General features: G+C 67.0%; 23 protein-coding genes and 1 pseudogene (2 of these 24 only partly in view). 16 read left to right on the forward strand and 8 right to left on the reverse strand.

Translation table 11 applies throughout. The features are described 5' to 3' along the window. The 8 genes from metH to NJ69_RS08930 form a co-directional block, all read left to right on the forward strand. Positions 1 to 2,948, forward strand: the 3' portion of a protein-coding gene (gene metH, locus NJ69_RS08895) for a methionine synthase (protein WP_039578204.1). 760 nt of this gene lie to the left of the window's left edge; only the last 2,948 of its 3,708 coding nucleotides appear in the window; its start codon lies beyond the left edge, outside the window; it ends in the stop codon at positions 2,946 to 2,948. 225 nt (positions 2,949 to 3,173) lie between these two features. After that, positions 3,174 to 4,466, forward strand: coding sequence for an aminotransferase class V-fold PLP-dependent enzyme (locus NJ69_RS08900; RefSeq protein WP_039578207.1), 1,293 nt, complete (start codon positions 3,174 to 3,176; stop codon positions 4,464 to 4,466). Between the two features lie 49 nt (positions 4,467 to 4,515). After that, positions 4,516 to 5,403, forward strand: coding sequence for a formylglycine-generating enzyme family protein (locus NJ69_RS08905; RefSeq protein ID WP_039578209.1), 888 nt, complete (start codon positions 4,516 to 4,518; stop codon positions 5,401 to 5,403). Between the two features lie 89 nt (positions 5,404 to 5,492). Then, complete coding sequence (locus NJ69_RS08910) at positions 5,493 to 5,807, forward strand: DUF2388 domain-containing protein (RefSeq protein WP_039578212.1); 315 nt, start codon at positions 5,493 to 5,495, stop codon at positions 5,805 to 5,807. A gap of 213 nt (positions 5,808 to 6,020) precedes the next feature. Continuing rightward, the gene (mexE, locus tag NJ69_RS08915) at positions 6,021 to 7,262 is read left to right on the forward strand and encodes a multidrug efflux RND transporter periplasmic adaptor subunit MexE (RefSeq protein ID WP_039578214.1); all 1,242 of its coding nucleotides are present in this window, start codon (positions 6,021 to 6,023) and stop codon (positions 7,260 to 7,262) included. Between the two features lie 12 nt (positions 7,263 to 7,274). Next, positions 7,275 to 10,454, forward strand: a complete 3,180-nt coding sequence (locus NJ69_RS08920) for an efflux RND transporter permease subunit (protein ID WP_039578217.1) — start codon at positions 7,275 to 7,277, stop codon at positions 10,452 to 10,454. Continuing rightward, positions 10,451 to 11,866 (forward strand): efflux transporter outer membrane subunit, encoded by a 1,416-nt coding sequence (locus NJ69_RS08925; RefSeq protein ID WP_039578218.1) that lies wholly within the window; start codon positions 10,451 to 10,453, stop codon positions 11,864 to 11,866. The genes NJ69_RS08920 and NJ69_RS08925 overlap by 4 nt, the downstream gene beginning before the upstream one ends. Positions 11,867 to 12,095: 229 nt before the next feature. Next, positions 12,096 to 12,761 (forward strand): helix-turn-helix transcriptional regulator, encoded by a 666-nt coding sequence (locus NJ69_RS08930; protein ID WP_039578220.1) that lies wholly within the window; start codon positions 12,096 to 12,098, stop codon positions 12,759 to 12,761. Between the two features lie 14 nt (positions 12,762 to 12,775). On the opposite strand, the gene NJ69_RS08935 is transcribed toward NJ69_RS08930, so the two are convergent. The 5 genes from NJ69_RS08935 to NJ69_RS08955 form a co-directional block, all read right to left on the reverse strand. Further along, on the reverse strand, positions 12,776 to 14,776 hold the full coding sequence (locus NJ69_RS08935; RefSeq protein ID WP_167335980.1) for a MacB family efflux pump subunit: 2,001 nt from the start codon (positions 14,774 to 14,776) through the stop codon (positions 12,776 to 12,778). A gap of 8 nt (positions 14,777 to 14,784) precedes the next feature. Then, the gene (macA, locus tag NJ69_RS08940) at positions 14,785 to 15,942 is read right to left on the reverse strand and encodes a macrolide transporter subunit MacA (protein WP_039578222.1); all 1,158 of its coding nucleotides are present in this window, start codon (positions 15,940 to 15,942) and stop codon (positions 14,785 to 14,787) included. Between the two features lie 71 nt (positions 15,943 to 16,013). Further along, the gene (locus NJ69_RS08945; RefSeq protein WP_039578223.1) at positions 16,014 to 27,425 is read right to left on the reverse strand and encodes a non-ribosomal peptide synthetase; all 11,412 of its coding nucleotides are present in this window, start codon (positions 27,423 to 27,425) and stop codon (positions 16,014 to 16,016) included. Then, entirely contained in the window at positions 27,422 to 40,324 is a 12,903-nt protein-coding gene (locus NJ69_RS08950; protein ID WP_039578226.1) for a non-ribosomal peptide synthetase, read from the reverse strand. The genes NJ69_RS08945 and NJ69_RS08950 overlap by 4 nt, the downstream gene beginning before the upstream one ends. A gap of 187 nt (positions 40,325 to 40,511) precedes the next feature. Then, positions 40,512 to 40,814, reverse strand: coding sequence for a hypothetical protein (locus NJ69_RS08955; RefSeq protein WP_155290529.1), 303 nt, complete (start codon positions 40,812 to 40,814; stop codon positions 40,512 to 40,514). A gap of 122 nt (positions 40,815 to 40,936) precedes the next feature. Here NJ69_RS08955 and NJ69_RS08960 point away from each other — a divergent pair, with 122 nt between their 5' ends. The 3 genes from NJ69_RS08960 (at position 40,937) to NJ69_RS08970 (ending at position 44,739) form a co-directional block, all read left to right on the forward strand. Next, positions 40,937 to 43,252: a putative bifunctional diguanylate cyclase/phosphodiesterase gene (locus NJ69_RS08960; RefSeq protein WP_039578228.1), complete on the forward strand. Its 2,316-nt coding sequence runs from the start codon at positions 40,937 to 40,939 to the stop codon at positions 43,250 to 43,252. After that, positions 43,252 to 44,124 carry a phosphate/phosphite/phosphonate ABC transporter substrate-binding protein gene (locus NJ69_RS08965; RefSeq protein WP_039578230.1) on the forward strand — a complete coding sequence of 291 codons (873 nt, stop codon included), beginning with the start codon at positions 43,252 to 43,254 and terminating at the stop codon, positions 44,122 to 44,124. The genes NJ69_RS08960 and NJ69_RS08965 overlap by 1 nt, the downstream gene beginning before the upstream one ends. Before the next feature lie 66 nt (positions 44,125 to 44,190). Further along, complete coding sequence (locus tag NJ69_RS08970; protein WP_039578232.1) at positions 44,191 to 44,739, forward strand: lipocalin family protein; 549 nt, start codon at positions 44,191 to 44,193, stop codon at positions 44,737 to 44,739. Between the two features lie 10 nt (positions 44,740 to 44,749). On the opposite strand, the gene NJ69_RS23160 is transcribed toward NJ69_RS08970, so the two are convergent. Further along, on the reverse strand, positions 44,750 to 45,256 hold the full coding sequence (locus tag NJ69_RS23160) for a methyl-accepting chemotaxis protein (RefSeq protein ID WP_369811592.1): 507 nt from the start codon (positions 45,254 to 45,256) through the stop codon (positions 44,750 to 44,752). 30 nt (positions 45,257 to 45,286) lie between these two features. Further along, positions 45,287 to 46,063, reverse strand: a pseudogene (locus NJ69_RS23165) (PAS domain-containing protein); the annotation flags it as partial. A 270-nt stretch (positions 46,064 to 46,333) separates the two neighbouring features. On the opposite strand from NJ69_RS23165, the gene NJ69_RS08980 reads away from it, so the two are divergent. The 5 genes from NJ69_RS08980 to NJ69_RS09000 all read left to right on the forward strand — a co-directional run bounded on the left by NJ69_RS08980 (position 46,334) and on the right by NJ69_RS09000 (position 53,702). Next, positions 46,334 to 47,296, forward strand: coding sequence for a site-specific integrase (locus tag NJ69_RS08980; RefSeq protein WP_052192073.1), 963 nt, complete (start codon positions 46,334 to 46,336; stop codon positions 47,294 to 47,296). A gap of 69 nt (positions 47,297 to 47,365) precedes the next feature. Next, entirely contained in the window at positions 47,366 to 48,013 is a 648-nt protein-coding gene (locus NJ69_RS08985) for a DUF1345 domain-containing protein (RefSeq protein WP_039578237.1), read from the forward strand. A 255-nt stretch (positions 48,014 to 48,268) separates the two neighbouring features. Next, entirely contained in the window at positions 48,269 to 48,529 is a 261-nt protein-coding gene (locus NJ69_RS08990; protein ID WP_039583216.1) for a DUF1652 domain-containing protein, read from the forward strand. A gap of 839 nt (positions 48,530 to 49,368) precedes the next feature. After that, positions 49,369 to 51,033, forward strand: coding sequence for a cyclic peptide export ABC transporter (locus tag NJ69_RS08995; RefSeq protein ID WP_039578240.1), 1,665 nt, complete (start codon positions 49,369 to 49,371; stop codon positions 51,031 to 51,033). 224 nt (positions 51,034 to 51,257) lie between these two features. Next, on the forward strand, positions 51,258 to 53,702 hold the full coding sequence (locus tag NJ69_RS09000; RefSeq protein ID WP_039578242.1) for a TonB-dependent siderophore receptor: 2,445 nt from the start codon (positions 51,258 to 51,260) through the stop codon (positions 53,700 to 53,702). 254 nt (positions 53,703 to 53,956) lie between these two features. On the opposite strand, the gene NJ69_RS09005 is transcribed toward NJ69_RS09000, so the two are convergent. After that, positions 53,957 to 57,671, reverse strand: partial view of an amino acid adenylation domain-containing protein gene (locus tag NJ69_RS09005; RefSeq protein WP_039578245.1) — the final stretch only. 4,934 nt of this gene lie beyond the right edge of the window; only the last 3,715 of its 8,649 coding nucleotides appear in the window; the start codon falls outside the window, past its right edge; it ends in the stop codon at positions 53,957 to 53,959.

Below are 57,671 nucleotides of genomic sequence, written 5' to 3' on the forward strand. Positions count from 1 at the left end.
CCAAGGACCTGCGCCCCTATCTGGAAGAGCTCTCGGCCAAGGCCGACACCCAGGTGTCTGCCCACCCCAACGCCGGCCTGCCCAACGCCTTCGGCGAGTACGACGAAACCCCGGCGGAAATGGCGGCGGTGGTCGAGGAGTTCGCCGCCAGTGGCTTCCTCAACATCATCGGCGGCTGCTGCGGCACCACCCCAGGCCATATCCAGGCCATCGCCGAGGCCGTGGCCAAGTACCCGCCACGGGCCATCCCGGACATTCCCAAGGCCTGCCGGCTGTCGGGCCTGGAACCGTTCACCATCGATCGCCAGTCGCTGTTCGTCAACGTCGGCGAACGTACGAACATCACCGGTTCCGCCAAGTTCGCCCGGCTGATCCGCGAAGAGAACTACACCGAAGCCCTGGAAGTGGCGCTGCAGCAGGTCGAGGCCGGCGCCCAGGTGATCGACATCAACATGGACGAAGGGATGCTCGACTCCCAGGCGGCCATGGTGCGCTTCCTCAACCTGATCGCCGGCGAGCCGGACATCTCCCGCGTGCCGATCATGATCGACTCCTCGAAGTGGGAGGTGATCGAAGCGGGCCTGAAGTGCATCCAGGGCAAGGGTATCGTCAACTCGATCTCGATGAAGGAAGGCGTCGAGCAATTCAAGCACCACGCCAACCTGTGCAAACGCTACGGCGCCGCCGTGGTGGTGATGGCCTTCGACGAGGTCGGCCAGGCCGACACCGCCGCGCGCAAGCGGGAAATCTGCCAGCGCAGCTACGACATCCTGGTCAACGAGGTGGGCTTCCCGCCCGAAGACATCATCTTCGACCCGAACATCTTCGCCGTCGCCACCGGCATCGAGGAACACAACAACTACGCCGTGGACTTCATCGAAGCCTGCGCCTACATCCGCGACCACCTGCCCCACGCGCTGAGTTCGGGCGGCGTGTCCAACGTGTCGTTCTCCTTCCGTGGCAACAACCCGGTACGCGAAGCGATCCACTCGGTGTTCCTCTACCACGCCATTCAGAATGGCCTGACCATGGGCATCGTCAATGCCGGCCAACTGGAGATCTACGACGAGATCCCCGCCGCGCTGCGCGAGAAGGTCGAGGACGTGGTGCTCAACCGCACCCCCGAGGGCACCGACGCCCTGCTGGCCATCGCCGACGACTACAAAGGCGGCGGCGCCACCAAGGAAGTGGAAAACGAAGAGTGGCGCTCGATGCCGGTGGACAAGCGCCTGGAACACGCGCTGGTCAAGGGCATCACCGCCTACATCGTCGAAGACACCGAGGAATGCCGGCAGTTGGCCACGCGGCCGATCGAGGTCATCGAAGGACCGCTGATGAGCGGCATGAACGTGGTCGGCGACCTGTTCGGCGCCGGCAAGATGTTCCTGCCGCAAGTGGTCAAGTCGGCGCGGGTAATGAAGCAGGCGGTGGCGCACCTGATTCCGTTCATCGAAGCCGAAAAAGGCGACAAGCCCGAGGCCAAGGGCAAGATCCTCATGGCCACGGTCAAGGGTGACGTGCACGACATCGGCAAGAACATCGTCGGTGTGGTGCTCGGCTGCAACGGCTATGACATCGTCGACCTCGGCGTGATGGTGCCAGCCGAGAAGATCCTGCAGACCGCCCGCGAGCAGAAGTGCGACATCATCGGTTTGTCCGGCCTGATCACCCCGTCGCTGGACGAAATGGTCCACGTAGCCCGCGAAATGCAGCGCCAGGACTTCCACCTGCCGCTGATGATCGGCGGCGCCACCACCTCCAAAGCCCACACGGCGGTGAAGATCGAGCCCAAGTACGCCAACGACGCGGTGATCTACGTCACCGACGCCTCGCGCGCGGTGGGCGTAGCCACCCAGTTGCTGTCCAAGGAGCTCAAGGGCGCCTTCGTCGACAAGACCCGCCAGGAATACGTGGAAGTGCGCGAGCGCACCGCCAACCGCAGCGCCCGCACCGAACGCCTGAGCTACGACCAGGCCATCGCCGCCAAGCCCCACTACGACTGGGCCGCCTACCAGCCGGCAGTCCCCTCCTTCACCGGCGTCAAGGTGCTGGAAGACATCGACCTGCGCGAACTGGCCGAGTACATCGACTGGACGCCGTTCTTCATTTCCTGGGACCTGGCCGGCAAGTTCCCGCGCATCCTCACCGACGAGGTGGTCGGCGAAGCCGCCACGGCGCTGTACCAGGACGCCCGCGACATGCTCGAGAAGCTGATCAGCGAGCAACTGATCAGCGCCCGTGCGGTGTTCGGCTTCTGGCCGGCCAACCAGGTCGAGCACGATGACATCGAGGTGTACGGCGACCAAGGCCAGACCCTGGCCACCCTGCACCACCTGCGCCAACAGACCATCAAGCCCGACGGCAAGCCGAACTGGTCGCTGGCCGACTTCGTCGCGCCGAAGGACAGCGGCGTCACCGACTATGTCGGTGGCTTCATCACCACCGCCGGCATCGGCGCCGAGGAAGTGGCCAAGGCCTATCAAGACAAGGGCGACGACTACAGCTCGATCATGGTCAAGGCCCTGGCCGACCGTCTGGCCGAGGCCTGCGCCGAATGGCTGCACGCCCGGGTGCGCAAGCAGTACTGGGGCTACGCCCAGGACGAGCAACTGGACAACGAGGCGCTGATCAAGGAGCAGTACAGCGGTATCCGCCCGGCCCCGGGCTACCCCGCCTGCCCGGACCACACCGAGAAGGCCACGCTGTTCCGCCTGCTCGACGGCACCGCCATCGGCGAAACCGGCCCCAGCGGCGTGTTCCTCACCGAGCACTTCGCCATGTTCCCGGCGGCCGCCGTCAGCGGCTGGTATTTCGCCCACCCGCAGGCGCAGTACTTCGCGGTCGGCAAGGTGGAAAAGGACCAGATCGAGCGCTACAGCGCTCGCAAAGGCCAGGCCATCAGCGTCAGCGAACGCTGGCTGGCACCGAACCTGGGCTACGAGGCCTGATCCTGTAGGCGCAGCGGTTAGCGGTTCGCCGTTCACCGCTTGCCACTTGCCGCTTGCCGCTTGCCACTTGCCGCTTCCAATCCCCTAAATTCCTTCCGCGCAGGCTCGTCCATCCCTCACAACAGGTACCTCACCTGCCCTGACGATGGCGAGCCGCGAGAAGGCCATGACACGACCCCTTTGCATCCCCCACCCGCGCACGGCGCCTTCGGGCCACGCCCTGCCATGAACGACCGCCGAACCTTTCTCAAGCAAGCCGGCCTGTTGGCCGCAGCCCTACCCCTCGGCAGCGCCCTGCAGCACAGCGCCCAGGCCGCCACCGCGCCGCCGCACATCCAACCCCAGACCCAGGACAAGTGGCAGCGCCTGCGCCAGTTGTTCGACCAAGACCCTGACTACCTGCACTTCTCCAACTTCCTGATCACCTCCCACCCGCGTCCGGTGACCGAGGCCATCGCCCGCTATCGCGCCCACCTGGACCGCAACCCAGGGCTGGCCATGGACTGGGATCGCGAAGAGGTGTGGCAGCACGAAGCGCGGGTACGCCAAGCCGCCGGTCGCTACCTCAATGCCCGTCCCGGCCAGATCGCCCTGACCGGCAGCACCACCGAAGGCCTGACCCTGATCTTCGGCGGCCTGCAGGTGCGCCCGGACCAGGAAATCCTCATCACCCCGCATGAGCACTACGCTACCAAACATGTGCTGGCCTACCGCAGCCAGCGCGAAGGCACCCAGGTGCGGCGTATTCCGCTGTTCGACCAGCCCGCCAACGTGTCCGCCGATGAAATCCTCGGCAACATCGCTGCCGGCATTCGCGACAACACCCGCGTGCTGGGCATGACCTGGGTGCAGTCCGGCAGTGGCGTCAAGCTCCCAATCGGCGAGATCGGCCAACTGGTCGCCGAGCGCAACCGTAACCGCGACGACAAGGACCGCATTCTGTACGTGGTCGACGGTGTGCATGGCTTCGGCGTGGAAGACCTCGACTTTCCTTCCATGCACTGCGACTACTTCATCGCCGGCACCCACAAATGGCTGTTCGGCCCACGCGGCACCGGCATCATCTGCGCCGCCTCGGAAACGCTCGACCACCTGACGCCGATCATCCCCACCTTCTCCCAGGACAGCGACTTCGCCACCAGCATGACCCCGGGTGGCTACCACGCCTTCGAGCATCGCTGGGCCGTGGACGAAGCGTTCAACCTGCACCTGCAACTGGGCAAGGCGGACGTGCAAACGCGCATTCACCAGCTCAACAGCGACCTCAAGCAGCGCCTGCTGGCCTTGCCCGGCATCGAACTGGTCACGCCGCAGCGCCCGGCCCTGTCGTCGGGTTTCAGCTTCTTCCGGGTCAAGGGCCAGGACAGCGACCAGGTGGCGGCCTACCTGATGGCCAATCGGGTGGTCGCCGACGCCGTGGACCGTGACGTCGGCCCGGTGGTGCGGACCGCGCCGGGACTGCTCAACGACGAGCGCGAGCTGGACCGCTTTATGGCCATCCTCGAAAAACGCCTGTAGGCCCGCCTGTGGCGTGCCCCGTTTCACCCTTCAGACAGCGAGACCCACGATGACTCCACAGCCTCCCCATCCCCTGTCCGCCCTGCCATTGGCCCTGGGCCTGGTACTGATGACCGGCCTGTCCGCCAGCGCCCTGGCCGCCAGCCCCGCCCAGCCGGGCAAGGTGTTCAAGGACTGCAAGGACTGCCCGGAAATGGTGGTGTTGCCGGCAGGCACCTTCACCATGGGCACCCCCGATGACGAACTCGGGCGCCAGCCCGACGAAGGCCCGCTGCACGAGGTGACGTTCAAGAAAGCCTTCGCCGTCAGCCGCTTCCAGGTCCAGAACGGCGAGTGGAAAGCCTACCTGCGCAGCAGCGGTTACCAAGTGCCCAACGGCGACACCCGCCCCGGTCGCGAATGCATTGCCGGTAAGCCGCGCTACCCCCAGGGCGACAAGCAGCCAGCGGTGTGCCTGAACTTCCACGAGGCCGAAGCCTACGCCGCGTGGTTGTCGAAGAAGACCGGCCACGTCTACAAGGTGCAGAGCGAAGCCCAGCGCGAGTACGCCGTTCGCGGCGGCAGCAGCGGCCCGTTCCCCTTCCCCTTCGATGAAGGCGAGGAGTACAGCATCGCCAAGCACGCCAACACCTACGGTCCCAAGGACGGTTTCTCCTACACATCGCCCGCCGGTAGCTACCCACCCAATCCCTACGGCGTGTACGACGGTCACGGCAACGTCTACGAGTGGACCCGCGACTGCTACGTCGACAGCTACGCCACGGCGCCCACCGACGGCAGCCCGCAGACCAAAAGCAGCGAATGCGCCGACCGTAGGGTGATTCGCGGCAACGACTACACCGAGGCGCCGATCTTCTCGCGCTCCGGCAACCGCAACGAACGCAGTTCGACCCTGCGCGGCGATTGGCTGGGTTTCCGAGTGGTGCGCGAGCTCTGAGCTCACCTGCAAAAAAATCGAACTGTGCCGGGAACGCGCCGCTCATACGTGTATGCAGTACATCCCGTGAAGCTTCTGGAGGATTGATCATGCGTTACGCGCTGCTTGTCCCGGCACTGGTGCTGTGCATTCCCGCAGGTTCGGCGCTGGCCCGCGTCGATGGTCGCGACGTCGCGACCTCGGCGGGTGTTTCGGCGTCGCTGTATTCCACCTTCAAGGACGACAAACGGATCATCCCTGCCCGCGACGAACTGTCATCGTTCGTGGCCAGCGGTGGTGCGATCCGTGGGGTCTATGTCGACGCCGCGCTGCAGCGGGCGCGGCAAACTCATCCCGGCCTGCAGGTCAGCGACGAAGAGCTGGCCCAGGCGCTGCTGTCGCAGGATGACCTGCTAGAACAGTAACCCGCCTGTCCAGGAGCGGGCTCACCCGCTCCTGCACGGCAGTGTCAGACCGCAGACGCACCCGCGACCTGCCGCCCCATTCGCGACCCTGCTATCGATCCATTCAGCCAATCTATCAATCAGCTTGATAGTGACCTTCGAGTCATTCGATTCGTTACCGCCGCTTGACGCTCGCAGAATCCGCCCACTATTCCTACATTGGCGGAGTTCTCCATGGAACCTTCATTCAAGGCCCTGCGCCTTCCCCTCGCTGCCCTGGCAGTGGCGGTGATCAGCGCCTGCGGCAAGACCCCTGACGCCACGCAAGCACCCGCCGCGCCCACCGTCAGCGTGGCCAAGGTGATCGAGCAGCCGATCAACGAATGGGACGAATTCACCGGCCGCCTGGAAGCGCCGGAAACCGTCGAGGTGCGCCCGCGCGTCTCCGGACAGATCGACCGCGTGGCCTTCACCGAAGGCGCCCAGGTCAATAAGGGCGACCTGCTGTTCCAGATCGACCCGCGCCCCTTCCAGGCCGAAGTCCGCCGCCTCGAAGCGCAACTGCAACAAGCCAAGGCCAGTGCCACCCGCAGCGCCAACGAAGCCCGTCGCGGCGAGCGCCTGCGCGACAGCAACGCCATCTCCGCCGAACTGGCCGAGTCGCGCAGCAGCGCCGCCGCCGAAGCGCGTGCCGGGGTCGAAGCCATTCAGGCGCAGTTGGACCTGGCCCGCCTGAACCTGAGTTTCACCCGCGTCACCTCGCCGATCAGTGGTCGCGTCAGCCGCGCCGAGTTCACCGCCGGCAACATCGTCACTGCCGACGTCACGCCGCTGACCAGCGTGGTCTCCACCGACAAGGTCTACGCCTATTTCGACGCCGACGAACGCGTCTACCTCAAGTACACCCAGCTCGCACGCCAGGGCCAGCGCGGCCAGAGCACCCCGGTGTACCTGGGCCTGACCAACGAAGCCGGCAACCCACACCTGGGCCAGATGAACTTCGTCGACAACCAGGTCAACCCACGCACCGGCACCATCCGTGGCCGCGCCGTGTTCGACAACCGCGACGGCCAGTTCACCCCCGGCCTGTACGCCCGCTTGAAGCTGGTCGGCAGCGCCCAGTACGACGCCATGCTGATCAACGACGAAGCCGTCGGCACCGACCTGGGCAAGAAATTCGTGCTGGTCATGGACCAAGACAACAAGGCCACCTACCGCGCGGTGGAACTGGGGCCCAAGCTCGAAGGCCTGCGCATCGTGCGCAGCGGCCTGAACAAGGACGAGCGCATCGTCGTCAAGGGCCTGCAGCGCGTGCGTCCCGGCTCGCCGGTCACGCCCCAGGAAACGCCGATGGCCAGCGACGACACCCTGGCCACCCTCGCCCGTCAGCGTGAGGCGCTGCAAGCCAGTAACCCCGCACCGGCCGTGGCCGGCTCGACCGTGAAAGTCGCCAGTGCCCCAGCACCGCGCGGTTAAGGGACGACACCCATGAACTTCTCGAAATTCTTCATCACCCGGCCGATCTTCGCCGCCGTGCTGTCGCTGGTCCTGCTGATCGCCGGTGCGATCTCGCTGTTCCAACTGCCGATCAGCGAATACCCCGAAGTGGTGCCACCCACGGTGGTGGTGCGCGCCAACTTCCCCGGCGCCAACCCCAAGGTCATCGGCGAAACCGTCGCCGCGCCGCTTGAACAGGCGATCACCGGGGTCGAGAACATGCTGTACATGTCCTCGCAATCCACCGCCGACGGCAAGCTCACGCTGACCATCACCTTCGCCCTGGGCACCGACCTGGACAACGCCCAGGTGCAGGTACAGAACCGCGTGACCCGCACCCAGCCCAAGCTGCCGGAGGAAGTCACACGCATCGGCATCACCGTCGACAAGGCCTCGCCCGACCTGACCATGGTCGTGCACCTGACCTCGCCGGACCAGCGCTACGACATGCTCTACCTGTCCAACTACGCCATCCTCAACATCAAGGACGAGTTGGCGCGCCTGGGCGGCGTGGGCGACGTGCAACTGTTCGGCATGGGCGATTACTCGCTGCGCGTGTGGCTCGACCCGAACAAGACCGCCTCGCGCAACCTCACCGCCAGCGACGTGGTCGCGGCGATCCGCGAGCAGAACCGCCAGGTCGCCGCCGGCCAGCTCGGCGCGCCGCCCGCGCCCGGCTCCACCAGCTTCCAACTGTCGATCAACACCCAGGGCCGCCTGGTCAGCGAGGAGGAATTCGAGAACATCATCATCCGCGCCGGTGCCGACGGCGAGATCACCCGCCTGAAAGACATCGCTCGGGTCGAGCTGGGCTCCAGCCAATACGCCCTGCGCTCGCTGCTGAACAACCAGCCGGCGGTGGCCATCCCGATCTTCCAACGCCCTGGCTCCAACGCCATCGAGATCTCCGACGAAGTGCGGGCCAAGATGGCCGAGCTGAAGAAGGACTTCCCCGAGGGCATGGACTACAGCATCGTCTACGACCCCACTGTGTTCGTCCGTGGCTCCATCGAAGCGGTGGTGCACACCCTGTTCGAAGCCCTGGTGCTGGTGGTGCTGGTGGTGATCCTGTTCCTGCAGACCTGGCGCGCCTCGATCATCCCGCTGATGGCGGTGCCGGTATCGCTGATCGGCACCTTTGCAGTGATGCACCTGTTCGGCTTTTCGCTCAACGCCCTGTCGCTGTTCGGCTTGGTGCTGGCCATCGGCATCGTGGTGGACGACGCCATCGTCGTGGTGGAAAACGTCGAGCGCAACATCGCCCTGGGCCTCAAGCCCCTGGAGGCCACGCAGAAAGCCATGAGCGAGGTCACCGGGCCGATCATCGCCACCGCCCTGGTGCTGTGCGCGGTATTCGTACCGGCCGCATTCATCTCCGGCCTTACCGGTCAGTTCTACAAGCAGTTCGCCCTGACCATCGCCATCTCCACGGTGATCTCGGCGTTCAACTCGCTGACCCTGTCGCCGGCCCTGGCGGCCGTGCTGCTCAAAGAGCACCACGCACCGAAGGACCGTTTCTCGCGGGTGCTCGACCGGCTGCTGGGCAGTTGGCTGTTCGCCCCGTTCAACCGGTTCTTCGACCGCGCCAGCCATCGCTACGTGGGCGGCGTGCGCCGGGTCATCCGCTCCAGCGGCATTGCCCTGTTCGTCTACGCCGGCCTGATCGGCCTGACCTACCTGGGCTTCTCCTCGACGCCGACCGGCTTCGTCCCGGCGCAGGACAAGCAGTACCTGGTGGCCTTCGCGCAACTGCCCGACGCCGCCAGCCTCGACCGCACCGAGGCGGTGATCAAGCGCATGAGCGAGATCGCCCTCAAGCAACCCGGCGTGGCCGACTCGGTGGCCTTCCCGGGCCTGTCGATCAACGGTTTCACCAACAGCCCCAACAGCGGCATCGTGTTCACCCCGCTCAAGCCGTTCGACGAGCGTCGCGACCCCAGCCAGTCGGCCGGTGCCATCGCTGCGGCGCTGAACGCGCAGTTCGCCGACATACAGGACGCCTACATCGCAATCTTCCCACCGCCGCCGGTTCAGGGCCTGGGCACCATCGGCGGCTTCCGCCTGCAGATCGAGGACCGCGGCAACCTGGGCTACGAGGCGCTGTACAAGGAAACCCAGAACATCATCGCCAAAAGCCGCGAGGTGCCTGAACTGGCCGGGCTGTTCACCAGCTACCAGGTCAACGTGCCGCAGGTCGATGCCGCCATCGACCGGGAAAAGGCCAAGACCCACGGGGTGGCGATCAACGACATCTTCGACACCCTGCAGGTCTACCTGGGCTCGTTGTATACCAACGACTTCAACCGCTTCGGTCGCACCTACCAGGTCAACGTCCAGGCCGAACAGCAGTTCCGCCTCGACGCCGAGCAGATCGGCCAGTTGAAGGTGCGCAACAACCTGGGCGAGATTATTCCACTGGCCACCTTCCTCAAGGTCAGCGACACCTCCGGGCCTGATCGGGTCATGCACTACAACGGCTTCATCACCGCCGAGATCAACGGCGCGGCAGCCCCCGGCTACAGCTCGGGCCAGGCCGAAGCGGCGATCGAGAAGCTGCTCAAGCAGGAATTGCCCAATGGCATGACCTACGAATGGACCGACCTGACCTACCAGCAGATCCTGGCCGGCAACACCGCGTTGTTCGTCTTCCCGCTGTGCGTGCTGCTGGCGTTCCTGGTACTGGCGGCGCAGTACGAAAGCTGGAGCCTGCCGCTGGCGGTGATCCTGATCGTGCCGATGACCCTGCTGTCGGCCATCACCGGGGTGATCATCTCCGGCGGTGACAACAACATCTTCACCCAGATCGGCTTGATCGTGCTGGTGGGCCTGGCGTGCAAGAACGCCATCCTCATCGTCGAGTTCGCCAAGGACAAACAAGCCGAGGGCCTCGACCCACTGGCCGCGGTCCTGGAAGCCTGCCGCCTGCGTCTGCGGCCGATCCTGATGACCTCCATCGCCTTCATCATGGGCGTGGTGCCGCTGGTGTTCTCCTCCGGTGCCGGCGCCGAGATGCGCCATGCCATGGGCGTGGCAGTGTTCTCCGGGATGATCGGGGTGACCGTGTTCGGCCTGTTCCTGACGCCGGTGTTCTTCAACCTGATCCGCCGCCGGGTCGCCCGCCGTCAGGCTGGCACCGCCGAGCCTGCGCACACCCTGGAGAATCCTGCATGAGCCTGCTCAAACCCCTGACCCCGAGCCTGCTGGCGCTGGCCCTGGCGGCCTGTGCGGTGGGCCCGGACTACCACGCGCCGGACACCGCCCCGGCGCGGCTGGACAGCGCCGCAGCGGCGCAGACCCTGGACCGCAGCCGCTTCGAAAGCCGTTGGTGGAAACAGTTCGACGACCCGACCCTGGACCAGTTGGTGCAGGCGTCGCTGCAGGGTAACCGCGACCTGCGCGTGGCCTTCGCCCGACTCAAGGCCGCGCGGGCGATCCGCGAGGACGCCGACAACGACGACCTGCCGGTGGTCACCAGCCGCGCCAGCAGCGAGATCGCCAAGGGCCAGGTGCCGGGTCAGACCGATCGCCGGGTCAACCAAGAGCGCTACGACCTGGGCCTGGACATGACCTGGGAGCTCGACCTGTTCGGCCGCATCCAGCGCCGCATCGAGGCCAGCGCGGCCCGCGAAGACGCAGCCCTTGCCGATCTGCAGCAGTTGCAGGTCAGCCTGATCGCCGAGCTGGTCGACGCCTATGGTCAACTGCGTGGCGCCCAGTTGCGCGAAACCATCGCCCTGGCCAACCTGCAGACCCAGCAGGATTCGCGGCGCATCACCGTGACCCTGCGCGACACCGGCGTGGGTAACGAACTGGATGTGGTGCGCGCCGACGCGCGGCTGGCGGCGGTGGAGGCCAGCGTGCCGCAACTGCAAGCCGAACAGGTGCGCGCCCGCAACCGCATCGCCACCCTGCTCGGCCAGCGCCCGGACGCCCTGAGCGTGGACCTCTCGCCCAGGCAACTGCCGGCCATCGCCAAGGCCCTGCCGGTGGGTGATCCGGGCGAGCTGCTGCGCCGCCGTCCGGACATTCGCCGCGCCGAGCGCCAGCTCGCCGCCGCCACCGCCGATGTGGGCGTGGCCACCGCCGACCTGTTCCCCCGGGTCAGCCTTAGCGGCTTCCTGGGTTTCACCGCCGGACGCGGTTCGCAGATCGGCGCTTCGGCAGCCAACGCCTGGGCACTGGGCCCGAGCATCACTTGGGCGGCCTTCGACCTGGGCAGCGTGCGTGCGCGACTGCGCGGCGCCAAGGCCGACGCCGAGGGTGCCCTGGCCAGCTATGAGCAGCAGGTGTTGCTGGCCCTGGAAGAATCGTCGAACGCCTTCAGCGACTACGGCAAGCGCCAGCAGCGCCTGCTGTCGCTGATGCGCCAGAGCGACGCCAGCCGCAAGGCGGCGGAGCTGGCCTCGATCCGCTATCGCGAAGGCACCGCCGATTACCTGGTGCTGCTCGATGCCGAACGGGAAAAACTGGCGGCCGAAGACGCCCAGGCCCAGGGCGAAGTGGAGCTGTACCGCGGCATCGTCTCGATCTACAAGGCCCTGGGGGGCGGCTGGCAGCCGGAGACCGTCGCCAGCGTGAAGTAACGTCCCCGGCAGCGCCTGCAACGACTCCTTTGGTGGATCTCCACCAGCCCTAGCCCCGCTGGCCTCGGTCAGCGGGGCTTTTTTTATCCAGCCGCTCCAGCACGGCCATTTGTTAAGGCACCTACTGAATCGTTGTACTAGGATAGCGACCTAAGCCAATCGGAATGATAGCTATGTGCTATTATCCGACAGCAACACCAGGACGATTCACCCACCCATGGATGCCACGATGAATTCGCACCTGTTCTTCCCGCAAGTCGGCAAAGTCATTGCCAGCACCGGCAGCCGCCAGTTTCCGCGCCTGCTGCATGACCTGATCCAGACCCACCTGAGCGTCGACGCCACGCACATCCGCCAGGTACGCCCGGCCTCCAGCGCCAACGGCCACAGCACCACATTGCTCAGCGAAACCGTGTTCAGCGACGCCGAACAGGACGGGCTGGAACTGGTCGCTCCCGCGCGTCTGCACCTGGTGCGGCGTACCCCCGACTACCACTACGAACTGCACGTGCTGCGCGCCGACGACGCGGCGTTCTCGGCCTGCGAGCGCGACCGCCTGCTGGACATCTCGCCGTTGCTGCTGCCCATGCTGCACAAGCACCTGGAAGCGTTGCAGCCCAGCCTTGCCGAGCGCAACGGCGCCGACAACCTGCAACGGCGCTTCCAGGAACGCCTCGACCAGGCCGGCCTGAGCCTGTCCAACCGCGAACTGCAGGTGTGCCTGGGCCTGCTGGCAGGACGCACCGCGCCGCAGCAGGCCGAGCACCTGCAGCTCAAGGTCAACACCGTGGAAAGCTACCTGCGCCGCGCCGCGATCAAGCTGGGCATCGGCGGGCGTCACTCGCTGATGAAGTGGATGTACGCAGCCGACCCCCAAGGCCCGGCCGCGAACTGACGCCGACGCTCGACTCAATCCCGCGCCAGCGCCTCGATGGGGTCCAGGCGCGCCGCGTTGCGTGCCGGCACGAAGCCGAACAGCACGCCGATCAAGGTGGAGCAGGCGAACGCCGTGGCGATCGATGCCGGTGAGAAGACCATCTGCCATTGCTGGACGAACAGCGTGAACAGGTAGCCGATCCCATACGACAGGCCGATGCCCACCAGCCCGCCAAAAAGACACACCATCACCGCCTCCACCAAAAATTGCTGGCGGATATCCGACTGCCGCGCCCCCACCGCCATGCGGATGCCGATCTCACGGGTGCGCTCGGTGACCGACACCAGCATGATGTTCATCACCCCGATGCCACCGACCACCAGCGAAATCACTGCGATCAGCGACAACAGCAAGGTCAGCGAGCGGCTGGTCTTCTGCACCGTTTGCATGATGCTGTCCAGGTTGTTGGTGAAGAAATCCTTGCTGCCATGGCGCTGCAGCATCAGCGCGTTGACCTCCTTATCCACCCGCTGGCTGGGAATGCCGTCCTTGATCCGCACGCTGATGCTGTCCAGGTGACGCTGGCCGAGCACCCGCCCGGCGGCGGTCTCGTAGGGCACCCAGACGTTCAGCGCATTGCCGGCGGCGAACAGGTTCTTGGTGTCCTTGGTCACCCCGATCACCGTGCACGGCAGGTTGCCGATCAGAATCACTTGACCGAGCGGATCGACGCCTGCGCCGAACAGCCGCTGGCGCGTGTTGTGGTCGATCACCACGACCTGGGCCTGGCGCCGGGCATCGCTCTCGCTGAAGGCGATGCCGGCGGCCAGCTCGATGTTACGCACTTGGAAATAGCGCTCGCTGACGCCGTTGAGCTGCACGTCCAGGTCGATGTTGCGGTAGCGCACCAGCAGGCTGCGGCCGATCACCGGGGTGGCGCTGTCGACGTAGTACAGCTGGTTCAGCGCCTGCACGTCGCCGAGCACCAAGGTCTCGATGCTTTTGGCTCGACTGTCCCCGAAGTTGCTCCCCGAATAGATGTCGATAGTGTTGCTGCCAATCGCCTGGATGTCCTTGAGCACGTAGCCCTTGGCGCCTTCGCCGATGGCCGAGATCGACACCACCGACGTGATGCCGATGACGATGCCAAGCATGGTCAGCAAGGTGCGCATGCGGTGCGAGACCAAGGCGATCCAGGCCATGTTGAAGGCCTCGCGGAACAGGCCCAGGTTGGCCACCAGACGCCGCGTCGGACGGCCCTGGCGCTGGGTCTCGGCCGCCACCGCAGCGGGCGCCGCCTGCGCCGGGTTGCGCCGGTCGCTGACGATCTGCCCATCGCTCACTTCGATGATCCGCTGGGCATGGGCCGCGACCTTCGGATCATGGGTCACCAGGATCACCGTGTGCCCGGCACCGTGCAGTTCCAGCAGGATCGCCATCACCTCCTTGCCGCTGACGGTGTCCAGCGCCCCGGTTGGCTCGTCGGCGAGGATCACCTCGCCACCGTTCATCAAGGCGCGACAGATACTCACCCGCTGCTGCTGGCCGCCCGACAGTTGGCTGGGGCGATGACTCAAGTGCCCGCCCAGGCCCAAGCGCCGCAGCAGCTCTTCGGCGCGCTGGTGACGCTGCGCCGAAGGCGTGCCGGCGTATACCGCGGGAATCTCGACGTTGCGCAGCGCGTCCAGGTGCGGCAGCAGGTGGTAACGCTGGAAAATGAAGCCGAAATGGTCCCGGCGCAACGCGGCCAGTTCCTCGTCATCCATGTCACGGGTTTCCTGACCATCGACCTGATAGGAACCGGCGCTGGCGTGGTCGAGGCACCCCAGGATGTTCATCAGCGTCGACTTGCCCGAACCGGAGGCGCCGATGATCGCCACCAGCTCGCCGGCGTGAATGTCCAGGTCGATGTGGCGCAGGGCGAGAAACTCGCGGTCTCCGGCCATGAAACGGCGGCTCACGCCCTCCAGGCGCAGCAACGGCTGCGCGGCGATCTGCACGGGTGTGCGCTGCGCACCGGGCGCGACGTTCATGTTCATGCTCACGCCCCCGCCGCATCGCCGATCGGCTCGCCGATCACCACCCGGTCGCCTTCGGCCAGGCCCTGCTTGATCTCGACCCTGACGTTGTTGTTGATCCCGGCCTGGACCTGGCGCACCTGGGCGAAACCTTTGTCATCGAGCACGCGTACGGCGAAGCGACCCTCGCCCTCGCCCGGCCCGAGCGCCGCCACCGGCACGGTGAGCACCGCTTCGGCGGTGGCCAGCACGATGCGCACCTGGGCGGTCATGGCGATGCGCAAGCGATGGTCGGGGTTGGGCACCTCGAACAGCGCGTTGTAGAACACCGCGGTGTTCTGCTTGGGCGCGGCGGCGCCGCTGCGGTCGCTGCTTTCCAGGTAGTTCTGCGGCGCCGGTTCCGTGCCGCGCAAGGTGGCGTAGTAGCGGCGTTCCTCGCCGAGGATGGTGAAGTACACCGGCTGCCCCGGCGTGATGTGGATCACGTCGGCTTCCGAGACCTGCGCCTTGACCGTCATGGTGTCCAGGTCGGCGAGCTTGAGGATCACCGGCGCCAGTTGCTGGGCGATCACGGTCTGGCCTTGCTGGGTGACGATGCCCACCACATCGCCGTCGATCGGCGCGCTGATGCGGGTGTAGTCCAGGTTGACCTTGGCCGTGTCGATCTGCACCTGGGCGCTCTTGATCTGCGCGTCCAGCGAGTTGAGGGTGGCCTGCTGCACCTGATACTCGGACTCGGCGTTCTCGAAGTCCTGGCGCGAGATCGACTCGTCGTCCTGCAGCGCCTGGTAGCGCTCGTACACCCGCCGCGTCTGGTTGACCCGGGCCAAGGTCGAGCGCCGCTCGGCCTGCAGCTTTTCCTCGTCGACCTGAGCCTGGCGCAGGGTGTTGCGCAGCACCAGCGGGTCGATCTCGGCCAGCCACTGGCCCTTGCTCACCTTGTCGCCCAGCTTGACCTTCAGCGAGCGCAACTGCCCGGATACCTGGGCGCCGACATCCACCTGGCGGATGCCTTCGAGCACCCCCGTGGCCAATACCGCATTCTCGATGTCGCCGCGTTCGACCGTGGCGGTGATGTAGCGCGGCGCCTTGGCCGGCGCCTGCACCGCGTACAGGGCGATGCCAGCCACCAGGGCCAGGGCGCAGGCCAGGCCGACCTTGCGAAATCCATTCTTGTCCATAAGCACTCGTTTTCCATTGCCAATGCAGGCGTGGGGCTGGGCAGCGCGGGGGCTGCCCGGCCCCGACGCGATCAAGGAGTCACCCGTACCAGGCGCTGACCGTCATGCCACCAGGCCGCCAGGCTGAATACCTCGGGCGTCTTGAGGATGCTGTAGTGGTTGCCCGGGCCGTGCCATAGCGTCAATTGCGGCAGTACACGCTGCCAGCCGGCCTGCATGGCGGCCTGCTCGCGCTGGTTGCCGGCGGCATCCAGGGTCGCGTCGGCCACCAGCACCAGGCTCACCGGGCCGCTGTAGACACCCGGCGCCAGGTACGGGGTGCGCAGCGCGCTGGCGAACGTGCGGGCGATGCCCTGCAGGGCCTGCAGCGAAGACCGCGCGGGCATCAAGCCGACCCGCACCATGGCCTGGTGCAAGGTCGACAGTTGCTGCGCGTCGTCCAATGCGGCGAAGGCATCACGGTCGAGCTGCAAGTCGCGCCCGCTGGACAGTTGCAGCGACTCGATCAGCCGTTGCAGCGCCGCCGTGGCGGTGTAAGGCCGACCACAGACGCTGTCGCTGCCAGGCGCTTCGCTATCGATCAGGGTCAGCGAGCGCACCTCGCGCCCCTGGGCCTGCAAACGCACCGCCACGGCATGCGCCACCCAGCCGCCGAACGAATGCCCGACCAGGTTCAGCGGCCCATGCGGATGCAGCGCCTCGATGGCCCGCACATGACAGGCTGCCGCCGCCTCGATGCTGCTGTGCGGCGGGGCGGCAGCGTCCAGCCCGCGCGATTGCAGACCGTACACCGGCCACTCGCTGCCCAGCGCTTCGGCCAGGCCGATGAAGCGGGTGACGCTGTCGCCGGCACCCGGCAGGCAGAACACCGGGGCGTATCCGCCCTGCCCGCTCTGGATCGCCACCAGCGGCTGGAAATCGGCCCATGGCGCACACTCGCCGCCACGGGCGGCCTGCAAGGCTTCGCCCAGCGCGCAGCCGAGCGCCTGCACGTGCGGCGCCTGCATCATGCTCAGGTGATCGCCCGGCACTTCGATACAGCGCAACTGGCCCGCCGGCACCGTACGGTCCCAGCCCAGGTGCGCCACGTCGCCATGGTGACGGCGGCTGTCGCAGGCCTGGAACAGATGGATGGCGATACCCAAGGCTTCGGGACGGTAATGCGCCATGGCGTGGGCGTGGGCCAGTTCGCGTTCGAAGAACCACTGCAATTGCTCATCGTCGGCCGTGGCCAGCTCGGGATAGAGCAAGCCTTGCTCGCGGCAGGCCGTCAGCAACACGGCGAACGACGCCTGCCCGTCATCCAGCGCCTGTACCTGGGCCAACTGCGCGGCGCCCTCGGTGCCCTGACCCTGCCAGTAGCCGGCGCAGTGCAGCAGCAATTGCCGTTGCAGCACCCGTGCCCCCTGCCAGCGCGCCTTGCCCTGGTCCACCCAACGCGGCTGCCAGGTGTCGATCAGGCCCAGAAACTCGACGGGCTGGTCGGCCCCGAGCAGTTGCGCGGCGATCTCATAGGCCAGCAGGCCGCCGAAGGACCAGCCAGCCAGGCGGTACGGCCCCTGCGGCTGCACCTGGCGGATGCGCTCGATCTGCGCGCGGGCCAGGGCTTCCAGCGTGTCGGGCTGGGCCTGGCCCAAGGCAAGGCCCGGCACGCCGTAGATCGGGAAGTCGCCGTCCAGGGCGCGGCCCAGCACCGGGAAGTAGAAGTCCATGCCGCTGAATTCGTGAATCAGGAACAGCGCAGGCTCGCGGCCCTCGGCACGCACGCAGACCAAGGCCTCGACGTTTGCGTCTTCGCCGCTGTCCAGGTGCTGCGCCAGGGCGGCCACGCTGGGGTGCTGGAACAGCTCGGCCAGCGACACCGTCAGCCCCTGCTCGCGCAGCAGGCCGATCAAGCGGATCGCCAACAGCGAGTGGCCGCCCAGGTCGAAGAAGCTGTCATGCCGCCCCACCCGCTCGACCTCCAGCACCGGCGCCCACAGCGCGGCCAACTGCCGCTCCAGCGCCGTGGCCGGTGCTTGGTACAGGCTCTCCAGCAGGTCCTGGGGCGAAGGCTGCGGCAAGGCCTTGCGGTCGATCTTGCCGTTGTTGGTCAAAGGCAGCGCATCGAGCCGCAGCCAGGCCGAGGGCAGCATGTAGGCGGGCAAACGCGTCTGCAGCCAACGGCGCACGGTGCCGACCTCCAGGCTCGGGTCCTGGACCGTGAACCAGGCGACCAGACGCGCCGACTGGCCCGGGGCAAGTCCCTGCGCCATGACCACCACCTCGTTGATGCCGGGGCACTGGGCCAGGTGGTGTTCGATCTCGCCCAGTTCGATGCGCAAGCCACGGATCTTCACCTGATCGTCGTTGCGCCCCAGGCATTCGAGTTGGCCGTCGTCGCGCCAACGGCCCAGATCGCCGGTGCGGTACAGCCGCGCGCCAGGGCGCGCGCTGAAGGGATCGTCGAGGAAGCGTTCGGCGGTGAGCTCGGGGCGGTTCAGGTAGCCCAGCGCCACGCCGTCGCCGCCGATGTACAACTCGCCCACCGCGCCCAGTGGTACAGGGCGCAGATAGGCATCCAGCACGTACACCTGGGTGCCGCCGATGGGCGTGCCGATGGGCACCTGCTCGGCCTCTGCCGGCAGCTCGCGGACCTGCCCGGCGGTGGCGTAGGTGGTGGTCTCGGTGGGGCCGTAGCAGTGCACCAGGCGCAACGCCGGGGCCTGGGCCAAGAGGCTGCGGAAGGCCTCGGGGTCGGCGCGCTCGCCACCACACATCAGCACCCGCAGCCCAGCCAGCACCTGCGGGATCATCTGCACGTACTGGTTGAACAGCGCGGTGGTGACGAACATCACCGTCGCTCCACCCTCGTCCAGCGCACGCCCCAGGCGCACGGGGTCGAGCAGCGTGTCCGGGTCGATCACCAGCACCTGGCCGCCGTTGAGCAAGGCGCCCCAGACCTCCACGGTGCTGGCATCGAAGGCCGGGTTGGCGGCGAAGGCCATACGGTCCTGGGCGCTGAAATCGGCGTAGCCGTCGTCGAGCACCAGGCGGACGATGCCGCGATGGGCCACGCGCACGCCCTTCGGCGCCCCGGTGGAACCGGAGGTGTACATCACATAGGCCACGCTGTCGCCGCCCTGGGCCAGACCGGGGTTGTGCTCCGGCTGGCCGGAAAGGTCCAGCCGGTCGAGGTCGATGCGCCGGGCCCGGTAGCCCAGGCGCGCGTCGCTGGCACAGATCAGCGCCACGGCCTGGCAGTCCTGCACCATGTAGCCCTGGCGCTCGGCGGGCGCCTGGATGTCCAGCGGCACATAGGCGGCGCCGCATTTGGCCACGGCCAACTGCGCTTGCAGCAGTTCCAGCGAACGCGGCAACAGCAGCGCGACGTGGTCACCCGGCGCCACGCCCTGTTCGATCAGGTAATGGGCCAGGCGATTGGCGTGGGCGTTGAGTTCGGCATAGGTCAGGCTGCGGTCCTGCTCGCGCGCCGCCACGGCCAGCGGATGGCGCGCCACCTGCTGCTCGAACAGGCGGTGCACTGCCAGGTCACGGGGGTAGCGGCGTTCGCTGGCATTGAAGCGTTCGCGCAGGCGTTGCGCTTCGTCGGCAGGCACCACCGAAAGCTGTTCCAGCCCCGCCTGGCGCTCGCCTTCCAGCGCCTGCAACAGCGCCTCGAGCCCCTGCTGCAGATAGCCGCAGAGGCGCCGCGCATCGATACCGGGCTCGGTCTGCGCCGTCAGGCTGAAGCCTTCGCCAAGGTCGTCGATGCTCAGCGCCAGCGGATAGTTGCTGCGCTCCTGCGCCTGCACCACCTCGATGCCGTCCCAGGCCGCGCGTTCGTCATCGTGTTCGCCGGCCGGGGTGCCATGCCGGTAATTGAGCAACGCGCTGAACAGCGGCGCGCCGTTGGGCAGCGCACTGCAGCGCTGGGCCAGGGCCAGCGGCGCCTGCTCGTGGGCGAGCAGCCCGGTCAAACGGGCATGGGCCTGCTGCAACGCGGCCTGGGCCGATTGCCCGGCCAAGTCCAGGCGCAGCGGCAAGGTGTTGATGTACACGCCAAGGCCCCGCTCGGCCCCCTCGCCACCGCGCAGGCGGCCCAGTAGCACGGTGCCGAACACCACGCTATCGCGTCCGCTCAATTGCCCGAGCACCTGAGCCCAGGCCAGGTGCATCAGGCTGGCAGCGCTGACGCCCTGCTGGCGCGCCAGCTCACGCACCCGGCGACTCAACGCAGCGTCCAGTCGCTGATGGTGCTCGGTCACGGCGTCCAGATGCGGGCGGGCATGGCCGCCATAGGCCAGGGTCGGTTCGTCGATGTCCGCCAACTGTTCACGGAAGAACGCCTCGGCGCGTGCCGGATCGTGGCTGTGCTGCAACTGGGCGATGTAGTTGCGATAGGGCACGGCCGCCGGCAGTTGCTGAGCCTGGTCGAGCAGACAGGCTTGCAGCTCGCTGCGCAGCAGTGCCAAGGCCACATGGTCCATGACCAGGTGATGGAACAGCAGGCTCGCTTCGATCCGCCCGCTGTCCGGGTCGGTGCGGTGCACCAGGCGCAGCAGCGGCGCCCGGCCCAGGTCGAATTGGCGGACATCGGCGATATCCCCCGCCTGCACCACCTGCAGCGGCGCGTGGCGCCAGACCACCTGCACCGGCTCGGCCAGGCCCTGCCAGTGGAATGCACTGCGCAGGCTGTCGTGCCGCGCGATCACGTGATCCAAAGCCTGGTGCAGACGTTGCAGACGACTGCGGTCGGCCAGGCGGAAGTCGGCCTGCAACACATAGGCCGCTTCTGCCTCGTGGGCCAAGTGATGGAAGAGCATGCCGGTCTGCAGCGGTCCCAGTGGGTAGATGTCCTGGACATTGGCGCAGCCGCCCTCGACCTGGGCGACGATCCGCTCGATCGCCTCCTGCTCCAGGGTGACCAAAGGCAGCAGTTCCGGGGTGATACGGATGCAGTCGGCGGCGATGCGGTTGGCCGGTACCTGCACCTGCTCCAGCGGCTGCAGCGTGGCGGCCAGCGCCGCCAGGTCCGGCGCGCTGAACAGGGCCTGGATATCCAGCGCCAGGCCGCGCGCGCGCAGGCGGGCGACCAGCGTTACCGCCAGCAGCGAATGGCCCCCCAGCGTAAAGAAATTGTCGTGCCGCCCCACACGTTCCAGCCCCAGCAACTGACCGCACAGCTCAGCGACCAGGGTTTCTTCAGCCCCTTGCGGGGCGTGATAGGCCTGTTGCTGCAAGGCTTCGACCTTGGGCTGCGGCAGCGCCTTGCGGTCGAGCTTGCCGTTGGGGCTCAACGGCAGGCGCGTCAGGTGCAGGAACTGCGCCGGCACCATGAACTCCGGGAGTTGCCCCAACAGCGCGGCGCGCAGCGCCTGGGTGTCCTGCTCGACGCCGGTGTAGTAGGCCACCAGACGCTTGCCCGAAGGCGGCACGTCCAGCGCCAGCACGGCCGCCTCCTGGACGCCTTCGACACGGGTCAGGCAAGCCTGGATCTCGCCCAGCTCGATGCGCAACCCGCGAATCTTCACTTGGTCGTCGTTGCGCCCCAGGTACTCCAGGGTGCCGTCTGCCAGATGCCGGGCCAGGTCACCGGTGCGGTACAGGCGCGCGCCAGGTCGAGTGCCGAAGGGGTCGTCGATGAAGCGTTCAGCGCTCAGGTCGTCGCGGTTCAGGTAGCCACGGGCGACCTGCACGCCACCGATGTACAGCTCGCCGGCCACGCCTTGCGGTACGGGTTGGCCTTGCGCATCGAGCACGTACAGCGTGGTGTTGGCGATGGGCTTGCCGATCGGCGTGTTGTCCGGCGTCTGCGCCAGCGGCTCGGCGCAGTGCCAGGCGCTGACATCCACCGCCGCCTCGGTCGGGCCGTACAGGTTGTGCAGCTCGACACTCGGCAGTTGCGCCTTGAAGCGCCGCACCAGGCTGCCCGGCAGCGCCTCGCCACTGCACAGCACGCGCTTGAGCTGCGCGGGTTCGGCGTCGCCAAAGGCCAGGAACACGTCGAGCATCGAGGGCACGAAGTGCAGCGTGGTCACGCTGCGCTCGGCGATCACCTGGCGCAGATATTGCGGATCACGGTGGCCGCCAGGTCGCGCCATGACCAGTTGTGCACCGGTCTGCAACGGCCAGAAGAACTCCCACACCGACACGTCGAAGCTGAACGGGGTTTTCTGTAAAACCACGTCTTCGGCGCCCAGGCCGTAGGCGTCCTGGGTCCACAGCAGACGGTTGACCACGCCGCGGTGCTCGTTCATCACGCCTTTGGGCAGGCCCGTGGAGCCCGAGGTGTAGATCACGTAGGCCAGGTGTTCAGGCTTCAGCCCTCCGACCTTGGGATTGTCGCAGGGCAATTCGCGCCAATTAGGCTGATCGAGGTCGAGCAGCGGCACGTCGAACTCAGCCAACAGCGCGCGGGTGGCGGCATGGCCCAGCACTGCCGTGGGCGCACTGTCGGTGAGCATGTGGCGGATGCGCTCGACCGGATAATCCGGATCGACCGGCACGTAGGCGCCGCCGGCTTTGAGGATCGCCAGCAAGCCGATCACCATCGACAGCCCCCGCTCCACGCAGATCGCCACGCGGTCGTCCGGTCTGACGCCCAGGGCCATCAGGTGATGCGCCAATCGGTTGGCCTCGGCGTTGAGTTCGCCATAGCTCAGTGCCGCCTGCTCGGCGCGCACGGCGATGCGCGCCGGCGTGCGCACCGCTTGCGTCTCGAACAGGCCATGGACCGTCTGCGCCAGGTCGTAGTCCACCGCCGTGTCGTTGAACTCGACCAGCAAGCGCCGACGCTCCACCGCATCCGGCAACACCACCTGGGACAACAGCGCCCCGTCGCTCGCGGCCATGACCCACAGCAGGTGTTGCAGATAGCCGCTGTAGCGCTCGATGGTCTGCCGGTCGAACAGCGCCGTCGCATAGCTCAGCGCACCGCTGAAACCATGCGCCGTTTCGCCCAGGCTCAGGCTCAGGTCGAACTTGGCGAAATCGGTGCCCTGCCCCAGGTTGCGCAGGCTCAAGCCCTCCAGCCCGGTGGCGTAGTCGTGCCCGCCCTGCCATTCCAGCGACACTTGGTACAGCGGGGTATGGGCCAGGCTGCGCGGCGGCTTGAGCAGGTCCACCACCTGCTCGAACGGCAGGTCCTGATGGGCCTGGGCCGCCAGCACCTGCGCCTTGACCCGCGCCAGCAAGGTGGCTACGTCCGGGGCGTCTTCCAGGTCCAGGCGGATGGCCAGGGAGTTGACGAACAGGCCGATCAGGCCTTCCACCTCGGCCTGGCGACGGCCGGCCACCGGGGTGCCGATCACCACGTCGGTCTGCCCTGACAGGCGCCCCAGCAGCACCGCCCAGGCGCCCATGAACAGCATGAATGGCGTGACCTGCTGGCGCTGGCACAGCGCCTTGAGGTCCTGCGCCAGGCGCGGGTCCAGCTGGATCTCCAGGCTGGCACCGGCGTAGTCCTGACGCGCCGGGCGCGGTCGGTCGGTGGGCAGGCTCAGCAGCGCCGGGGCACCGGACAGGGTTTCCTGCCAGAACGCCCCCTGGCGCTGCAACGCCTCGCCCTGCAACCAACGGCGCTGCCACACGGCGTAGTCGCCGTACTGGATCGACAGGGGTTCGAGCAGCGCCGGCCGCCCCTCGCGCAGGGCCGAATACAGCGCGCTCAGTTCACGGGTGAGCACGCCCATCGACCAGCCATCGGCGACGATATGGTGCACGGTCAACAAGAGCACATGCCGGGTCGGTTCGACCTGCAACACGCGGGCGCGCAGCGGCAGGTCCTGAGCCAGGTCGAACGGCTGCGCCGCTTCATCGCGGATCCGTTGCCGCAGGGACTGCTCGTCGGCGTCGGCCGCCAGGGTTTCGCGCTGCACCACCAGGCGCTGTTCGCTGACCCGCACCCACGGCTCGCCTTCGACGGCGAAGAACTGGCTGCGCAACGTCTCATGCCGCTGGACGATCAGTGCCAACGCCTGCGCCAGCGCGGTGCTGTCCAAGTCGCCACGCAACTCCAGCGCCAGGGCGATGTTGTAGGCCTGGCTGGCACCGTTCATCTGCGCCAGGAACCACAGCCGCTGCTGGGCGAACGACAACGGCAGCGGCTGCTCGCGGGACACCGCCAGCACCGCCGGCAACTCACTGCGCGCCGCCGTGGCCACCACCTCGGCCATCGCCGACAGCTCGGCCTGGGCGAACAGGCTGCCCAGCGCCAGCTCCACGCCCAGGCGTTGGCGCACCTGAGCCACCAAGCGCATGGCCAGCAGCGAGTGCCCGCCCAATTCGAAGAAGTGATCGTGCCGCCCCACCCGTTCTATCTGCAGCAAGCCTTGCCAGAGCTGGGCCAGGGTCTGTTCCAGCTCGCCCTGGGGCGCCTCGTAGCGGCGCTCGAACAGGTCGGCGCGGCTGGGTGCCGGCAGCGCACGACGGTCGAGCTTGCCATTGGCCGTCAGCGGCAGCGCCGCCAGCCGCACGAAGGCCACCGGTACCATGGCGTCGGGCAGATGGGCCTGCAACTGGGCGCGCAACTGCGCGGGGCTGGCCACTTCGACGGCGTCCTGGCCAGTGAAATACGCCACCAGGCGCGGCTGCCCCGGACGGTCTTCGCGGGCCAGCACCACGGCCTCGTTGATCCCTGGCAGCAGCGCCAGACGACCCTCGATCTCGCCCAGCTCGATGCGCACGCCACGGATCTTCACCTGATCGTCGTTGCGCCCGAGGTACTCCAGCGTGCCGTCCTCCAGCCAGCGCACCAGATCGCCGCTGCGGTACAGGCGCGCGCCCGGCTGCGGGCTGAAAGGGTCGTCCAGAAAGCGCTCGGCGGTCATCTGTGGCCGGCCCAGGTAACCGCGGGCCACGCCGGCGCCGCCGATATAAAGCTCGCCCGCCACGCCCAGCGGCGTCGGCTGGCCGTGGGCGTCGAGCACGTAGAGCCGGGCATTGTCGACCGGCGCGCCAATATGCAGCACGCCGCCAGGGGTCACCGCGCCGGAGCTGGCGACCACGGTGGTTTCGGTGGGGCCATAGTTGTTGACCACCGTGAAGCCGGGGTGGCGATTGAACTGACGCAGGCGATCGCCGCCGATCAGCAGGGTGCGCAAGGTCGGGTGGTCGAGTTGATGGCTGAAGGCATATTCGGCCACCGGAGTGGGCAGGAAGCTGACATCCAGCGGGCAGCCGCGCCACCAGGCGAGCAAGGCATCGAGGTCTTCGCCCTGTTCGCTGGACGGCGCGATGTGCAGGGTCGCGCCGGCACACAGCGCCGGCCACACTTCCCAGGCCATGGCATCGAAGCCGAAGCCGGCCAGGCTCGAGGTGTGCCGACCGTGGCACAGGTCGAAGGCGCGGCAGTGCCAGTCGATCAGGTTGTTCAGCGTGCGGTGCTCGACCATCACGCCCTTGGGCAGGCCGGTGGAACCGGAGGTGTAGATCACATAGGCCAGGTGAGCGACGCTCAACGCCTCGACCACCGGCGCTTGCTCGCTCGACGGCCAGTTGCCGCGATCCAGTTCGATCACCGGCAGGCTGCACGCGCCCAAGCGCGGGCGCAGCGCGCCCAGGGTCAGCACGGCGGTCGGGGCGCTGTCCTGGAGCAGATAGGCGATACGCTCATCGGGGTGCGCCGGGTCGATCGGCACGTAGCCGGCCCCGGCCTTGAACGTGGCCAGCAGCCCGATCAGGGCATCGAGGCCGCGTCGGGCGAGGATGGCGACGCGGTCCTCCGGCTGCACGCCAAGGGCCACCAGGCAACGCGCCAGACCATTGGCGCGTTGCTCCAGTTCGGCGTAGCTCAGGATGGCGTCGCCGCAGGTGGCGGCCACGGCCTCCGGGTGCTCCTGCGCCTGCCGCTCGATGCGCTGGTGCACGGTGAGCGACGTTTGCTCAGCGCCAGGGTGCGCATTGAAATGCTCCAGCAGGTGCTCGCGCTCGGCGTCGGGCAGCATGTCCAGCTGTCCGACCGTCCGCTCTGGGGTGTGCTGCAAGGCGTGCACCAGGCTGTCCAGGGTCTTGTGCAGATAGGCGCAGACACGCTCGCCCGGCACCTGGGCGCTGTACAGCAAGGTCAGGCGCAGGTCCTGGCCCAGGTCATCGACGCTCAACGTCAGCGGGTAGTTGGTGCGTTCTTCGCTGGCCAGCACCTCGATGCCGTCCCAGGCCGAACGCGCCTGCCCCTCGGCGACCGGGGCGCTGTGACGGTAGTTGAGCAAAGCGTTGAACAGCGGCGTCGGCGCATCCACGCCACTGCAGCGTTGGGCCAGGGCCAGCGGCGCATGCTCGTGGCGCATCAGGGTAGTCAGGCGTTTGTGGGTGGCCCTGATGGCCGGGATCAGCTCGTCATCGCCCAGGTCCACCCGCAGCGGCAAGGTATTGATGAAGATGCCCAAGGCGCGGTCGTTGGCCTCGGCGCCCATCAGACGCCCCATCAGCACCGTGCCGAACACCACCGCCTCGCGCCCGGTCAACCCGCCCAGCACCCGCGCCCAGGCCAGGTGGAACAGGCTGGCCAGGCTCACCCCAAGGCTGCGCGCCTGACTGCGCAGGCCCGCAGACAACGCCACAGGCAGCGTCAGGCTGGCCTCCAGCGGCGCACGGCCATCGCCTTGCACGTCCTGCAACCCATAGGCCAGGGTCGGCTCGGCGATGTCGCCCAGTTGCTCGCGGAAGAATGCTTCGTGCTGCGCCTGGCTCACGCCCAGCAGAGCCTGGCCCACATAGTTGCGAAACGGCACCGGCGCGCCCAGCGACTGACCCTGTCCGCGCAGCACCGCCTGCATCTCATGGCGCACCACCTCCAACGCGCTGTGGTCCAGGGCGATGTGATGGAACTGCAGCGTGGCGTACAGCCGGCCATCGCCGGCCAGCGGTTCACAGAGCAGGCGCACCAGCGGCGCCTGGGTCAGGTCGATGCGCTCATCGACCGACGCCACCTCGCACACCGCCAGGCGCGCCTGGCGCCACACCACCTGCAGCGGCGCCTCCAGGCCCTGCCAGTGCACCGAAGTGCGCAGGATATCGTGACGGTCGATCACCGCCTGCAAAGCCTCGACGAACGCCAGCAGGTGCCCCCGGCTGGCGAAGGCGAAGCGTGACTGCATGATGTACGGATCGCTGCCTTCGGCGCTGGCGTGGTGATAAAGGATGCCCTGCTGCAACGGCGCCAGCGGGTAGATGTCCTGCACGTTGGCGTGGCCGCCGGGAATCGATTCCACCAGGCGGTCGATGCAGGCCTGGTCCAGTTCGACCAGGTTGAGCAGCGCCGGCGTGATCCGCGTGCAGTGCGCCGGGATGGCATTGGCCGGGATCGGCGCGGCGCCACTGCGGGCGACATACTCGCCGCGCTCGATCAGTGCGACCAGTGCCGGCTTGTGTTCGCGCAGGCTCGCCACCAGCGCGGGATCGCTCAGCGCCTGGCGGTTGCCCTGCACGGCCAGTTGCCCGTCCTTGAGGGCCAGCTGGATATCCTTGGCCGACAGGGTGGCCAACAGTTCGTTGATGCTCACAGGACGATCTCCATTCTGTCTGTGATGGCGGCATAGCCCGCCAGTGTCGGTTGCTCGAACAGCGCTCGCACATCGGCCTCCAGGCCTTCCTGGCGCAGGCGCGCGGTGAGCGTCACCGCCAGCAGCGAGTGGCCGCCGAGCTCGAAGAAGTTGTCGTGCCGGCCCACCTGCTGCACGCCCAGCAACTCGGCCCAGAGCGCTGCCAGCAACTGTTCGGTGTCGCCCTCGGGCGCTTCGTAGGGGCGCTCGTCCGACACGTTGGCCGCCGGTAGCGCCTTGCGGTCGAGCTTGCCGTTGGGGCTCAGCGGCAAGGCTGCCAGGTGCACGAACAGCGCCGGCACCATGAACGCCGGCAGTTGCCTGGCGAGGGTCTGGCGCAGGGTGTCCAGCGCCTGCACGGTGCCGGTGTAATAGGCGACCAGACGCTGATCCACCGCCAGTACCACGGCTTCCTGAATACCGGGCACACGGGTCAGACAGGCCTGAATTTCACCCAGCTCGATGCGCAGGCCACGGATCTTCACTTGGTCGTCGTTGCGGCCCAGGTACTCCAGGGTGCCGTCGGCCAGATGCCGGGCCAGGTCGCCGGTACGGTACAGTCGCGCGCCGGGTCGAGTGCCGAACGGGTCATCGATGAAGCGCTCAGCGCTCAGATCATCGCGATTCAGGTAGCCACGGGCGACCTGCACGCCACCGATGTACAGCTCGCCGGCCACGCCTTGCGGTACGGGTTGGCCTTGCGCATCGAGCACGTACAGCGTGGTGTTGGCGATGGGCTTGCCGATCGGCGTGTTGTCCGGCGTCTGCGCCAGCGGCTCGGCGCAGTGCCAGGCGCTGACGTCCACCGCCGCCTCGGTCGGGCCGTACAGGTTGTGCAGCTCGACACTCGGCAGTTGCGCCTTGAAGCGCCGCACCAGGCTGCCCGGCAGCGCCTCGCCACTGCACAGCACGCGCTTGAGCTGCGCGGGTTCGGCGTCGCCGAAGGCCAGGAACACGTCGAGCATCGAGGGCACGAAGTGCAGCGTGGTCACGCTGCGCTCGGCGATCACCTGCCGCAGGTACTGCGGATCCCGGTGGCCGCCAGGTCGCGCCATGACCAGTTGCGCACCGGTCTGCAACGGCCAGAAGAACTCCCACACCGACACGTCAAAGCTGAACGGGGTTTTCTGCAACACCACGTCTTCGGCGCCCAGGCCGTAGGCGTCCTGGGTCCACAGCAGGCGGTTGACCACGCCACGGTGCTCGTTCATCACGCCTTTGGGCAGGCCAGTGGAGCCCGAGGTGTAGATCACGTAGGCCAGGTGTTCAGGCGTCAGCCCTGCGATCTGCGGATTCTCGGACGAGCATGATTGCCAGACCGGCTGATCGAGGTCGAGCAGCGGCACGTCGAATTCAGCCAACAGCTCACGGGTGGCAGCATGGCCCAGCACCGCCGTCGGCGCGCTGTCGGTGAGCATGTGGCGGATGCGCTCGACCGGATAATCCGGATCGACCGGCACGTACGCGCCGCCGGCTTTGAGAATCGCCAGCAAGCCGACCACCATCGACAACCCCCGCTCCACGCAGATCGCCACGCGGTCGTCCGGTCTGACGCCCAGGGCCATCAGGTGATGCGCCAATCGGTTGGCCTCGGCGTTGAGTTCGCCATAGCTCAGTGCCGCCTGCTCGGCGCGCACGGCGATGCGCGCCGGCGTGCGCAACGCTTGCGCCTCGAACAGGCCATGGACCGTCTGCGCCAAGTCGTAATCCACCGCCGTGTCGTTGAACTCGACCAGCAAGCGCCGACGCTCGTGCGGCTCCAGCACCTGAAGCTGCGCCAGTGGCGATTCCGGTCGTTGCTCCAAGGCATCGGCCAGCTCACCCAGCACCTGCTGCAACTGCCCGCACACCCGCGCAGCGCCCACCACCGGCAACACCTGCACGGTCAGGCGCAGATCGTCGCCCAGGTCGTCGACATTGAGGCTCAGCGGGTAGTTGGTACGCTCTTCGCTGGCCAAGGTCTCGATACCCTGCCACGCCTCACGCTGGCGCTCGCTTTCGGCAGCGCCGGCGCTGTGGCGGTAGTTGAGCATGGCGCTGAACAGCGGCAAGGGTGCCTGCACACCGCTGCAACGCTGGGCCAGGGCCAGCGAGGCATGCTCATGGGTCATCAGCGCACTCAACTGCGCATGGGTCGCACGCACGCCGTCACGCACATTCAACCCGGCCAGGTCCAGGCGCAGCGGCAAGGTGTTGATGAACATGCCCAGGCCGTGGCCGCTACCAGCGCCGCCCTGCATGCGCCCCAGCAGCACGGTGCCGAACACCACGCGCTCGCGGCCAGTGGCGCACTCCAATACACGCGCCCAGGCCAGGTGCAACAGGCTGGCGGTGCTCACGCCCAACTGGCGCGCCTGGCTGCGCAAGCGCAGGCTCAAGCTCGGCTCCAGCAGCACCTGGGCCTGCTCGATCTGCCCGGCATCGGCCTGGATGTCACGCAGACCGAACGGCAAGGTGGGCTCGTCGATATCGCCCAGTTGCCCGCGGAAGAAGGCTTCGTGCTCGGCCTCACTGACGCCCAGGCGCGCCTGGGCCACGTAGTTGCGGTAGGGCACCGCCGGCTCGGTTGGCTCAGGCAGGCCGTGCAGGTAGCCGAGCAATTCGGCGCGTACCACGTCCAGCGCCGTGTGGTCGAGGATCAGGTGGTGAAACTGCAGGCGCGCCTGCACCGCGTCGGGCGTGCGGCGGTACAACAGGCGCAGCAGCGGCGGCCGGTCCAGGGCCAAGGTGTCGAAGCGCGCCTCTGGCGTGGCGTCGAGGTCGATCAGCGGCAGTTCGGCATGGCGCCAGACCACCTGCAACGGCTGTGGCAATCCGTCCCAGAGCACGGCAGTGCGCAGGATGTCGTGGCGGGCGATGACCTGCGCCAAGGCACCGGCGAACGCCTGCAAGCGCGCCAGGCTGTCGAACCTCAGCTGCGAGTGCAGCAGGTAGGGATCGGCGCCCTTGGCACTCAGATGGTGGTAGAGAATGCCTTCCTGCAACGGCGCCAGGGGGTAGATGTCCTGCACATTGGCCGCCCCGCCCGGCACGTTGGCCAGCACGCGGTCGAGGGTGGCCTGGTCCAGTTCGACCAGGCTGAGCAGGTCCGGTGTGATCCGCGTGCACTCGGCGCCAATCCGATTGGCCGGCACCTGCACTTCGCGGCTCTGGCCCAGCGCTGCGCTCAGCGCCGCCACGCTCGGTTGGCTGAACAGCAGCCGGACATCGGCCTCCAGCCCCTGCTGGCGCAGGCGCTCGATCACACTGACGGCCAGCAGCGAATGGCCGCCCAGCTCGAAGAAGTTGGCGTGCCGCCCTACCCGCTCCAAGCCCAGCAGCTCGGCCCACACCGCGGCCATGCGCTGTTCGATCTCACCCTGCGGCGCCTCGTAGGCCGCCACCGGCAGGTCGGCCGGGTCCGGTGCAGGCAACGCTTTGCGGTCGAGCTTGCCGTGTGCGGTCAACGGCAAAGCCTCCAGGCGCATGAAGGCCAGAGGCAGCAGGTGCGCGGGCAGGCTCATACGCAGCGCCTGACGCAGGGCATCGGCCGAAGCATCGCCGGTGTACCACGCCAGCAACTGCTCGCCACGCACCAGCACCACGGCATCGGCCACGCCCGGCTGGGCGCCCAGCGCCGCTTCGATCTCGCCCAGCTCGACGCGCACGCCGCGAATCTTCACCAGGTCATCGTTGCGTCCGAGGTAGTCGAGGGTGCCATCGGCGTTCCAGCGCACCAGGTCACCACTGCGGTACATGCGCGCACCGACCTCGTTGCTGAACGGATCGGCGAGGAAGCGCTCGTCAGTCATCTGCACACGGTTCAGGTAGCCCCGAGCGACCCCGGCCCCGGCAATGTACAGCTCGCCCGTGGCGCCCACGGGGACCAATTGCCGCCGCCCATCGAGCACGTAGACGCGGGTGTTGGCGATGGCCGCGCCGATGTGCAGCGGCGCGCCGACCTGCACCTGGCCGGAGGTGGCGACCACCGTCGTTTCGGTGGGGCCGTAGTTGTTGACGACAGCAAAGCCCGGATCGCGCTCGAACTGACGCAGGCGGTCGCCGCCGATCAGCAGCGTGCGCAGACTCACCGGGTGGCGCTGACGGCGCAGCGCCTGCTCGGCCACCGGCGTGGGCAGGAAGCTGACCTGCAGCGGCTGCGCGGCCCACCAGTCGAGCAAGGCATCCACCTGTTCGTTGGCCACCTCAGCCGGCGGCAGGTGCAGCACCGCCCCGGCGCACAGCGCCGGCCAGACTTCCCAGGCCAGGGCGTCGAAGCCGAAACCGGCGACGCTCGAGGTGTGGGTGCCGGTTTCTACGGCGAAGGCCTCGCAATGCCAGTGCACCAGGTTGGCCAGGGTGCGGTGCTCGACCATCACGCCCTTGGGCTGGCCGGTGGAGCCTGAGGTGTACACCACATAGGCCAGCGCCGAGGCGTCTAGACCGGCCACCTGCGGGTCGTGCTCGGCGATCCCGGAAAAGTCCTCACGGTCCAGATCCAGGCGCGCGACGGCCTGCGGCAGGTCCGAATGACTCGACTCGGCTAGCACCAGGGCCGGGGCGCTGTCTTCGAGCAGGTAGGCGATGCGTTCGGCCGGGTACTGCGGGTCCACCGGCACATAGGCGGCGCCGGTCTTGAGCACCGCCAGCAGGGCCACCAGACGCTGCGGCGTGCGCGGCAGGCACAAGGCGACCCGGTCGCCGGGGACTACGCCGCGTCCGATCAGGTGATGGGCCAGGCGGTTGGCCGCGCGGTTGAGTGCCTCAACGCTCAGCGTCGTGTTGCCCTGCACCACGGCCAGGGCCTGTGGGCTCTGCGCCGCGCGGGCTTCGACCAAGGCATGGACGGTGGCGCCCTGCGGATAGGCCCGTGGCGTCGGGTTGAAATCCACCAGCAGGTGGCGGCGTTCCTCACTGTCGAGCAGCGACAGTTCGTCCACGCGTACGTCCGGTGCCCGTTCCAGGGCTTGCAGCAGTTGCGCCACGGTGTTGGCCATCCACTGTGCGACCCGCTCGGCACCGATCTCGGCCAGGCTCAGCACGCTGAAGGTGAAGCCTTCGCCGCGATCGTCGACGCTCAGGGTCAACGGATAGTTGCTGCGCTCCTCACCGCCGAGCAGGCGCACGCCCTGCCAGATACCCTGGCCGTCACGCGGGGTGTCGGCGGCGCTGTGGCGGTAGTTGAGCAAGGCGCTGAACAGCGGCTGCCCGGCCGGCACGCCGCTGCAGCGCTGGGCCTGGGCCAATGAGGCCTGCTCGTGGCCGAGCAGCGCCGAGAGCCGCGCATGGGTGGCGCGCACCGCCTCGGCCACGCCGAGCTGGGTGTCGATGCGCAGCGGCAAGGTGTTGATGAACACCCCCAGCGCCCGGTCGGCGCCTTCACCGCCCTGCAGGCGGCCCATCAGCACGGTGCCGAACACCACCTCGCTGCGGTTGGCCAGCACGCCGATCAGACGCGCCCAGGCCAGGTGCATCAGGCTCGCGGCACTCACGCCGAGCGACCGCGCCTGTTCACGCAGGCGCAGCGCATGCTCGGCATCCAGGGTCAGGTGGGCCTCTTCGATGCCGTGGCCTTCGCCCTGCACGTCGTGCTGGCCGAACGGCAGGGTCGGCTCGTCGATATCGCCGAGCATGTCGCGGAAGAACGCGTCTGCGGCGGCCGTGTCATTGCCCAAACGCGCTTGCGCCACGTAGTTGCGGTAAGGCACCGGCGTACCCAGGCGGCTCGCATCGCCGCACAGCAGCGCGTGCATTTCCGCGCCGACCACGTCCATGGCGGTGTGATCCAGCGCCAGGTGATGGAACAGCAGGATCGCCACCACTTCGCCGTGGACCGGGTCGTGGCTGTAGACCAGGCGCATCAGCGGCGCACGGGCCAGGTCCAGGCGCTGCTGACGGGCATCGAAGCGCGCCTGCAACTGATCGATCACCGCGCCCTGGCCCTCGCACGCCACTTCGCTGACCTGCAGCGATGCCTGGCGCCAGACCACCTGCACAGGCTGGTCCAGACCCTCCCAGACCAGCGAGGTGCGCAGGATGTCATGCCGGTCGATCACCTGCTGCAAGGCCGCCGCCCAGGTCTGCAAGCGTTCGAGGCTGTCGAAGGCCAGGCGTGATTGCAGCAGGTAGGGGTCGCCCTGGGCGGCGCTCAGGTGGTGATAGAGAATGCCTTCCTGCAACGGCGCCAGCGGGTAGATCTCCTGCACGTTGGCTGCACCCCCGGGCACGGTCGCGACGATGGCGTCGATGGCCGCCTGGTCCAGTTGCACCAGGCTGAGCATCGCCGGGGTGATCTGCTGGGCGTTGGCGGGCACGCGATTGTCCGGCACCTGCACCTCGCGCCCACTGCCGACCGCTGCGGCCAGCGCCGCCAGGGTCGGTTGGGCGAACAGCACGCGCACGTCGGCGGCAAGGCCCGCCACGCGCATGCGCTCGATCAGGTTCACCGCCAGCAGCGAGTGTCCGCCGAGCTCGAAGAAATGATCGAAGCGACCGACCTGTCCCACCTTCAGCACCTCGGCCCAGATCGCCGCCAGTTGCCGCTCCACCTCGCCCAGGGGCGCGACGAACTGGCGGCTGACCACGGCGCTGTGGTCCGGTGCCGGCAGGGCCTGGCGGTCGAGCTTGCCATTGGCGGTCAGCGGCCACTGCGCGACCTGCACATAGGCCGAGGGCAGCATGTAGTCGGGCAGTTGCCCCTGCAGTTGCGCGTGCAACTCGGCCAAGGCGGGTGCCTGGCCGGCCGCGCTGAACCAGGCCACCAGGCGTTTGTCGCCTGGGGTGTCCTCGCGCACCCGCACCACCGCGTCCTGCACCCCGGCGCAGGCCGCCAGGCGCGCTTCGATCTCACCCAGCTCGATGCGGAAACCGCGCAGCTTGACCTGCTGGTCGTTGCGCCCCAGGTAGCGCAAAGTGCCGTCGGCCTGCCAACTGACCAGGTCGCCGCTGCGGTACATGCGCGCCTGCGGCGCGTGGCTGAACGGGTCGTCGAAGAAGCGTTCGGCGGTCAGGGCCGGCTGGTTCAGATAGCCCAGGGCGACCCCGTCGCCGCCGATGTACAGCTCGCCGACCGCGCCCACCGGCAGCGGCTGGCGCCGGGCATCGAGCACGTAGCAGCGGGTGTTGCCGATCGGGCGACCAATCGGGATCGCGCCCTCGCCCACGCTGCGTATCTCGTGGGTGGTGGTAAAGGTGGTGGCCTCGGTTGGGCCGTAGCCGTTGAGCAGGTGTGCCGGGGCGCCGTCACGCAGCACCTGGGCGATCACCTGGGGATCGAGCACATCGCCGCCGACCATCAGGTAGCGCAGCCCGACGAAGGCCGGCAACAACTGGGCGGCGTATTGATGGAACAGTCCGGCGGTCAGCCAGAGTACGGTGACGCCCTGGTCACGCAGCGCTTGGCCCAAGGCCTGGTGCGACAGCACCTGATGCTGATCGATGACCACCACGCAGCCGCCGTTGAGCAGCGGTGCCCACACCTCCAGGGTGCTGGCGTCGAAAGTCGGGTTGGACGCGAAGGCCACCCGGTCGCTGGCCTGGAAGTCGGCAAAGCCGTTGTCGATCACCAAGCGCACCACGGCCCGATGGGGCACCAGCACGCCTTTGGGCAGGCCGGTGGAGCCGGAGGTGTACATGACGTAGGCCGGCGCGCCAGCGTCGACCACGAGGTCCAGGGCATGCGCCGGGTAGGCGTCCAGCGCCAGGGCGTCGAGCTCGACTCGGGTGGCGTGGCCCAGCGCGGGCTGGTCGGCATGGGTCAACAGCACTTGGGCACGGCTGTCCTGGACCATGAAGGTCTGGCGCTCGACCGGGGCGTTGGCGTCCAGCGGGACGTAGACCGCACCGCAACTGCTCACCGCCAGTTGACTGGCCAGCAGATCGACGCTACGTGGCAGCAGCAAGGCCACCCGGTGCCCGGGGCGCACGCCCAGTTCCAGCAGGTGGCGAGCCAGGCGATTGGCGTGCTCGGCCAGCTCGGCATAGGTCCACCGGCGCTGGCCATGGATCACCGCCACGGCCTCGGGGGTCTGCGCAGCGCGGGCCTGGAACAGGGCATGCAGCGGCTGATCGCGTGGGTAGTCGCGGGCGGTGGCGTTGAAGCCTTGCAACACCTGCTCACGGGCTTGATCAGACAGGCACGAGAGGTCGTGCAGCGGGCGTTGCGGCGATTGCTCCAGGGCCTCGACCAACTGGCTCAAGGCACTGTCCAGCAGCGCACACACCTGCCCGCCATCGACCTGCGGCACCGCCTGCACGGTGAAGGCCAGGCCCTGACCGAGGTCATCGACGTTGACCACCAGCGGGTAGTTGCTGCGCTCACGCGAGGCCAGCAGCTCGATGCCTGACCAGCCCAGGCCATCGCCAGCGACCTTGGCGGTGCTGTGACGGAAATTCAGCAGGCTGGTGAACAGCGCCTGGGTGGCCGGCACACCGCTGCAACGCTGGGCCAGCGCCAGCGAAGCCTGTTCTCGACCGAGCAATCGGGCCAGGCGTTGGTGAGTGCGGCGCACGCCTTCGGCAGCGCCCACGGCATCGACGCTGACGCGCAACGGCAAGGTGTTGATGAACATGCCCAGCGCGCGGTCGGCGCCGGCACCGCCTTGCAGGCGACCGAGCAGCACAGTGCCGAACACCACCTCGGACTGGCCGCTGAGCTGCGCCAGCACCTGCCCCCAGGCCTGATGCACCAGGCTGGCGATGCTCACCCCCAGGCTGCGCGCCTGGACGCGCAGGCGCCCGGCCACGGTCGGGTCGAGGCTGTGCTGGCTGTCGATCACCTCGACGCCGTTGCCCTGCACATCGCGCAGGCCGAACACCTCGGTGGGTTCGTCGATATCGCCGAGCAGCTCGCGGAACAGCGCTTCATCGGCGCCAGGATCGGCATCCAGGCGGGCACGCGCCACGTAATTGCGGTACGGCACGCTGTCCAGCCGCAGCGGCTGGCCCTGCAAGGCCGCACCGACTTCGGCCACCAGCAGCTCGACGGCAGTATGGTCGAGCAGGATATGGTGCAGCAGCAGGGTCGCTTGCAGACGCTCGCCTTCGCGGTGCGGCAGCAGCTGCATCAACGGCGCGTGGGTGAGGTCCAGGCGGTGCAGGTCGGCCGTCTCGCTCAGGGCCAGAGGCGCCTCGCGGTGCACCACCTGAACCGGCTCGGGCAGGCCTTCCCAGTGCAGGCTGGTGCGCAGGATGTCATGGCGAGCGATGACCCGGTTCAAGGCCTTGAGGAAGTCGTGCAGGTGCGCCGGTTCGTCGAAGGCGAAGCGTGCCCGCAGGACGTAGGGGTCGGCCCCGGTGCTGGCCAGGTGGTGATAGAGGATGCCCTGTTGCAGCGGCGCCAGGCCGTAGATGTCCTGGACGTTGGCGGCGCCACCGGGCAGCCGGGCGATCAGTGCGTCCAGCGCCGGCTGGTCGAGGTCGGCCAGGCTGAGCATGTCCGCTTCGACCTGCGTGCAGCCGGCCGGAATGCGATTGACCGGGACCGCCGTCGGCCGCTCGGCACTCACCGCTGCGGCCAGTGCGGCCAACGTCGGCTGGCCGAACAGGACGCGCACGTCGGCGGCCAGTTCCTGTTGGCGCATGCGCTCGACCAGCTTGACCGCCAGCAGCGAATGTCCACCCAGTTCGAAGAAGTTGTCGTGCCGGCCGATGCGCTCGACGCCCAGCAGATCCTGCCACAGCGCGGCGATGCGCTGCTCCACCTCGCCCTGCGGCGCCTCGAAGGCACGCCGGGCGAAGGCGTCGCCGTCGGGCTCGGGCAAGGCCTTGCGGTCGAGCTTGCCGTTGGCGGTGAGGGGGAACGCCTCCAATTGCACGAAGGCCGCCGGCACCATGTAGTCGGCCAGGTGCTGGAGCAGACCGTCACGCAGGTCGGCGGCCTCGGGCGCGGCGCCCTCGGCGGCCAGCCAGTAGGCGATCAGCCGCGGCTCGCCGGCGCTGTCAGGGCGAGCGATCACCACCGCCTCGCGCACGCCGTCGCACGCCGCCAGGCGCGCTTCGATCTCGCCCAGCTCGATGCGGAAACCGCGAATCTTCACTTGGTCGTCGTTGCGTCCGAGGTAGTCCAGGCTGCCATCGTCGACCCAACGTGCCAGGTCACCGGTGCGGTACACACGTCCGCCCGGGTTGAACGGATCGGCGATGAAGCGCTCGGCATTCAGCGCCTCGCGGTTCAAGTAGCCGCGCGCCACACCGGCCCCGCCCACGTACAGCTCGCCGACCACCCCGACCGGCACGGGTTGGCGCTGGGCGTCCAGCACATACACCTGCAGGTCGGGGATGCGCTCGCCGATCGGGCTGACGCCCAGTCGTTGCGCATCGGCGGCCTGCAAGGGACGGTAGGTGACGTGCACCGTGGTTTCGGTGATGCCGTACATGTTCACCAGGCGTGTGCCGGCGTTGCCGATGCGCGCGTACCACGGCTTGAGCAGCCCAGGCTCGAGCGCTTCGCCGCCGAAGATCACCTGGCGCAGGGAATGCTGCAGCGCGCTGCGGCCCTGGGCGGCGATCAATTGACGGAAGGCACTGGGGGTCTGGTTGAGTACGCTCACGCCGCTGCGGCAGAGCAAGGCGTAACACTCGTCCGGTGAACGGCTGACACGCTGCGGCACGATCAGCAGACGCCCGCCGTAGGCCAGCGCGCCCCAGATTTCCCAGACCGAGAAGTCGAAGGCGAACGAGTGGAACAGCGCCCAGGTATCCAGACGGTTGAAGTCGAACCAGGACTCGGTGGCGGTGAACAGCCGGGCCATGTTGCCATGCTCGACCATCACCCCTTTGGGCAGGCCGGTGGAGCCGGAGGTGTAGATGACGTAGGCCAGGTGCGAGGGCAGCAGACCGGCGCGTGCCGGGTTATGGGTGGGTTGTTGCGACAGCTGTGGGTCGTTCAGGTCGATCAGCGGGGCGTCGAGGCTGCCCAGCAGCGCCAGGCAGTCGTGCTCGCCGAGCACCGCGCGCGGGGCGCTGTCCTTCAGCGTGAACGCGATGCGCTCGGCAGGATAGGCCGGGTCGATGGGCACGTAGCCAGCGCCGGCCTTGAGCACGCCCAGCAGGCCGACCAGCATGCCCAGGCCACGCTCGACGCAGATCGCCACCCGGTCGTCCAGACCGATGCCGAGTGCGATCAGGCGATGGGCGAGCTGGTTGGCGCGTTCGTTGAGCTCGGCGTAACTCAGGCTCTGCTGCTCGAAGATCACGGCGGTGTCTTGCGGGCGCGAACGGGCGTGGGCCTCGAAGCGCTGATGCAGCAGCGGCGTCTGGGCGAACGCGGGCACTGGCGGGTTGAGGCCGTGCAGCAGGTGCTCGCGCTCGTGCGGCGGCAGGATGTCGAGGCTGTCGAGCCGTGCCTGCGGTGCGTGTTCCAGGGCCTGCACCACCTGCTCCAGCGCACGCCCCAGGTAGCCGGCCACACGCGCGGCACCCAGGCCGCAGCCGACCAGCGCAGTGATGCGCAGGTCTTGGCCGAGATCATCGAGGTTGAGCGTCAGCGGATAGTTGGTGCGCTCTTCGGCGCCCAGCACCTGGATGCCCGGCGCGATGTCGATGACATCGGCCGCGTCGCCCGCCTCGCTGTGCCGGTAGTTGAACACCGTGTTGAACAGCGGCGCAGGTGCCGCCACACCGCTGCACCGCTGGGCCAGGGCCAGGGGCGCCTGTTCGTGGCCGAGTACGCCGGTCAGGGCTCTGTGGGTGGCCTGCAGGGCGTCACGCACGCTGACCGCACCCATGTCGATGCGCAGCGGCAAGGTGTTGATGAACATGCCGAGCGCCTGCTCGCCGCCCTCGCCGGCTTCCATTCGCCCGAGCAACACGGTGCCGAACACCACCGAGTCATTGCCCGACAGTGTGCCGAGCACACGACCCAGGCCCAGGTGAGCGATGGCCGCCGGGCTCACGCCCAATTGCCGGGCCTGGGTACGCAGGCGCGCGCTCAGGTCACGGTCCAGGGTCAAGCGGGCGTCTTGCACTGGGCTGTCGTCGAGTTCGGCCGCGCCGAAGGCCAGGGTCGGTGTATCGATATCGGCCAGCATGGCCTTGAAGAAGGCTTCGTGGGCGGGCACGTCCAGGGCCTGGCGCGCCTGCGCCAGCAAGTTGCGAAACGGCACTGGCGGCCCGAGGCGCTCGGCCTCGCCGGCCAGGCAGGCGGCGATCTCGCGACGGACGATGTCCAGCCCGGTGTGATCCATCACCGTGTGGTGGAACAGCAGCAGCGCGACCACTTCGGCGCCCGCGCCCGGGGCGTGAACCAGGCGCAGCAAGGGCGCCTGGCGCAGGTCGAAACGGTAGTGATGGCTGTCGTGCAGCGCGCGCAGTTGCGCCAGCGGCTCGCCCTGACCGGCCAGTTGCAGCGCTTCGCGGTGCAGCGGCGCACGCCGCCAGACCACCTGCAGCGGCTCGTCCAGGCGCTCCCAGAACAGTGAGGTACGCAAGATGTCGTGACGTTCGATCACCCAGTCCAGGGCCTGGGCGAAGGCCTCCAGGTGTGCCGGGTCGGCAAAGCGCAGTTGGGCCTGCAACAGGTAGGGATCGCCGGCTTCGGCGCGCAAGTGATGGTAGAGCATGCCCTCCTGCAGCGGCGCCAGGGGATAGATGTCCTGCACGTTGGCAGCACCACCCGGGATGCTGGCGACGATGCGGTCGATGGAAGGCTGGTCCAACGCCACCAACGGCAGCATGGCCGGGGTGATCTTGAACGCCGGGCTCAACCAGTCGTCGTCATGGGCGGCGAGCATCTCCAGCAGCGCCGGCTTGTGCGCGGCCAGTGCATCCCACAGGGAATCGTCGAGGCTGTCGTCGTCACCGTCGACGATGAGGTCCTGATCATCGCGCTGAAGTCGGATCGCACGGGTGGAGAGCACTGCCATCAGTTCGCTAAAGCGCATGGTTAAGCATCCTGCCTTTGCCAGTCGGAAATCGGCAAAGCTAGAGGATCGGGCGCGCAAGGGCTGACAGGGGAAGCGGGGACAAAGGCAGGTCAGCACCCGCGAGAGGCCATTTTGCGGGCCTTGCGCAGGGGCAGAAGGCGGATGACCGCCGGGGCGCAGGCCCTGCGGCGATCATGGCGGGGCGTCAGTGAAGGGGGATGAGTCGTTCGCGCTGCGCGGGGGTGAGGTCGTCGATCGAGGCGATGCTCAAGTCAGCGCTGGCGGCGGCCGAAGCGTGCGGGCGACGCTGCCCCTCCAGCTCCACCGTGACGTCCTGGGGCAGCTTGTACATCGCGCCGGTGAGCGGGTCGACGATCAGCATGCCGATGACCCCGCCCAGCAGGATGTTGCCCCAGTACCAGCCGCTGATTGTCGAGTCGAGTTCGACCCTGTGATCGGCGAACCCCTCACGGCGGAACGTAGTGAGGATCTCGTTCCTTCCTGCCAAGAGGTAGGCCGTTTCCTTACAGCCGCCTGTCGAAGCGGCATTGAGGCAATTTGCCATCAGTCATTCTCTTGTCATCTGCCTGTCTTAATTTCGAGCACCCCGGCCCATGGAACTTGGATGACGTGAAGCGCCCTCTCCTCTCGCCCGCAGGGCTGCTACCCCTGCTGCTGCTGATCTTGTGCGGTGTCATCCTGGCGTTTCTGTGGGGCCTGCATGCGGCTCAGAGGGCCGCCGCCCGGAATGACGCCCTGGCGGCCAAGGCGGCCGAACACCTGAACCTGGCCAACATCGTCGGCGAAAGCCTGCGCCAACTGGTCGACCGTGCCCAGGCGGTGAGTCGGGTCAGCCGCAACGACCTGCTCGGCGCGCGCCAAGGCAGCCTGAGCCTGGCGCGGCTGTTGGCCGAAGACCCGGTGTTCAAGCGCATGAGCCTGTACGACCGCCAGGGCCGTCTGGTCGCCGCCAGTCACAGCGACGAAGCGCCACGGCTGTCGGACGACTGGCTCGACCAACTTCGCCAGCACGTGTCGCGCCATGGCTTCAAGCCGTTCATGCCGAGCACGCCGGTACACGCGACGACACCCACCCTGCCCAACTGGCGACTGCCTTTTCTGCTGCCGCTGACCGACCTGCGTGGCCGGGAAGTCGACAGCGTCCTGGTGGTGCAATTGGACGTCGGCTACCTGGCGATGCTGTTCCAGCACATCGACCTGGGCCGCAGCGGCATGCTGCGCCTGCTCCAGGCCGATGGCCGCGAGCGGGTGCGCATCGACGGCAGCGGCGTGGTGGTAGCCGGCGAAACCCTGGCGCCGGAGTTGCCCGACAGCGAAGGCGAATCCGGCCAGTTCACCCAGTACAGCTACGAGGGCAGCTTCCAGAGCCTGTACCGGCGCGTGGCCGAGCGCGGTTTCAGCGTCGTGGTGAGCCAGCGCCAGGACGAGATCCTCGCCCCGACCACCCTCGCCTACCAACGCCAGTTCTGGCTGAACCTGTGCATGACCGTGCTGATCCTCGGCGGCCTGGCCTGGGGGCTGCGCCTGCTGCGCAAGCGCCAGGACGCCTTTACCGAACTGGAACAGGCGCAACAGGTGAACCAGGAACTGATCGGCCGTCTGGAAGAGGCCCACCGGCGCAGCAGCCATGCCGCCGCCACCGACCACCTCAGCGGTCTGCACAACCGTCGCCAGTTCGTCGAAGTGGCGGCCCAGGCACTGGCCCGACAGCGCGGGCGCCGGCGCCTGACTGCGGTGCTGTTCATCGACATGGACCGCTTCAAGTCGATCAACGATTCACTGGGCCACAAGATCGGCGACCTGCTGCTGCAGGCGGTGGCCGGGCGGATCCAGCGCCTGCTCGAGCCAGAAGACGAAGCGTCGCGCTTTGGCGGCGACGAGTTCGTGGTGCTGCTGGCCGGCAACCGCAGCGAAGAACAGATCGATGCCTGGGTGCGGGCGCTGGTGGCCAAGCTCTCGGCCACTTATGCCCTGGATGGCAAGGAGGTCAATACCAGCCCGAGCATCGGCGTCAGCATCGCCCCGCGTGATAGCCAGGAGGTCGACAGCCTGATCCGCTGCGCGGACGCGGCAATGTATTCGGCCAAGCAGGCCGGCCGCGCCCAGTACCGCTTCTTCGACCCGTCGCTGAACCTGCCCGACATCCAGGCCTTCACCCTCGAACAAGCCTTGGGCAGTGCCCTGGCCGAACGCCAGTTCGTGCTCCACTACCAACCGCAGGTGCGCCTGGACACCTTGCAGGTGCAGGGTTACGAGGCGCTGGTGCGCTGGGACCATCCGGAATTCGGGCTGCTCTACCCGGACCGCTTCATCGGCATGGCCGAGCGCAGCGGCTTCATCGTCGAACTCGGCTGGGAGGTACTGCGCCTGGCCTGCGAAGAACTGGCTCGCTGGCACGCCGAGGGTCGCGAGACCCCCTTGGCGGTGAACGTCTCGGCACTGCAACTGCGCCAGGCCGATTTCAGCGAGCGCCTGCTGGCGCTGTTGACTGCGTACGGCATCGACAATCGCCACCTGGAACTGGAGATCACCGAGACCACCATCCTCGACCCTGAAGGCACGGCACTGGAGCACCTGCACCGCCTGCGCACGGCAGGCATCGGCATCAGCCTCGACGATTTCGGTCGCGGCTACGCCGGTTTCGCCCACCTGCAGGCCTTGCCGCTGTCGAAGCTGAAAATCGACCGCTCGCTGATCGCCCCGTTGTGCAACAGCCATGACGACAGCCCCATCGTCTCCTCGACGATCATCCTGGCCAAGCGCCTGGGGCTGGAGGTGGTGGCCGAAGGCGTGGAAACCCGCGAGCAGGTGCTGTACCTGAAATTGGCCGGCTGTGACATCGCCCAGGGCTATCACTTCAGCCGTCCGCTGTCGGCCGCGCAACTGCGCGACTACCCCCCTTTCAGCACGGTGCAGGTGGCCTGATGCGTATCCTCAAAGCATTCACCCTGCTGGCACTGCTGTTGCTGCCGGTCACGCTGCTGGCCGACTGCGCGGAGCGAACGCTGCGCCTGGCAGTGATTCCGATGTACAGCGCCGAGCTCATGCTCGAACAGCACCAGCCGTTGCTGCAGCATTTGAGCGAGGTCACCGGGCTGCCGGTGGAGTTGGTGGTGGCGTCGTCCTATGAGGCGGTGGTCGATGCCATCGTCTCCGGCGGCGCCGACCTCGCCCGGCTGGGGCCCGCCGCCTACGTGCTGGCGCACAGACGCGATCCGCGCGTTGAGGCCTTCGCCACCTTCGCCCTCAAGGCCGGACCGTACACAGCGGCCGGCAGCCAGTATCAGTCGCTGCTGTTGACCCGTGCGGACGGGCCTGCGCAGTTCGCGCAGTTGCGCGGCAAACGGGTGGCCTTGAGCGATCCGGCCAGCACCTCCGGCAGCCTGGTGCCCAGCGTCGAGTTCGCCGGGCGCGTGAATACCCCGTTGCGCGACTACTTCGGGGCCTTGGTCTACGCCGGCACCCACGACAAAGCGCTGGACGCCCTGCTCGAAGGATGGGTCGAAGCCGCGTTCGTGGCCAGTGAACGCGCCGATGCCTACCTGGCGCGCCATGCACTCAAGCCGGAAGCCTTCCAGGTGTTATGGCGCTCGGCGCCGATTCCCTACGATCCCTATGTGCTCAGCGCCCACCTGTGCCCGGCACTCAAAGCGCGGATCCGCCAGGCCATGCTTGCCGACCCGCAGGCGCTGGCCGCCTTCGTTCGCTCGCAGGATGCCAGTGCGCTGGTGGTCATCGGCCCGGGGGCCTACACCGGTCTCGAACAGGTGATGGAGCAAGCGCTGAAGGCCCGCTGACCGATTCAACTTTCCCGGCCCGGCGGCGTCGAAACAGCGACATCATGAATTTCCTGGAGGTTGCTCATGGCGATTCGCGCCACTTTGCTGGTTTCCTGCCTGACCCTGACCCTGGCCGGCTGCGTGGGTTCACCGGACGACAAACCGCCGCCGCAGACCATGGCCGTCGATCTGCAGCAGTACCAGGGCAAATGGTACGAACTGGCGCGCCTGCCGATGTTCTTCCAGCGCAAGTGCGTGCAGTCGGAGGCCAACTATCGCCTGCGCAGCGACGGCCAGGTCGATGTGACCAACCGCTGCCGCGAAAAAGATGGCCAGTGGCAGGAGGCCACCGGCATCGCCCAGCTTCAACAGCCCGGGCAGACTGACAAGCTGTGGGTGCGCTTCGACAACTGGTTCAGCAAGCTGGCGCCCGATACTGCCAAGGGCCAGTACTGGGTGCTGTACCACGATCCCGAGTACCGCGTGGCACTGGTCGGCCACCCCAACCGCGAGTACCTGTGGCTGCTGTCACGCACGCCGACGGTCAGCGAGAACACCCGCAACCAGTTGCTGGAGGTGGCCCGCCAACGCGGCTACGACACCGACGAATTGATCTGGCGCGCGCCCGACTGAGGACTGCGCCTTACAGCAGGTCGTGGGTCACCTGGCCCACCGCCTGCACCACCCGCCGCGCGCCATCCTGGATCCCGCTGATGGCAGTGCCGGCCTGACCGGCCAAGGCCAGGCCGGCACTGGCCTGCTCGCGACTGCTTTCGATCTCGATCACGGCCTGGTCGGCCAGTTGCTGGTTACGCGCCACCACCGTGACGATTTCCTCGGTGGCGCTGCTGGTCCGCGCGGCCAACTGGCGTACTTCATCGGCCACCACGGCGAAGCCCCGTCCCTGCTCGCCAGCACGAGCGGCCTCGATGGCGGCGTTGAGCGCCAGCAAGTTGGTCTGCGAGGCGATGCTGCCGATGGTCTGCACGATCGAACTGATCACCACCGACTGCTTGCCCAGTGCCTCGATGGTGGTGGACGCCGACTGCATTTGCCCCGCCACGGCCTGCATCGTGTTCACCGCCTCCTGAACCACTGCCGCGCCTTCGCGGGCACTGACGTCGGTGGTGCGCGACACATCCAGGGCCATTTCCGCGGCGCGGCGGATTTCCTGCTCCTTGCGCACCTGGTCGGTGACCACCGAGGCGTACTTGATCACCCGGATGATGTGACCCTCGGCGTTGTAGACCGGGTTGTAGCTGGCTTCGAGCCACACTTCCTGGCCATGACTGTCCAGGCGTCGGAAGCGTCCGGCGACGTAGCGCCCGCTGTTGAGGGTCTTCCAGAACTCGGCGTAGGCCGGCGAAGCGACTTCCTCGGCGCTGCAGAAGATCCGATGATGCTGGCCGACCAATTGACCGAGCGAATAGCCCATGGCGCTGAGGAACTGCTCGTTGGCGGTGAGGATGTTGCCGGCCAGGTCGAACTGGATGACCGCCGTGGAGCGGAACAACGCATCGACGAACGCGCCGTTCTCGCGGTTCTTCTCGATCTGCACCGTGGTGTCGCTGCCAAAGCCTTGTATGTGGTCCAGTTGCCCGTCTGCATCGCGGACCGGCAACCAGGTCAGGCGCAGCCAGGTGAGACCGCCTTGCGGGTTATGGAAGCGGTAGTCATCGGTCACCGGCTGAAAACGCGAGACCGACTCGTTGAAACGGCGATAGCACGGCAGCGTCGTGACGTAGCTGGGCACCAGGTCGATCAGGGGGCGTCCGATCAGCTTTTCCTTGGGCTGCCCGAGCGCAGCAGCGCACGCATCGTTGCAGGCGACGATGCGGCGCTCGGCATCCAGGCGCAAGGCCAGGGTGCCCTGTTCCAGTTGGTCCAGTACTTGGCGCAGGCGCCTGACCTCGGCTTCACTGGCCGCCAGCTGAGCTTTGACTTTGCGATCGAACATGAGGATACCTTGCGAACAGTGAGGGGGATGGGCACGCACGCATCCTGCAAGCCAGTCGGCTGGCGGCCCCAGGCCCCGGATGACGGGGGCTGGCGCTTCTTATTGGAGATGGGGTGCAGCATGCCATTAAAGACACAGCACCGCTATCAAAGTGCTATCGGCGCTGGAGAATATTTTAGTCGTCAATGGCCAGGCTGCGAGGCGGCCAATGGCGCCGTCTGCCGGGCTGGTTTATGGTGGCGCGATCACTGCGCCACAGCCTGCCCCGCCATGACCGACATCGAGCGCTACGTCCGCGCTGCCACCCGTGACAATACCCGCCGCAGCTATCAAGCCGCCGTCGAGCATTTCGAGGTGCACTGGGGCGGTTTCCTGCCCGCCACCGCCGACAGCATTGCCCGCTATTTGGCCGATCACGCCGGCCAGCATGCCGTCAGCACCTTGCGCCAGCGCCTCGCTGCGCTGAGCCAATGGCACCAGGCGCAAGGCTTTCCCGATCCGACCAAGGCGCCTTTGGTGCGACAGGTGCTGCGGGGCATCCGCACCCTGCACCCCACACTGCCACGCCAGGCCGCGCCCTTGCTGCTGCAGCACCTGCAGACGGCGGTGGATGGCTTCGAGGACGAGGCCCGCCAGGCCCAGGCACGGCACGATCTGCCTGCGCTGCTGCGGGCCCGACGCGACGCCGCCTTGCTGTTGCTCGGTTTCTGGCGCGGTTTTCGCGGCGACGAATTGGCGCGTCTGCGGGTCGAGCACATCCAGGCCGAGCCTGGGGTTGGCATCACGCTGTTCCTGCCCCGCAGCAAGGGCGATCGCGAAGCCCTCGGGGTGCACTACCGCACCCCGGCACTCAAAGCGCTGTGCCCGGTGGCGGCCTACCTGCAGTGGATCGAAGTGGCCGGTATTGCCCGAGGCCCGGTGTTTCGCAAGCTCGACCGCTGGGGTCACTTGGGCGAAACAGCGCTGCACAGCAACAGCCTGATCGGCCTGCTGCGGCGCATGCTCGAACGCGCTGGAGTGCCTGCGACGCTGTACACCGGGCACTCGTTGCGCCGCGGCTTCGCCACATGGGCGACGAGCAACGGCTGGGAGCTCAAGGCGTTGATGAGCTACGTGGGCTGGAAAGATGCCAAGTCGGCGCTGCGTTACATCGAAGCCGGTCAGGCGTTCGGCGAGTTGGCGCTGCCGACGGCCAAGTACACGCCCCACGCGCTGCCTGACGCGGCGAAGTGAACGCCTGGCATCGCGCATCGTCTCAGCTCGAGCTAGCCTTCAAGCACCCCTTCTGCCCATCGAGCGTCCATGGCCTTTCATCGTCTGACCCGTTCCCATCCTCGCCTGACCCTCGGCACCCTGGCCGGCCTGCTCGGCGCCTGGCTGATCCCCGCCGACGACTGGACCCAACGCTTCCTGGCCGGCTGGAACGTCGGGGTCTGGCTGTACCTGATCCTGGTGCTCTGGCTGACCTGGCGGGCGACGCCGGACACGGTACAGCGGGTGGCCAACGTCGAAGACGAGAACGCGGGCCTGGTGCTGTTCACCGTCTCCATCGCCGCCATCGCCAGCCTGGCTGCGGTGACCTTGGAACTGGCGGCCAGCCGCGACCTGCATGGCAGTGCGCAGATGATGCATTACCTGTACACCGGCTTCACCGTGGCTGGCTCGTGGTTGCTGATCGGCTGCATCTTCAGCCTGCACTACGCGCGGCTGTTCTACCTCGACAGCGGCGATCAACCGCTGCTGCGCTTTGCCGACGGCGAGCGGCGACCGGACTACTGGGACTTCCACTATTTCGCATTCACCATCAGCGTGGCGGTGCAGACCTCCGATGTGGGCGTCGGCGGCCGGGCCATGCGCCGGGTGGTACTGGGGCACTCGTTGGTGGGGTTCGTCTTCAACACGGCGATTCTGGGGTTCACCATCAACATTGCGGCCGGGTTGCTGAGTTGACCGTCGGTCTGAAAGTGGCCTGAAGCTTGGCGGTGGGCGGGGGGCGCCTCGGTCGCGAACACCTGTGTTGGCGTGCTGTTGTGGCGTGGTGCTTGTGGGGCTGTTGGTGATGTCGATCACACAGGCTTCGAATTGTCATCATGGCGGGAGGACACTGGTGTGGCAGCTGCTATGTTTAGTGTCTGCCGACTGCCTGGGTGGGTGGATGAATCGCTCCTGGGCAGGGCTTTCGGGCTTCCGGTCGTGGAGGTTGGCATGAACAAGATGACGTTTCCCAATGCCTGCCAAGTGATGCGCTGGCATTTTCATCCTTTGGGTTTCGAGGCGAGCATGGATGCACCGCGGAGCATGGTCGCGCGGGTGTTCGATCGGGCTACCGGGGAGACGGTGCTGGCCATTGCCGGGATTCCTTGTACGGCGGTCATGGCGGCGGCGGATGTTGAGCGGATCATTGAGGCTGTCGAGGTGGAGTTGGAGGCTTTTAGTATGGGGCGGGGGGTTGTTGGGTGGGTTTGAGCTGGGGGGGGGAAATATCAGGTTTTTTTCGGGCGGGCCGATGTGGGCATATCCGGATTTTGGGGTGATGCTTAGTCACCTTTTCGCCCTTACGGCGACCCCCTTTTTTTCTTGGAAAAAAGGGGGGCAAAAACCGCTTGCTCCCGCATACGGCCCCTGCGCTGCGCGCAGGGGTTCCCTCGCGCCGGCGTCGCTCCGGGAGGACCGCGCTTAGGGGCCGTCCTGGCCCCAAGCGCTTGACGGGCATCCATGCCCGTCACCTCCCTGCGCGACGCCTCTGCTCGGCCTCCTGAGGTCGCGGTTGGCGGTGATTGGACTACCGCGCACTAAGATCAAAAGCAACGGCAACGGCAACGGCAACGGCAACGGCAACGGCGATTTGATCGCGCAGCGCTCCAGAACATCTGCCCCACCGCCCTGCTTCTAAGCGCGCGCCAGTTCAGACGCCGCCCATCGCGACCTCAGGAGGCCGAGCAGAGGTGGCATGGAGGGGGTTGACGGGCATGGATGCCCGTCAAGCGCTTGGGGCCATGGATGGCCCCTAAGCGCGGTACCCCCGGAATGCCACCGGCGCGAGGGAACCCCGAAGCGCAGCGTAGGGGCCGGATGCGGGAGCAAGCGGTTTTTGCCCCTCTTTTTTCCAAGAAAAAAAGAGGGTCGCCGTAAGGGCGAAAAGGTGACTAAGCCTCACCAAAGCCACCGGATAAGCCCCCAAACCACCAGTCCCCCCCCAAAAAAAATCCCCCACAATCCCCAAGCCAACTAAATCCCCCCCCAAAAAAGTCGTCTAAGGAGAACGCAGCAGCCCCCAGCACGAACGCTCACCCAAGAGACCCCCAATGACCCCCAAGCCCCCCAGCCTAGCCCAGGAAACCCTGCGCCTTCTCAAGCCGTTCTGGTCACTGGTAGCCCTGTCAGCCGCCCTAGGCGTGATAAGCGGCCTGAGCGTCACGGCCCTGCTGGCGACCATCAACCGCGCCATGAATTCCGCAACCGGCCCCGGCACCGACATCGCCTTGCTGTTCGCCGGCCTGTGCCTGCTCACCCTGGCCTGCTCGACCGCCTCCAACCTGCTGACCAACTACGTCGGCCAAAACGTGGTAGCCAGGCTGCGCCGCGAGCTCTCGGCCAAGGTGTTGGTCGCTCCCATCGCCCAGCTCGAGCGCTACCGCGCACACCGTCTGATCCCAGTGCTGCTCAACGACGTCAGTACCCTCAGCACCTTCGCCCTGTCCGTGGCGCCGATGGTCATCGCCTTCACTGTCACCCTCGGCTGCCTGGCCTACCTCGCCCTGCTGTCCTGGCAGATCCTGCTGATCACCCTGCTCACCGTCGTGATCGGCACCGGCGCGCAGTTCCTCGCTCACCGCTATGGCATGCACAACATCCTCAAGGCCCGCAACGCCGAAGACGACCTGCAGAAGCATTACCAGGCGCTGTCCGGCGGCGCCAAGGAACTGCGTATCCAGCGCCGTCGCCGCCAGCACATGCACGACCAGGCGATCCATGGCGCCACCGAACGCATCTGCCAGGCCAATATCCGCGCCGCCAACATCTTCGTCAGCGCCGAAACCTTCGGCTCCATGCTGTTCTTCGCCGTGATCGGCGTGGCCATCGCCTTCCAGGCGTTCTGGCCCAGCACCGAGCGCAGCGTGCTCGGCGGTTTCGTACTGGTCATGCTTTACATGAAGGGCCCGCTGGAGCAATTGATCACCAATCTGCCCGCCATCAGCCGGGCGCAGATCGCCTTGCGCCGCATCGCCGAGCTCTCCCACCGCTTCTCCTCGCCCGAGCCGCACCTGCTGGTCAGCGACCGCATCCCGAGCGTGACCCAGGTGCGCTCCATCGAACTGCACCAACTGCGCTACGACTACCCACCGGTAGAGGGCAGCCAGCCGTTCCACCTGGGCCCGGTGGACCTGACCATCAAACAGGGCGACATCGTCTTCATCGTCGGCGAGAACGGTTGCGGCAAGACCACCCTGATCAAGCTGTTACTGGGTCTCTATACCCCGCAACAGGGCGAAGTGCGGCTCAATGGCGAGCCCGTCACAGCCCAAAGTCTGGATGACTATCGCCAACTCTTCACCACCATCTTCGCCGACTACTACCTGTTCGACGAACCGCTGCCCGGCCAGGCCGAACTGCCGCCAGAGGCCAGCAAGTACCTGGAGCGCCTGGACATCGCGCACAAGGTCAGCATCCGCGACGGCAGCTTCACCACCACCGACCTGTCCACCGGCCAGCGCAAGCGCCTGGCGCTGATCAACGCCTGGCTCGATCAACGCCCGGTGCTGGTGTTCGACGAGTGGGCCGCCGACCAGGATCCAGCGTTCCGCCGCGTGTTCTACACCGAGCTGCTGCCCGAGCTCAAACAGCAGGGCAAGACCCTCATCGTCATCTCCCACGACGACCGCTACTTCCCCATCGCCGACCAACTGGTCCGCCTGCACGCCGGCCAGATCATGGTCGAGCACAATCCCCGCTCCGCCCTGCCTGCGTGACCGACCTCGGGGCGGCGCCACCGCCGCCCCGCCTGGGTTAAATTCCCCCGCGCTCGACTCGTTCTCCCAGTGCCGCCCGCAGAATCCGCACCTGCTCGAAAGCAGTCGCAGAAAAAAATCGCGACCAGAAGGCTTTTTCTTTCCGGTTTCGGCCTGCGCACGCGTCTCACTCGCAACGGAATAATTTTCATTTACTTGCGTACCTTGGATCGAGCCGACAAAAAATGCCAACACCACACTCCACACTGAGCCCCCTGAGCAAAGCCCTGATGCTGCGCAAGCTGTTGCGTGGCGCTCCGGCGATGACCGCCTTGGGCCTGGCCCTGTCGATGCCACTGGCCGCCCAGGTGCAGGCCCAGGAACAGGACTTCGACATCCCTGCCCAATCGCTCTCCAGCGCCCTACAAGCCCTGGGCCGCCAGGGCAACCTGCAGGTGCTGTTCAGCCCGGAAAGCGTGCAGGGCCTGCGCAGCACCGCAGTCAAAGGCCGTTTCACGCCTACCCAGGCAGCTGGGGAGCTGCTCAGGAACAGCGGGATTCGCTTCAGCGTGCAGGGCAACACCCTGATCATCAGTGGCGCGGCCGAATCCGGCGCAGCCATGACCCTGGATGCCACCACCATTTCCGGGCAGACCCTGGGCACCACCACCGAGGGCAGCAATTCCTACACCACAGGTGCGGTGACCATCGGCAAGACCGCGCAAACCCTGCGCGAAACGCCGCAGTCGGTGACCGTGGTCACCCGTAAATTGATGGATGACAAGAACCTGGTCTCGCTCGACCAGGTCATGGCCCAGACCACCGGCATCACCCGCGCCAACCGCGGCTATGGCAACCACCACTTCAGCTCCCGCGGCTTCGACCTCGAAGACGAAAGCTACATGGTCGACGGCGTGCCTGGTCAGGCTTACGCCTACACCGGCTGGATGTCCCCGGACATGGCCATGTTCGACCGCGTCGAAGTGCTGCGCGGCGCCTCCGGCCTGCTGATCGGCGCCGGCAACCCCGGTGGCGCGGTCAACCTGGTACGCAAGCGCCCCACCGCCGATCCGCGCTTCACCGTGATCACCCGCGCCGGCTCCTGGGACAACTACCGCCTGGACCTGGACGCCAGCGGCCGCCTCAACCCCGAAGGTACCCTGCGTGGCCGCATGGTCGCCTCCTACGAGGACCGCGGCTATTTCACCGATGTCACCAAGTCCAAACGGCCCCTGCTGTACGGCATTCTCGAAGGCGACCTGAGCGACGCCACCACCGTGGCCGTCGGCCTGCGCCGGCAGACCTCGCGTACCAACGGTTACAGCGTGCTGGGCATTCCCAACAACCCGGATGGCAGCAATCCGCACCTCAAGCGCTCGACCTACCTGGGCCAGGACTGGACCACGCTGCAGACCAACATCGACGAAGTGTTCGCCGACCTCACCCATCACTTCAACGACAACTGGAGCGCCAAGCTGGCGATGTCCCATTCCGAAGGCGGCTACAACCGTAGCGCCATCGAATGGGATGCGGGCGACACGCTGGAGTACGGTGCGCCTGGCGGGCCGGTGGTCAATGACGTCAGCTACCACAAGTTCGACGTCACCTCCGACGCCGTCGATGGCCATCTGGACGGTACCTTCGAGGCCTTCGGCTTGACCCATCAAGTGACCCTGGGCGCCAACTGGTCCAAGCGCAAGATGAACGACAAGGACCGCAAGGAAGAACTGCCCGACCCCATCCCGCTGAACGTCTACAACCCCAGCCACAACAACATCCCCGAGCTGGCACGTCAGGGCTGGGACTATGCCGACGACACCATCGATACCCGCTATGGCGTTTACCTGAGCACACGCCTGCACGCCACCGAAGCCCTCAGCTTCGTGCTCGGCGGACGCCTGAGCTGGTACAAGAACGAAGCCTGGGACGGCCCTACGGTCACTACCAGCCGCCAGGACAAGGAATTCACCCCCTTCGTCGGTGCGATCTACGACCTCAACGATCAGTGGTCCTGGTACGCCAGCTATGCCGATATTTTCCTGCCACAGTCGCAGTACCGCACGGTCTCCGGCAGCGTGTTGGATCCATCGATCGGGTCGAACTACGAAACCGGCATCAAGGGTGAACTGTTCGACAAGCGCCTGAATGTGTCCTTCGCCGTGTTCTACATCGAACAGGAAGACAGGGCCGTTCAGGATGTGGTAAACCGCGGCAATTGCCCCACCGACCCGGCAGGACGCTGCTGGCTCAACGACGACGGCATCAGCCGCAGCAAGGGCTTCGAAGCCGAGGCCACCGGTGAAGTCCTGCCCGGTCTGCAGGTGGCGGCCGGCTACACCTACAACACCACCAGCTTTTCCAGTGGCGGCCCGATCTCGGCGCAGACCCCCAAGCACATGGTGCGCTTGAACACCAACTACACCCTGCCGGGCGAATGGAACCGTTGGAGCGTCGGCGGCGGCATGTCGGCGCAGAACGCCTACGACGACGCGGCAAACGAAACCCGCAACAGCGGCCGAGCGATCTTCGATGCGCGTGCCGCCTACAAGATCGACCAGCACTGGACCGTGGGCGTGGACGTCGAGAACCTGTTCGACAAGAAGTACTTCGACTCGCTGGGCTACTGGACCCGTGGCACCACCTACGGCACCCCACGCAGCTATATGCTCAGTCTGCGAGGCGACTTCTGATCGGCTGAAAGATGCAAACGCAACGCCCCCTCTTCAGGGGGCGTTTTTGTTTGCCTGTGAACCTGCAGTGTCAAAGCCCGATTCACCTCATGGGCACAGTGTGCGACACCGGGTGATCATGCGTTTGTTGTTCGTCTGCAGTGCATGATTTCCATAAGCCAGCGCGGCTTCTGTTGGAGCGGCCTCGCGTCGCGATTGGACCGCAAAGCGGTCCCGGGAATGTCAGCAACCCGAGACCGCCAAACGCCAGCCCGTCAGCGCTGCCGCGCCAGCCGGGCCACGACCCCATCCATGAACTCGGCCGCGTTGACGATCCCCTCATGCCCATCGGCAACCACCGTCGAACTGGCCAGTCCATTGATCGACGCCTGTGTCACCAATCCAGCCTCGCCTTTGGCCACACGCTCGGCACTGCGGCTCTGGCTCGCCCACCAGCAGTCCACCTGAACCTGCAATGGCCGCAGTCGGAACGCTTCGCTGAGCGCCGAGTTGTGCTCGAGCAACGCGAAACCGTCGACAATGTCGCGTTGCAGGTTCACGTTCCGATGGACCTCGCGCAGTTGCTCGGCGCTGACCTCGCCCAGCGCCGCAACGCGCTCGATCACCCACTCGGCGCGGTCGACGTTGTCCGGCAACGCCTGCGCCTGGGCGATCAACGCCAGGATGCGCGCCTCACCAACGCCTGGAGCGAAGGCCAGCAAGGCGCGCAGCAGGCTTTCGTCCGCCGCTTGCACGACAGGCTCGGCCACGTCGGTCTCGCTGTTCTGCAGTCCGCTGACGTCCGCTGGCAGCAGGCTGTCGACCAAGCCGACGAAGCCTACCTGCTGTCCCATCTGCTCTAGACGATGCGCCACTTCCAACGCCAGCGCGCCGCCCAGCGACCATCCCAGCAGATGATAGGGCCCCTGCGCCTGGGTGGCGCGAATCTGCTCGACGTAGTAGCTCACCATGTCCTCCCACGAGCGGTCGACCCAGCCCGGCACGGCGTAGCTTTTATTGACCACGCCGTACACCGGACGCTGCGCGGCCAGGCGCCTGGCCAGCGGGTAGTAGGCATAGGCAGCCCCGCCGCCGGGTGGCAGGCAGAACAACGCCGGGCGGTCCAGCGTGCAGGCGTTGAGGGCGACCACAGGCGAGGACAACCGATCGTTGCCACCGCCGATGAAGCTCGCCAGCGCTTCGAAGTCTGGCATCAGCATGAACTCATGCAGGCTGATCTGGGCAGAGAAGGTTGCCCTGAGCTTATTGACCAGCGTGATGACCAGCAGCGAATGGCCGCCCAATTCGAAGAAGTTGTCGTGCAGACCCACTTGCTCGACGTTGAGCACTTCACTCCAGATCGCGGCCAGTTGCTGTTCCAGTGCCGTGCGCGGTGCCACGTAGCCCTTTTGCAATTGGCTGGCGTCTGGTTTGGGCAGGGCCTTGCGGTCCAGCTTGCCGTTGGCGGTGAGCGGCCAGGCGTTCAGCACCAGGAAATGGGTCGGGACCATGTAGTCCGGAAGGTGAGCTTTCAGGTGCTGCTTGAGCGCGTCACGCAGTTGGCCGTGATCGACCTGCGCCTCCTGCGGGATCAGATAGGCCGCGAGTTGCTTGCCCCCGGCCCCGTCGATATCCAGCACCAGCACTTCGCGTACGGCCTCGTGGGCATGCAGGCGGGCTTCGATTTCACCCAGCTCGATGCGGAAACCGCGAATCTTCACCTGGTGGTCGATGCGCCCGACGTATTCGATCACTGCCTGGCTGCGGTAACGGGCCAGATCGCCCGTGCGGTACAGACGACCGCCCTCGCTAGAGAATGGATCGGGTACGAAGCGCTCGGCAGTAAGCGAAGGCCGGTTGTGGTAACCGCGCGCCAAGCCCGCGTGGCCGACGTGCAATTCGCCGCTGCAACCTGGAGCCACTGGGTTGAAATCGGCGTCCAGCACGTACATCGACAAGTCAGGAATTGCAGTGCCGATGGGGCTGCTGGTCTGTTGCGTGTCTTCGAAACGGATCGGGCGATAAGTCACGTGCACCGTGGTTTCGGTGATGCCGTACATATTGACCAGGTTGTCGCAGTCTTCGCCGAAACGCTCGAACCAGGGCTGCAAGGCAGGCACGTCCAGGGCTTCGCCGCCGAAGATGACGGAGCGCAGGGCCAGGTCGGAAGCACTTTCACACGCGACACGCATCAACGGCTTGAACGCCGACGGCGTCTGGTTCAGCACCGTGACGCCCTGCTCTACCAATAACTGGTGGAAGTCTTCAGGAGAACGCGTCACCTCACGCGGCACGATCACCAGACGCCCACCGTGCAGCAGTGCGCCGAAAATTTCCCAGACCGAGAAATCGAAGGCGTAGGAGTGGAACAGGGTCCAGACATCATTCTGGTCAAAGGAGAACCAGTTCTCGGTCGCCTTGAACAAGCGCAACACGTTGTGATGCGGGAGCAAGGTGCCCTTTGGTTTGCCAGTCGAACCGGAGGTATAGATCACATACGCCAGGTTATCCGGCTGAGTCAGGTGCTCAGGATTGTCATCGCTGTAGCCATCAAGATCGGCTTCAAGCACAAGGCTACGCACCGAAGCCGGCACGGGCAGATCGGCCAGCAGGTGCTGTTGAGTCACCAGCAGCGCAATACCGCTGTCTTCGATCATGTAGCTCAAGCGATCCTGCGGGTATTCCGGGTCCAATGGCACATACGCCCCGCCCGCCTTGAGGATCGCCAGCAACCCGACGATCATCTCGATCCCGCGCTCCACCGCCAGGCCCACCAGCACATCCGGCCCAACACCCTGCTCGCGCAACTTGTGCGCCAAGCGATTCGCACGGCGGTTCAAGCCGTCGTAGCTCAGCGACTGCTCGGCAAACGTCAGGGCAATGGCCTGCGGTGCCCGCGCCACCTGGGCTTCGATCAGTCCCTGAATAGACTCAGTGCTCGAAAACCGCGCAACCTCCCGCGCCACCACGCCGCCAAACGCCAACTCACCCAAGGCCCGCTGCGGCCCCTGCGCCATCCCCTCCAGCAGTTCGAGGAAATGCCCCGCCACCTGCTCGACAGTCGACTCATCGAAGCACGCCCGGTCGAACTTGAAGCTGGCCAGCAGCTTGTCGCCCACTTGAGCGACCAGGGTCAGCGGATAATTGGTCTGCTCCTGGGTCTGCACCTCACCGAACAGCAGCCCTTGCGGCGCGTCTTCCTGCAACGCCTCGGACACCGGATAGTTCTCGAACACCAGGATGTTGTCGAACAACGCCTCGCCGCTGCGACCGGCCCAGCGCTGAATGTCGTACAGCGGCGTGTACTCGTGCTCGCGCAAGGCCAGGTTCAACGCCTGCACCTGCTGCACCCAGTCCGCCACGCTCAGCTCAGGACGTGGGCTGGCGACTACTGGCAGCGTGTTGATGAACAGCCCGAGCTGTTCTTCGATACCCGGCAGTTCCGCTGGACGCCCCGCCACCGTGGCACCAAAGGCCACGCTCGACTGCCCGGTGTAGCGCTGCAACAGCATCAGCCACGCCGCCTGCACCAGGGTATTGACGGTCACCCGCTGCTCGCGGGCGAATTCGGCCAGACGCTGCGTACGCGGCGCATCGAGCACCGCGTTGCACTCACCCTGCCCCTCTGCGGGCCGCGCGCATTTGAGGACCTGCGCCAAGCGGGTCGGCTCGTCCAGCCCGGCGACGCGTTCGCGCCAGAACTGCTCGCTGAGCGTGGCGTCCTGCGCTTGCAGCCACTGGATGTAGTCGCGATAGCGCCGTGGCGAGGAGGCCGGGGCGTGCCCGGCATAGCGCTGCAGCACTTCACCGAACAACCTTGAACTGCTCCAGCCATCGAGCAGGATATGGTGATTGGTGAACACCAACTGGTGCTGCTGTTCGCCGGTACGGATCAGCGCCAGGCGCAGCAGCGGTGCGCGGGCCAGGTCGAAGCCCGCGGCCAGGTCCGCCTCGGCCCACCCGCACAGGCGCCGCGCCTGATCCGCCTCG

This window comes from Pseudomonas parafulva (genome assembly GCF_000800255.1).
Taxonomy (GTDB): Bacteria; Pseudomonadota; Gammaproteobacteria; order Pseudomonadales; family Pseudomonadaceae; genus Aquipseudomonas; species Aquipseudomonas boreofloridensis.

Excerpts from the sequence above, each read along its gene's own strand:
- NJ69_RS08900 (WP_039578207.1), top strand. The coding sequence starts at position 3,174 with ATGAACGACCGCCGAACCTTTCTCAAGCAAGCCGGCCTGTTGGCCGCA.
- NJ69_RS08905 (WP_039578209.1), top strand. The coding sequence starts at position 4,516 with ATGACTCCACAGCCTCCCCATCCCCTGTCCGCCCTGCCATTGGCCCTG.
- NJ69_RS08910 (WP_039578212.1), top strand. The coding sequence starts at position 5,493 with ATGCGTTACGCGCTGCTTGTCCCGGCACTGGTGCTGTGCATTCCCGCA.
- mexE (WP_039578214.1), top strand. The coding sequence starts at position 6,021 with ATGGAACCTTCATTCAAGGCCCTGCGCCTTCCCCTCGCTGCCCTGGCA.
- NJ69_RS08920 (WP_039578217.1), top strand. The coding sequence starts at position 7,275 with ATGAACTTCTCGAAATTCTTCATCACCCGGCCGATCTTCGCCGCCGTG.
- NJ69_RS08925 (WP_039578218.1), top strand. The coding sequence starts at position 10,451 with ATGAGCCTGCTCAAACCCCTGACCCCGAGCCTGCTGGCGCTGGCCCTG.
- NJ69_RS08930 (WP_039578220.1), top strand. The coding sequence starts at position 12,096 with ATGAATTCGCACCTGTTCTTCCCGCAAGTCGGCAAAGTCATTGCCAGC.
- NJ69_RS08935 (WP_167335980.1), bottom strand. The coding sequence starts at position 14,776 with ATGAACGTCGCGCCCGGTGCGCAGCGCACACCCGTGCAGATCGCCGCG.
- macA (WP_039578222.1), bottom strand. The coding sequence starts at position 15,942 with ATGGACAAGAATGGATTTCGCAAGGTCGGCCTGGCCTGCGCCCTGGCC.
- NJ69_RS08950 (WP_039578226.1), bottom strand. The coding sequence starts at position 40,324 with ATGCGCTTTAGCGAACTGATGGCAGTGCTCTCCACCCGTGCGATCCGA.
- NJ69_RS08965 (WP_039578230.1), top strand. The coding sequence starts at position 43,252 with ATGCGTATCCTCAAAGCATTCACCCTGCTGGCACTGCTGTTGCTGCCG.
- NJ69_RS08970 (WP_039578232.1), top strand. The coding sequence starts at position 44,191 with ATGGCGATTCGCGCCACTTTGCTGGTTTCCTGCCTGACCCTGACCCTG.
- NJ69_RS23160 (WP_369811592.1), bottom strand. The coding sequence starts at position 45,256 with ATGGCCCTGGATGTGTCGCGCACCACCGACGTCAGTGCCCGCGAAGGC.
- NJ69_RS08980 (WP_052192073.1), top strand. The coding sequence starts at position 46,334 with ATGACCGACATCGAGCGCTACGTCCGCGCTGCCACCCGTGACAATACC.
- NJ69_RS08985 (WP_039578237.1), top strand. The coding sequence starts at position 47,366 with ATGGCCTTTCATCGTCTGACCCGTTCCCATCCTCGCCTGACCCTCGGC.
- NJ69_RS08990 (WP_039583216.1), top strand. The coding sequence starts at position 48,269 with ATGAACAAGATGACGTTTCCCAATGCCTGCCAAGTGATGCGCTGGCAT.
- NJ69_RS08995 (WP_039578240.1), top strand. The coding sequence starts at position 49,369 with ATGACCCCCAAGCCCCCCAGCCTAGCCCAGGAAACCCTGCGCCTTCTC.
- NJ69_RS09000 (WP_039578242.1), top strand. The coding sequence starts at position 51,258 with ATGCCAACACCACACTCCACACTGAGCCCCCTGAGCAAAGCCCTGATG.